Raw genomic sequence first — 56,286 nt, 5'->3', positions numbered from 1 at the left:
GAGTCGTTGGCTGTGCATGCATCGGAACACCTCGAATCCATACCTGTACAGAGTTGTGGCTCCGTACAACTTTGTCTTTATCATAGATTCAAAGGTGTACAAGTCAAATTGTTTGTATAAGTTTTCGAAAGAGATGCATTCCATTGTGGGAGCGAGCCTGCTCGCGATAGCGGTGGATCAGGCGATACATGGGGGGCTGACACACCGCATTCGCGAGCAGGCTCGCTCCCACAGGATCTACTTCCAGCCGAGTATCCAGCCGTCGCTATCTTTCAGGGACTGCCAGGGGAGAAGCTCACTGCGCTGGGTCAGCACCGCCTGCAACTCGACTTCCAGCACCGTGCCTTCCTCATCGCGGAACAACTCGGTCACCAGAAAATGTTTTTCGCGGTTTTGCGGGTGGGCTGCTGTCCATTTTGACAGCAGCAATTTACTCGGATTGATTCTATTCACTGCAAGTGCTCATGCAACCGTCGTGCAGCTTCCTGGCCACTGAGCCAGGCGCCTTCGACACGCCCGGACAAGCACCAGTCGCCGCACACATACAGGCCCAGGTCGGCATCGGCCAGGGCGCCCCATTCGTGACTGCTGGCAGGCCGCGCATAGAGCCAGCGGTGCGCGAGGCTGAAGGTCGGGGCGGGCATGGCGCTGTGCAACAGTTCTGCAAACGCACCGTGCAGTTGCTCGATCACCGCCTCCTTGGGCAGGTCGATATGTTGCCGGCTCCAGGCGCTGGTCGCATGCAGCACCCACGTGTCCAGGGTGTTGTCGCGCCCGGGTTTGCTGCGGTTGCGCGCCAGCCAGTCGAGCGGGCTGTCCTGCACGAAGCAACCTTCCAAGGGGGTATCCAGCGGCGTATCGAATGCCAGCGCTACCGCCCAGGTCGGCTCCATTTTCACCCCGGCGGCGGCCCCGGCGAGTTTCGGTGCGGAGGCCAGCAATGCCGTGGCTTGAGGCGCCGGCGTAGCGATCACCACGTGACTGAACGGACCATGGGTGAAGCCTTCGGCGTCTTGCAGATGCCAGTGTTCTTCACCGCGATACACCTCGGTGATCCGGCAGGCGAAATGCACTTCCAGATCGCCAAGCAGGCCACGGGTGATCGCGCTCATGCGCGGCGTGCCGACCCAGCGTGTCTGTTCGTCCGGTGACAGGTTGAGCTGGCCGCCTTGGAAGGTGTAGAGCTGTGGCGTCCACTCGGCGACCCAGCCGTTGGATTGCCAACGCTGGACCTCGGTGACGAAGCGACGGTCGCGGGCAGTGAAATACTGCGCGCCCATGTCCAGGGCACCCGCATCGCTGCGCTTGCTCGACATGCGTCCGCCACTGCCGCGGCTTTTATCGAAAAGTTGAACGATGTGCCCGACTTCCGTCAGGGCCTGCGCGGCTGAGAGCCCGGCGATGCCGGTGCCGATGATTGCGATGGGTACAGTCATAGGGGCCTCGTTTACCTTTCTGTACAGACTACGCCGTGGTTTAAACCTGTACAATATTGTTTTTTGGTATAACTTTTAGCGTTCTCGATCTGACAGCTTGGCCTATTGTTAAACACAGACACTGCCCGATACCAAAGATCCCTGCTTATAAAAATAGACTAGTGATCAGGGTAAAACGCCACGCGAGGAAGAAGTCATGCACATATTGCTGACCGGCGGTACTGGTTTGATAGGACGTCAACTCTGCCGACACTGGTTGAGCCAGGGACATCGCCTGACCGTCTTGAGCCGCACACCGGAAAAAGTCGCGAACATTTGTGGTGCCCAGGTTCGCGGCGTCGCGTTGCTGGAAGACCTCGGGCAAGAGCCAGTTGATGCGATTATCAACCTGGCGGGCGCACCCATTGCCGACCGGCCATGGACCACCAGACGCAAAGCCTTACTCTGGAGCAGTCGCATCACCCTGACCGAAACCTTGCTGGCCTGGCTCGAAAGCCGCGAGCAGAAACCGCAGGTGTTGATCTCGGGTTCTGCCATTGGCTGGTACGGCGACAGTGGCGAGCGGGAGCTGACCGAAGCGTCTCCGCCGTCCATCGATGATTTCGCCAGTCAGTTGTGCATTGCCTGGGAAGAAACCGCTCAGCGCGCCGAGGCCATGGGGGTTCGGGTGGTTCTGATTCGAACCGGCCTGGTGTTGTCCGCCGAAGGCGGCTTTTTGTCGCGGCTGTTGCTGCCGTTCAAACTGGGGCTGGGCGGGCCTTTGGGTAGTGGTCGGCAGTGGATGCCCTGGATTCATATCAACGATCAAATCGCCCTGATTGATTTTCTTCTGCATCGCAATGACGCGAGCGGTCCATATAATGCCTGCGCGCCTAAACCGGTGCGCAACCGCGAGTTCGCCAAGACATTGGGCGGTGTGCTGCACCGCCCGGCGTTCATGCCGATGCCGGCCCTGGCCTTGAAAGTGTGCCTGGGCGAGTTGTCACTGTTGTTGCTGGGCGGCCAGAAGGCTGTACCGGAGCGCTTGCTGGAAGCGGGTTTCACGTTCCAGTTCACTGATTTGCGCGCGGCCCTGGACGACCTGTCCAGCCGCCTCTGAAATAGGACGTTGCATGACCGATCACGCGTTGCTTCTGGTTAACCTGGGTTCGCCTGCCTCCACATCAGTGGCGGATGTGCGCAGTTACCTCAACCAATTTCTGATGGATCCCTACGTGATCGACCTGCCATGGCCGGTGCGACGCTTATTGGTGTCGCTGATCCTGATCAAGCGCCCGGAGCAGTCCGCCCACGCCTACGCGTCGATCTGGTGGGAGGAGGGCTCGCCGCTGGTGGTGCTCAGCCGTCGCCTGCAGCAGGCCATGACTGCTCAGTGGAGCCACGGGCCGGTAGAGCTGGCGATGCGTTATGGCGAGCCGTCGATTGAGACGAAACTGGTCCAGCTGGCGGCTCAGGGCCACAAAAACATTACCCTTGCGCCGCTTTATCCACAGTTCGCCGACAGCACCGTGACCACGGTGATTGAGGAAGCCAAGCGGGTAGTGCGCGAGAAGCAGCTCGACGTGCAGTTTTCGATTCTCCAGCCGTTCTACGATCAGCCGGAGTACCTCGATGCGTTGGTGGCCAGCGCGAAGCCTTATTTGCAGCAGGATTACGATCACTTGCTGCTGAGCTTTCACGGTTTGCCAGAGCGGCACCTGACCAAGATCGACCCTACCGGTCACCATTGCTTCAAAGGCGAGAATTGCTGTCTGAACGCTTCGCCAGAGGTATTGGCGACCTGCTACCGAGCCCAATGCCTGCGCACGGCGTCTGAGTTTGCCAAACGGTTAGGCCTGCCGGACGGCAAGTGGTCGGTGTCGTTCCAGTCGCGTCTGGGTCGAGCAAAATGGATTGAACCCTACACCGAGGCGCGCCTCGATGAATTGGCCGGGATGGGCGTGAAGAAAGTCCTGGTCATGTGCCCGGCGTTTGTTGCCGATTGCATCGAGACGCTTGAGGAGATCGGTGATCGCGGCAAGGAATTGTTCCGCGAGGCGGGGGGCGAGGAATTGGTGCTGGTGCCGTGTCTCAACGATGATCCGCAGTGGGCGCGGGCGTTGAGTGCCTTGTGTGAACGAGCGCCGCTGGCGCTTTAGAAGCTTCGCGGGCAAGCCTCGCTCCTACAGGTTGTGTGTCGCTCAACAAAACGACGCAATTCTGTAGGAGCGAGGCTTGCCCGCGAAGGCATTCTCAAGGCTGACTACAACAACGGCTCATCCGCCTTCTTGTGCTTCCAGCTGTCATTGCCCGGCAGCAACAGATTCAGCCCGATCGCCACCACCGCGCATAGCGCGATGCCTTTGAGGCCGAAGTCGTCGGGGCCGGTGCCGGTGCCGACCAGCACACCGCCAATCCCGAATACCAGCGTCACCGAGACAATCACCAGGTTGCGCGCCTCGCCCAGGTCGATCTTGTGGCGAATCAGCGTGTTCATCCCCACCGCCGCGATCGAGCCAAACAACAGGCACAGAATCCCGCCCATCACCGGCACCGGGATGCTTTGCAGGAGTGCGCCGAACTTGCCGACGAACGCCAGGCTGATGGCAAAGATCGCCGCCCAGGTCATGATTTTCGGGTTGTAGTTTTTGGTCAGCATCACCGCGCCCGTCACTTCGGCGTAGGTGGTGTTGGGTGGGCCGCCGAACAGCCCGGCTGCGGTGGTGGCAATGCCGTCGCCGAGCAGGGTGCGATGCAGGCCGGGCTTCTTCAGGTAATCGCGGCCGGTCACGCTGCCGACGGCAATCACCCCGCCGATGTGCTCGATGGCCGGCGCCAGGGCTACCGGAACGATGAACAGAATCGCCTGCCAGTTGAACTCCGGCGCGGTGAAGTGCGGAATCGCAAACCACGGTGCCGCGGCAATCTTCGCGGTATCGACGACGCCGAAGTAGAACGCCATGGCAAAACCGACCAGCACGCCGGAAATGATCGGCACCAGGCGGAAAATGCCTTTACCGAACACTGCGACGATCAGGGTGGTCAGCAATGCCGGCATCGAAATCAGCATGGCGGTCTGGTAATGAATCAGCTCGGTGCCATCGCCAGCCTTGCCCATCGCCATGTTGGCGGCAATCGGCGCCATGGCCAGGCCGATGGAGATGATCACCGGACCAATCACCACCGGTGGCAGCAGGCGGTCGATGAAACCGGTGCCTTTGATCTTCACGGCCAGGCCGAGGAAGGTGTAAACGAAACCCGCCGCCATCACGCCGCCCATGGTTGCCGCGAGGCCGAACTGGCCCTTGGCGAGAATGATCGGGGTGATGAAGGCAAAGCTCGACGCCAGGAACACCGGCACCTGACGCCCGGTGACGATCTGGAACAAAATCGTCCCCAGACCTGCGGTAAACAGCGCCACGTTCGGGTCGAGGCCGGTAATCAGCGGCATCAATACCAGGGCGCCGAAGGCCACGAACAGCATCTGTGCGCCAGACAGCACCGTGCGCCAGAGCGGATCGTTGAACTCTTGCTGCATGCTCAAGCGTCCTTCTGCTTGGTGCCGAAGATCTTGTCACCGGCATCGCCAAGGCCTGGGATGATGTAACCGTGTTCGTTGAGTTTTTCATCAATGGAGGCGGTGTAGATCATCACGTCCGGGTGCGCTTTGCCCACTGCGGCGATGCCTTCCGGCGCGGCAACCAGCACCATGGCGCGGATGTCGCGGCAACCAGCCTTTTTCAGCAGGTCGATGGTGGCGACCATGGAGCTGCCGGTGGCGAGCATCGGGTCGATGATCATTGCCAGGCGTTCATTGATTTCCGGAACCAGTTTTTCCAGATACGTATGGGCCTGCAGGGTTTGTTCGTTGCGGGCCACGCCGACGGCACTGACTTTGGCGCCCGGGATCAGGCTCAGTACGCCTTCGAGCATGCCGATGCCGGCGCGCAGGATCGGCACCACGGTGATTTTCTTGCCGGCGATTTTCTCCACCGACACGGTGCCGCACCAACCTTCGATGTCGTAGGTTTCCAGCGGCAGGTCTTTGGTGGCTTCATAGGTCAGCAGGGCGCCGACTTCCTGAGCGAGCTCACGGAAATTCTTCGTGCTAATGTCGGCGCGGCGCATGAGGCCGAGTTTATGACGGATCAGCGGATGGCGGATCTCGAGGATGGGCATGGGAAAGGCTCCGGCGGCGGGCAAAAAAACCGGCTTAGATTAATCTATCCGAGGGTGTTGTCCTATAGACATACAGTACGTTAGTCCACAAACGCTTGATCTGGCCGTGCGGGATGCGTACCTTTGCCCGCTTTTCCTTAATCAGTCCCCCCCTGGAGAGCGCCATGTCCGCTGATCTCGAGCATATCCGTCAAATCATGCGAGAGGCTGACTGCCTGTACACCGAAGCTGAAGTCGAGGCGGCCATCGCCCGCGTCGGTGCACACATCAACGAACAACTGGCTGACAGCAATCCGGTGGTGTTCTGTGTGATGAACGGCGGCCTGATTTTCGCCGGCAAGCTGCTCACCCATCTGCACTTCCCGCTGGAAGCGTCCTACCTGCACGCCACCCGTTATCGCAACGAAACCAGCGGCGGCGACCTGTTCTGGAAAGCCAAGCCGGAAGTTTCGTTCCTCGACCGCGACGTGCTGATCATCGACGACATCCTCGATGAAGGTCATACCCTGGGCGCAATCATCGACTACTGCAAACACGCTGGCGCGCGCAAAGTGCACACCGCCGTGCTGATCGACAAGGACCACGACCGCAAGGCTCGCCCGGACCTGAAAGCCGATTTCGTCGGCCTGCCGTGCATCGACCGTTATATTTTCGGTTACGGCATGGACTACAAAGGCTACTGGCGTAACGCCAACGGGATTTTTGCTGTTAAAGGAATGTAATCATTGGCCACGCCGAGCTTTCTTGATCAAACACTGTTCACTGAGTTGGCCGAGAAGGCTGCGGCCAATCCGCGCGGGCGCCAGCATCACAACTTTCATCGGATGGAAGAGCCGTGCCATCGCATGGCCGTGGGTTTGCAGCCAAGTACGTATATTCCCCCTCATCGGCACCTGAGTGATGACAAGGCGGAAACGCTGTTGGTGCTGCGGGGGCGTCTCGGCCTGTTGATTTTTGATGAGTCTGGAGGCGTTATCCACACGAGCGTTCTGCAAGCGGCTGGCGAATCGGTGGGCGTCGATCTTCCTCACGGCGTGTTCCATGGCCTGGTCGTGCTGGAAGCCGATAGCGTGATGTTCGAGTGCAAAGCCGGCCCTTATCGCCCGGTCGGTGAGGGTGAGCTTGCTCCGTGGGCGCCACGCGAAGGCGAGCCTGGTGTGGCCGAGTATCAGGCGTGGATGCGCGCGCAGTTTGATTGAGCCGTGCGCTCAATTTTCCCCGGCCAGCCAGCGTTCGCTTTTGCGACGCGCCTGTTCCAGGTTGTTCACGTAGGCCAACTGACGCTGTTCCCGATGGATGCCCGCGCGCCTGAGCTTCAGGCGCACCCTTGGAGCGGTCGCCACCAGAATCAGGCCGATGCCGTCCGTGCGGTAATCCCTCAGGATATTGTCGAAGGCCACCAGCGCTGTCATGTCCAGCATCGGCACGGCGCTCATCTCGACGATGACCACTTTGACCTCCGGGTTGAATTTGCGTAGCACCCCCAGGGCTTTTTCAGCAGCGCCGAAGAACAGCGGCCCGCGTATCGCATAGCAACGAACATGCTCCGGCATGTCCTGCAAGGCCTGATGGAAGGCGCGGGGCAGTTCGGCGGTGTCGGTGAGATCGCTCATGCGTTTGATAAATAACCCGGCGGCCAGCAGCAGGCCGACGGCGACGGCCATCACCATGTCGAACAACACCGTCAGGCTCAGGCAGGTCAGCAAGACCAGCACATCGCTGCGAGGCGCGATGCGCAAGGTATGGAACACGTGCCGGGCCTCGCTCATGCTCCACGCCACCATGATCAGCAAAGCGGCCAGTGCAGCCATCGGCAAGTAGCTGAAAAGCGGTGCGAGGACGAGTATTGCCAGCAGCACCACGGCGCTATGAATAATGGCGGCCAGTGGCGAAAAGGCTCCGCTGCGCACGTTGGTGGCACTTCGGGCAATGGCCGCCGTGGCGGTAATGCCACCGAACAACGGTGCGATCAGGTTGCCCAGGCCCTGGCCCAGCAGTTCTGCGTTGGGGTCGTGTTTGCTGCCGGTCATGCCATCCGCCACCACCGCACACAACAAGGATTCAATGGCGCCGAGCATGGCAATGGCGAACGCCGGCGCCAGTAACTGACGGATCAAATCGTAAGACAGGTGCAGCGGCTGGCCGTCGGGGCCGGGTAGATTCCAAGGCCAATCGAAGCTTGGCAGGAACGGCGGAATGCCGGGATGGCTGACGCCGTCGACCATATAGCTGAAACGCTCACCCAATGTCGCCACCGCCAGCCCGCCGTGCTCCAGCGCCAACCCCAGGAGCGCGCCGATGGTCAGCGCCACCAGATGCCCCGGAATCCTCGGCACCCACCGTGGCCAGACAATCAGAACGGCCAGGCAGGTGAGGCCGATGATCCCGTCCCCTAGCCGGGCGCTGGGCAACGCCAGAATCAATACGCCCAGCTGTTCGATGTAGTGTTCTGCCTGGCCGGCGGTGTTCAGGCCCAGCAAATCCTTCAATTGCAGGGTGGCAATGACAATGCCGATCCCGGCGGTAAAGCCCAGGGTGACCGGGTACGGAATGTACTGAATCAACCGCCCGGCTCGAATCAGCCCCATGGCAATGAGGATGACGCCGGCAAGCATGGTGCAAAGCAGCAGGCCGCCCAGGCCATATTGTTGGGTGATGGGCAGCAGAATGACTACGAACGCGGCGGTCGGCCCACTGACATTGAAACGCGAACCGCCTGTCAGGGCGATCAGGGGCGCAGCGATCAGTACCGTATACAACCCTTGCTGGGGCGGTACACCCACGGCAATCGCCAGGGCCATGGCCAACGGGATGGCGATAATCCCTACCGTCACCCCGGCACTGATGTCGCCGCGTAAGCGCCTGAGGGTGTAGCCGGCGCGCCAGGTCTGACGCCAGGCCGCAAACAACGGGGGGACGGAGAACGTCATGAACACTCCCTAGAAGACGAAGCACTGTTGAACGACGGCTGAAAGCTCGTCCAGCATGGCCAGCCTCGTACTGCGAAGTATTGACCTATATCGCCAATTCGCGCGGTTGATCCTCATGCTAGAGTGCCTGGCCTCGCCTTCGGAGCCCGTCATGAGCCTTTTGATCCGCAGCTGCGCCGCCCTGTTGCTGACCCTCAGCCTGCCTCTGGCGGCCGCCCCGGCGCCGATGCATGCGCAGTTCCTGCCGCCCGACGACCTGACCCTGCGTGACGCGGAGCCCGACCAGCAACAGCTGTTGCAGGTCACCGAATATTCGGTGGTGGTCGGCAGCCAGCGTCAGTCCAATCAACAGCCGATTCCGGTCACGTCGCCGGTGTTGATCCGTCTCAAGGGCAAATCCTTGAACAAGGGCGCGACCATCAACCAGGTGTTGGTCAACTTCGATGGCGAAAGCAAAAGCCTTAAAAAGCCGATCTACGACGAAAAAAGCAAAACCCTGACGCTGTTTTACCCGATGGCGCAGTACCGGGTGGTGATCGACCTGTTGCGCAATGACACGGTGTATTGCCAGTTCCTCAGCTACGCCAACGGCCATGTCTGGGCTGATCTGCACACGGGCGCTGTTCGTCCGCGTTGAGCCTTGTGCCCGGGCAGGGGTAAACTGCCCGCCCCGTGAAATGTCTGCGAGCTGGAGTCGGCAATGCGTAAAGATAAGAAGCAAGTGATTGGTGACGAGATCGGCGATGAGCAGATCAAGTTGTTTCTCGATTTCGAGCCGGTCGACGCCACTTCGCCGTCCCTGCACAAGCTGATCAAGGCCTACCGTGGCCTGCGCATCGATGATTTCGAGCGTTTTCTGACGTTCTTCGTCGCAGCCGGTCTGGACCTGGATGGCAAGGATGAGCACGGCAATGACTTCGTCGCCCTGATCAAGGATCAGCGCAATGCCGCCGAGTACATCGAGTTGATCGCCAAGGCGCGCGGCTGATCCTTTCTGGGAGGAACTCGCCACAAAGATGATTTCAGCGCCCTAAAAAAAACGCCCCGCTCTCACTGAGAACGGGGCGTTTTTTATGGGACCGAATCAAGCGTAGCTTTCGGTCTCGCTACTGGCTTCAACCAGTTCCAGCGCGACGTTGTTGTGCGCATTGATCTTGCGATACAGCGCAGCGTCGGTCTCCAGAACCTTTTCCCGAGCCGGGAAGATTTCCGCCAGTTTGGCAGACCATTCACCAGAGGCTTTGTTCGGGAAGCATTTTTCGATCAGCTCAAGCATGATCGAAACGGTCACCGAGGCACCTGGCGACGCGCCGAGCAGGGCGGCAAGGGAACCGTCCTTGGCCGCGACCAGTTCGGTACCGAACTGCAGAACGCCGCCCTTTTTCGGATCCTTCTTGATGATCTGCACCCGTTGGCCGGCCACTTCCAGGCGCCAGTCTTCGGCTTTCGCCTCAGGGTAGAAGCGACGCAGGGAATCCAGGCGCTGCTCCATCGACTGCATCACTTCGCTGACCAGGTACTTGGTCAGGTCCATGTTGTTTTTCGCCACGGCCAGCATCGGGCCGATGTTGCCGGCGCGAACCGACATCGGCAGGTCCATGAAGGAGCCATGCTTGAGGAACTTGGTGGTGAAACCGGCGTAAGGTCCGAACAGCAGGGACTTCTTGCCATCGACCACGCGGGTGTCCAGGTGCGGCACCGACATCGGTGGCGAACCCACCGCTGCCTGGCTGTAGACCTTGGCCTGGTGATGCTTGACCACTTCCGGGTTGTCGCAACGCAGCCACTGGCCGCTGATCGGGAAGCCGCCGAAGCCTTTGCTTTCCTCGATGCCCGACGCCTGCAACAGCGGCAGTGCCGCGCCGCCAGCGCCGAGGAAGACGAACCTGGCGTCGACTTCACGGGAGTTACCGCTGTTGACGTCCTTGATGCTGACGGTCCAGCCGCTGCCATTACGCTTGAGGCCAGTCACGCGCTTGCAGTACTTGACCTGGGCATCGGGTGCGCTGGTCAGGTGCTTGAGCAATTGATTGGTCAGGGCGCCGAAATTGACGTCGGTGCCGTTCATCACGCGGGTGGCGGCGACGACTTCGTCGGCTGGCCGGCCCGGCATCATCAACGGCATCCACTCGGCCATGGTGGCCTTGTCTTCGGTGTATTCCATGTCCGAGAAGGCGTGGTGCTTGCTCAGGGTCTTGAAGCGTTCCTTGAGGAAGGAAACGCCATCATTGCCCTGCACGAAGCTCAGGTGCGGCACCGGGCTGATGAACGTCTTGCAGGAGCCGAACGTGCCTTTTTTGGTCAGGTAGGACCAGAACTGCTTCGACACTTCAAACTGAGTGTTGATGTGCACGGCTTTCTTGATGTCGACGCTGCCGTCGGCGGCCTGCGGGGTGTAATTGAGCTCACACAGCCCGGCGTGACCGGTACCGGCGTTGTTCCACGGATTCGAACTCTCCGCGGCACCGGAATCCATCAGCTCGACGACTTCCAGCTTGATCGCGGGGTCGAGTTCTTTGAGCAGTACGGCAAGGGTGGCACTCATGATGCCGGCCCCAACCAGTACTACATCGACTGTTTCGTTATGCGCCATTTAACGCGTCTCCAAAATCTGCAGCACCAAATTGTCGGCATGGCTGCCAAGCGTTCCGGGGCGTGTCAGTGATGCCCCAAGTACCCATGGCCAGTGTCGCCATGTCCGAATCTTCGCAATTTTTCGCAACTTCGACGGATGCATGCGGCCGGGACAAAAGAGTTACATGAACTCATCTCTGCGCGCGGCTGGCAATTCGACTTATGGTCGAGACATCCGTTTGTGCAACCAAATCCGTAGCGGACAGGCTTCAGGCTCCGGTGTTCGAGGAGCACTCGGTCCTGTGTCGTTGGGCTGTTTCAGACGCTAATGGTGCATGTTCAGACGCAAAACTATTCATTTGCTCGCCACACTCTTGTGAAGTTGTGAAAACCCGTTTTTTTCACGCTCTTTTGAAGACGTGAACCTCAAAAAAGGGCTGTCCCAGCCTGGCACCGTGCCCGGATGGATTGCCGCCATGGGGTACATGACAGGCAAAACGGGCAAACAGCTCAGTGACCGAGCGTAATGACAGCTCTGCAGATTCGCGAAAAGTGGGGTTTTTGCTCAAGGAACAGCAAGCGCGCCAGCTTCACTCGATCTGTGTGGGCGGCTCTCTGTGGGCGGTGCGGGGTGCCAATACCGAAGCATTGACGATGCTGCGAGGCCCGATCAGGAGACGTCCTTATAATCGGGGGGAGATTGTATCTAAGAAACGCAGGGAAATGGACGTGTTTAATGACTTTAATTAGGCGTCTGGTCAGGTGGTCAACAGATGTTGCACCCGTGCACGTGGCTGGCGCTGGTTGACACGGGCGCTCGGGGGCAGCGGATGGTGCAGCCAGTTGAGGCGGATTTCTTCGATTTCGACCCAGCCATCGCCCATCGGCTGGAGGCTGCACTGCTTGAACGCCTGGCAATGGCCATTGCGGTCGAGCAGGGCAAAGCTGCGGTGCAGCGGGCGTGGAGCGAACAGCGAGATGAGATAACGCATGGCGAAGTACCTTGTGGGTGACCTACTGAGAAGATTGCCAGCGAGCCGTGACGTGCAAGTGTATGGGCGGTGACAGATGTGTGACAGGAACCGGTTTCCCAAGGGTTTGTCAGACATTTCAGTATTCACTGTGAGGTGCTAGTTACCCGCAGTGGCCCACCGCTATACTGCGGGCCTGTTTGTGCCTGATTCTGGAGAGAAGAGCATGTTGCAACGCCTGTTGTTCGGTTTGATCACTGTGACCAGTTTGACCCTCGTCGGCTGCGCCCACAGCCCGCAACAACTGAACCCTGAACCCAAGCTGACGACTCAGCTGGCGCCGGTCGGCCGTGGTCAGCCGGTGGTGGTGCGTGTGGTGGACGGTCGTCCGTCGCCAACCCTGGGCACCCGTGGTGGCTTGTACCCCGAGACCAGCGCGATCACCGTGCAGGGCGCGCAGATCCTGCCGAAGTTGCAGGCTCAGGCCGAGGCCGCCGTGCGGTTGCTGGGCTTCACCCCGACGTCGAATGCGCTGAATGCTCCGCAGTTGACCGTGACCCTGGCCGAGCTGAAGTATCAGTCGCCTAAAGAGGGCATGTACGTGACTGAAGCGACCATCGGCGCAACCTTCCGCTCGGATGTGCAGAACGCCAACCGTCGCTACAGCGGCCGTTACGGCGCATCCCTGGACCAGCGTTTCGGCATGGCGCCAAATCAGGAAACCAACACCAAGTTGGTCAGTGATGTCTTGAGCGATGCGTTGACGCGTCTGTTCAAGGACCCGACGATTGGTCAGATTCTCAGCGAGTAACCTTCGCGAGATTCAAAAAAAGCCCGGAGCCAGCAATGGCCCCGGGCTTTTTCATGCCTGCTGATTACCGATCACCTGTAGGAGCGAGGCTTGCCCGCGAACGCGTTGTGTCAGGCAACATCACCGTTGGATGTTCCGCCGTCTTCGCGGGCAAGCCTCGCTCCTACAGGGGCTGGTGGGGTCAGGCAGCTTGGGAGTAGAAATCCAGCACACTCACGCCCGTCAGCAAATCCGTCTCCGGCAAATCCGCATGTTGATGCCCACCCAATGCGCAATAAACCAGCCAGTGGCGGTCCTGAACGTTAAAGGCGAGGCTTCCCACGAGATTTTGTTGTTCGTCACTCTGGGCGATGAGGTAGAGGCGGTCCTGGTTTTCGGCGTGCAGCATGACGGTTTCCGTGTCGGTTTCGAGGGCCGCCAGACTGGCGTATTCAGATGACGGAGCCGTGACACAGGGCAGCATTTGGTCAGATGGTTCGTTATTTGTCGGAAAGGCAGGGCAGGGGGGCAGGCTTTCGGTAGAATCCGCGCCGCAGTCGCCGGTTCGGCGTCTGCCACACCTGTTTTGCCGAGGTCCGTGATGTCGTTGCATTTGATTTCGCTGTTCACCCAGCATCCCGCCAAGTTGATCAACCTGCTGGCCTTGCTGTTGGCCTTTCCGGGCAGTTGGCTGCTGCATGCCACTCGGCGCCGTGAACAACGCGCCATGGCCAGCCTGGTCGCCCAGCGTCAAAGCCGCCCGAACGAAGAGCCCATCCTGGATTGGGCCACCTTGCGCATGAACCGGTTCTTCTACCGCTTTGGCTTCGCCTGCCTGGGGCTGGCGTTGCTGGTGTCGTGGATCAGCACGCGCTTCTGAATCTCCAGCGCAGACCCCTGTGGCGAGGGGGCTTTGTGGCGAGGGGATAAATCCCCTCGCCACAGGGCGCCGTGTTGTATCCAGCCCAATTACAGCGGCAAACCAGCCTTGACCCGGTACTGATTACGCACCGGCGTTGCATATTGCAGAACCAGATACGGACGATGTTCCTCAGGGCAAGCCTCCAGACGACGTTGCCATTCTTCCTGGGCCTGGGCCAGTTCGTCGGCCGCAAACACCTCGGCGGCCTTCGGCACCTGCAATTGCGGATCGGTGTCTTTCCACTGGGCGTAAGCCAGGTAATGCACCGGGAATAACCGGTAGCCGCCGAGGATCTGCCGGTCCATCTCGATCGCCAACTGCTTGGTGTCGTCGAACAGCTCGGTGATCGGCGCGGCGAAGTTTACGTGCACCCGGCCCTTGTAGCCGGTGATGCCCTTGGCAATGCTGACGTCGTCCTCGCCCGGGACTTTGGAGTAGCTGCCGCTGGTGGCGCGGATGAACAGCTCGCGAGCCTTGGCCTGGTCGCACGGGTCGTATTCGTAGCTGATCGAGACGGGGCTGACGTTAAGCGAGCGGATGACTTCGCCGAACGGCTCGTCCTTGCGGCTCATGTGGAACATCTTCAGGATCGCCGACTCGGTGCGGTCGTCGCCGTCCTTGGCCCGGCCTTCGGCCTGGGCGATCCAGATGGAGGCGCAATCGTTGCGGATCGAGTGGTTGATGTAGGCCGACAGCAGCTGATACGCCGCCATCTTCTCGCGACGCCCGGAGATCGAACGGTGCACGATGAAGCTCTTGTTCAGGCGCATCAAATCGCTGACGAAGGGCTTTTGCAGCAGGTTGTCGCCGATCGCGATACGCGGTGTCGGCAGGCCAGCGTGGTACACGGCGTAATTGACGAAGGCCGGGTCCATCACAATGTCACGGTGGTTGGCGATGAACAGGTAGGCGCTGCCGGACTTGAACTGCTCGACGCCGGTGTACGTCACACCGTCCGTGGCCCGTTCAATGGTGTGGTCGACATACATCTCGACTTTATCCTGCAGCGTGGCTACCGAGGTGACGCCGGCGAACTCACGGCGCAGCCGATGAGCTATAAGAGGTTTGAGCGCCCAGCCAAAGGCACCGGCAAAGCGCGGGAAGCGGAAGTGGATGAGGATATCTAGAAACGCCTTGTCGCCGAGCAGTCGGTCCAGCACCGCAGGGACTTCGCTGTCATTGTAAGGTCGGATGGCATCGAATTCGCCCATCATGCTCTCTTGTTAGAAACGGCTAGGGTAAGTAAAGGTTTTGATCGAAAACCAACGGGGCACGGTCTGAAAAGGTAGCCAGACAAAAATAGCCCTGCAAATAGACCGGCGATTATACGCACAAGTCACCTGGGAGACCGCGATGCTGGAAACTGCGCAGTATGAATGTCCGTATTGTGGTGAAGAGGTCGAGACGACGGTGGACCTGTCCGGGGGCGATCAGACCTATATCGAGGACTGTCAGGTGTGCTGTCGGCCGATAACGTTTGTGTTGCAGGTTGACGGAGAGGAATGGCACCTCGAAGTGTTCAGCGAAAATGAGTAAGGGGCGTCTATGCAGCGAATCTACGAGCCGGAAAACTTGATGGAAGGTGAGTTGCTGCAAGGCATGCTGGCCAGCGAGGGCATCGAGGCGCATCTGGTGGGCCGCGATTTAATCGGCGGGACCGGTGAACTGCCAATCTATGGCCTGCTGGGCTTGTCGGTGGATAACGACCAGGCCGAATATGCCCGCGAGCTGATCACCGCGTACAATGCCGCGCTGCCACTGCCGGGTGATGAACCGGACAGTTTTCCCGGCACGCTGGTCTGTTAGGCTGGCGTTCGTTTTATTGAGAGTCGTGTTGCCCCATGTGCGGACGTTATGCCCTGTTTCGCTGGAACCCCGCCTTCGCGGCCCTGCCTGGCTTCCCCGCCGATCAGCAGGCCCAGTGGAATATTTCTCCCAACGATTCGGTGCTGATGCTGCGTGCCGGCACAGACGCCCAGCGTGAGTTGGCGCGGGCGCGTTGGGGTTTGACGCCGCCGTGGCTGACCGATCTTTCCCGCACCCCGGCCCATGCCCGGGCCGAAACCGTTGCCGAACAACCGATGTTTCGCCAGGCCTTGCGCGAACGCCGTTGCCTGCTGCCGGCCAACGGTTTTTACGAATGGCGTGGCACGACCCGCAAGCGCCCGTATTGGCTGACGCCGGGGGAAGGCTCGACCTTGTTTTTTGCGGCGATCTGGGAAGCGTATCCGGTGCAGGAGCAGGTGTGGCTGAGCACGGCAGTGATCACGCAACCGGCGGCGAGTCAGCGTCGGCCGTTGATTCTGGATGAGGCAGGGCAGCAAGCATGGCTCGATCCCGAGACGCCGCTGCATGTATTGCAAGGGTTGCTGGCCAGTGAGCCCGCGGCGTTGCGCGAGCGGGTGTTGGCGAATCTGGTGAATGATCCGAAGCTCAATGGGCCGGAGTGTTTGACCCCGGGCTGACTCGGCGCTTGCGCTGACGCCATCGCGAGCAGGCTCACTCCCACATTTGGATCTCCAGTGAACACATTATTTATGAACAACAGAGATCCACTGTAGGAGTGAGCCTGCTCGCGATAAGGTCCGCAGGACCTTCCGGCGATTCCTAAACCTTGAACTGATTGATCAACCGCCGCTGCTGCTCAGCAAGCTTGGTCAAATCCGCACTGGCCGCGCTCGATTCATCCGCCCCGCCCGCCACTTCATTGGCCACTTGCCCGATGTTGATCACGTTCCGGTTGATGTCATCCGCCACCGCGCTCTGCTCTTCGGCCGCACTGGCAATCTGCGTGTTCATGTCATTGATCACCGACACCGCCTGAGTAATGGTCTCCAGGGCCTCGGCCGCTTTCGCTGCATGTTGCACGCTTTCGTCCGTACGGTTCTGGCTGTCCTCCATCACCCGCACCACATCGCGGGTGCCTTGTTGCAGCTGTTGGATCATGGTCTGGATTTCTTCCGTGGCCTTCTGGGTTTTCTGCGCCAGGTTGCGCACTTCATCGGCCACGACTGCAAAACCGCGGCCCTGTTCGCCCGCGCGGGCCGCTTCAATTGCCGCGTTCAAGGCCAGCAAGTTGGTCTGCTCGGCGATCCCGCGAATGGCGGTCAGGATCGCGTTGATGTTCTCGCTGTCCTTGGCCAGGGTCTGCACCACGCCGACAGCCTTGCCGATTTCAATTGCCAGGACGCCAATCGAATTCGACGTGTCGCGCACGATCTGCATGCCCTGGGCCGCTGCCTGATCGGCATGGCTGGCGGCTTGTGCGGCTTGGGTCGCGTTGCGTGCCACGTCCTGGGCGGTGGCGGTCATTTCATGCACCGCCGTGGCCACTTGATCGATCTCGGCCATTTGCTTTTGCACACCGATGTTGGTGCGGATGGCGATATCGGCGGTGTGTTCCGAAGAATCGCTGACGCTCTGCACCGAGGTCACGACCTGGGTGATCATCGCCTGTAGCTTGGCCAGGAACGTGTTGAAGCCTTTGGCAATCGAGCCCAGTTCATCAGCGCGGTCGCTGGTCAGGCGGCGCGTGAGGTCGCCTTCGCCTTTGGCGATATCGTCGAGCATCGCCACCATTTGCTTGAGCGGGCGGGCGATGCCGTGGCCCACCAGCCAGATCACCAGCAAGCCGATACCGGCGATCAACAAACCCACCATGGCCATGCCGAAGGTGTCGGATTTGCGTTGAACGTCCAGGTCGCCCTGCAGTTTTTGCAGGTCGGCCATCACGGCGTTCAGCGGCAGTTGCAGCATGAGGGTCCAGCGCGCATCGGTCTGGCCGATGCCGAAGGGCAGGTACAACTCGATCCGGCCCTGGGCCTTGTCGACGGTGTAGGTCACTTCGCCGCGCTTGAGGATGGCCATGTTGGCGATCTGCTTGCTGTCGAGGATGTCGCTGACCTTCTCGCCGAATTTGCTCGGGTCCTTGGTGTAGGCAACGATCCGGCCGTTACCGCCGATCAGCGCCATTTCCCCTGCGCCGCTGTACAGTTTCTGATTCGCCCCCAGCAACATTTCCTGGATGAAGTTCACCGACAGGTCGGCGCCGACGATGCCCTGGAAGGCTCCGTTGAGCATGATCGGTTCAATAAACGAGGCGAGCATGACGATCTTGTCGCCGACCTTGTAGGGCGCCGGATCGATCACGCAGGATTTTTTTGTTTCCTTCGAGCACAGGTAGTACTCGCTGGCGCGCACTCCGGTGGACAGGGTTTTCTGGTCGTCGACGTCCACCAGTTTGTCCAGGCCCAGGGTGCCGTCCTCGTTGCGGAACCACCACGGCAGGAAGCGCCCGTTGCTGGCGTCGATGCCGACCACCTTGGTGTCGACGTAGGCCGCATCGTTGTGGTCGAGCGCGTCTTTTTCCCAGCCTATATAGGTGCCGAGAATTTTCGGGTTCTTGACCACGTTTTCCTTGATCAGGCTGATCAACTGCTCCCGGCTCAGGCTCAAGGTCGGCTGACCATCGGCGCCCGGCGTACCGATCAGCGCGTTGACCCGCACCAGGCCGCCGGCGATCAGTAGCGGCGCTTCGAGTTCGCGCTGGATCTGGCTGACCTGGGTTTGCGCCAGAGAGGTCAGGCGCTGCTCGATGACTTGCTCGAATTGCGCCTGGGTCCGCTCCTGGACCATGTCTTGCGTCCGGGCGCCGGAAAACAGTGCGTACAGCACCAGCGCGGCGACTACGCTAAGAACGATGGCGCCGGCGAGGGCCGCCACGGAAAACTGGATCGACTTGAATTTCATGGGTGCTCCGCACGCAAGAGAACGTCTGCGGTGGTGTATCGGCAGAGGGGCGGAGGGCCATGAGCGGAGTTGGGCGATATGGCTGTTTTGGAGCGTTGGATGTCGCAAATGGATCATTGCGGGCCGGTGTCGGCCATGGCGGGCGTCGTTATGTGAATTTTTTCCTACGGCAATGAGAGCTTTATCTGAAATGAGCGTCTACACGTCAGTTGTATCTGGTGTGGATACAGTTCCCCGCCTAGGATACGCACCATGTTTTCAGGGAGTTTTTTGATGAACAAGACATTGGTTGTGTGTGCGCTGAGCGCAGGTTTGCTGCTGGCCGGTTGTCAGTCGGTCAATACCACCAGCGGTGGGGCCGTGGGCGTTGAGCGTAAGCAGTACATGTTCAGCATGTTGTCCACCGACGAAGTCAACCAGATGTACGCCCAGTCTTACCAAAAGACTGTTGGAGAGGCGAGCACCAAAGGCGTGCTGGACAAGACCAGTAACGACGCCAAACGCGTCCAGCTGATTGCCGATCGGCTGATTGCCCAGGCGCCCGTTTTCCGTCCGGATTCGGCCCAGTGGAAATGGGAAGTCAACCTGATCAAGAGCGACGAGCTCAACGCCAACTGCGGGCCTGGCGGCAAGATCATTTTCTACACGGGGTTGATCGACAAACTGCAACTCACCGACGATGAAATCGCCGCGATCATGGGCCATGAAATCGCCCATGCCCTGCGCGAGCACGGTCGTGAAGCGATGTCCAAGGCATACGGCGTGGAGATGGCCAAGCAGGGCGCAGGTGCGTTGCTCGGCCTTGGGCAGGACAGCCTCGCCCTGGCGGACACCGTGGCGAAATACGGCATGACCTTGCCCAACAGTCGTGGCAATGAAAACGAGGCGGACCTGATCGGCCTCGAACTGGCGGCCCGTGCCGGTTACAACCCGAATGCCGCGATCACCCTGTGGAACAAGATGAGCAAGGCCTCGGAAGGCGCGCCCCCCGAGTTCTTGAGCACTCACCCGGCTTCTTCCAGCCGGATTGCTTCGTTGCAGGCGGCGATTCCCAAGGTGATGCCGTTGTACGAGAAAGCGCCGAGATCCTGATGAAGAAAGGCGCTCTTGTTGGACAGGAGCGCCTTTATTTACTTACTTGTCTGACTTCGTGAAGTGATCCTTCATCCGGGCATTCACGTCACGCATTAAATAATCAATGAATATGTAATTGCCGTTCGGGTTGTAATCATATTTTTCCCCGAATACGGCAAAGAATTCGCACTCAAACTCGAAATACTTCGAGTCCTTCTTTTCGAAGGTAATCCTGAATGGATTCCCTGCACCATCCGAAATGGTGAAGTGAGACGCCACGCCTTTTGGAGGAAAAGTCCAGTAATAGCTTTCTGATGAATCACTGCCGTACTCGTTGGAGGTGGACATGTAGCCTCCGTCGTTCTGAAAAAGTAATTCAGCTCTCTCAATGGACTCCAATTCTTTCAGACCATTTTCAGTTCGGCCACTTAAGCGAATACGCACGCGTTTTGGATTAATTGGATCCACTGTGGCCGTATAGACACATGCGTCGCTGTAGGGCGTGTAGGGAATAATTACACCTTCGAGTTCAGGCTTTGGGGTGTTCATGGCTACGATCCTTGTGTTCGGAGCGAGATCAGGGAGCCATGAATATAAGTCTCGTGTTTGATTGCCAATAGCTGTCAACTCTGACAGCTATTGGCGATGGACTTTTGATAGCGGGTATCTATAAGTTGGAGCCGGGAGCTATCAGATCAAACCCACCCACTGCTCTGCATCGCCTTGTACACCGCCACAATCGCCAGGACAAAGAACGCCGAAGCCGCCAGGCGACGGATCAGGGTGAGCGGCAATTTGTCCGCGGCAAAGTTACCGGCCAACACCACCGGCACGTTGGCAATCAGCATCCCGGCGGTGGTGCCGATGATCACCAGCCACAAATCCGGGTATTGCGCGGCGAGCATCACCGTGGCGACCTGGGTTTTGTCGCCCATTTCCGCCAGGAAAAACGCAATCAGCGTGGTCAGGAACGGCCCGAACTTGCGGGCGGTGCTGGCTTCATCGTCGTCCATCTTGTCCGGCACCAGGGTCCACAGTGCGGTCGCGGCGAAGCTCGCCGCCAGGATCCAGTGCAACACCGCATCCGAGAAGAAACTGCCGAACCAGGCACCTACCGCGCCGGCTGCCGCGTGGTTGGCCAGGGTCGCGGCGACGATGCCGGCGATGATCGGCCAGGGTTTGCGAAAGCGAGCAGCGAGAATAAGCGCGAGCAGTTGCGTCTTGTCGCCGATTTCGGCCAAGGCAACGATTGCTGTGGGAACGAGCAGAGAGTCCAACATCATCAGGGTTTTCCTAAGGGGCGGGTCGACACGGCTATGACACGTACAGCCTTCCCGCCCCGGGTAAGGTGTTCGTGTCATAGGTCTTGTCAAACCCTGCGATCCGTCTGATGCGGACGCTTGGGTCGCATACGCCATGGTCTGTTGACCAAGTATGTTGACGTATGCCGGACGAGCATGGCGCTCGTGGGAGACTACTCCCCTAGGACGGAGCGGATTCTGCCTAGGCGAAACCCGTTAGGCAAGCACTTATTTGTCAGCCTCTTTTGGCCCGATAAATTCTGAAACCCTGTCCCTCGGCCTTGATCGCACACACGCCCAAGTGCTCTTCGATCAGCGGCTGGTACTTCAGGAAGCTGTTGGCGACCAGTCGCAGTTCGCCGCCGTTTTTCAGATGTTTGGCTGCTTTTCGTAGCAAGTTTTCGGTGGCGAAGTAGTCCGTGTGGACGCCGACATGGAACGGAGGATTGCTCAGAATTGCACTTAAACCCATCGGTGCCGCGTCGATACCGTCACCGGTAATCACGTCGGCTTCAAGGCCATTGGCAGCCAGCGTCAAACGACTGCTGGCGGCAGCGAATGCGTCGACGTCGAGCAATGTCACCTGATTGTGCGGATAACGACGCTTCACCGCAGCGCCCAACACACCGGCACCGCAACCGAAGTCGAGCAAGTGGCCGCTCGGCAACTTGTCCAGATGTTCCAGCAGCAGCGCGCTACCGCGATCCAGCCGACCGTGGCTGAACACGCCCGGCAGGCTGATGACTTTCAGCGGACCTTCGGCCAGCGGCAATTCATAGGTCTGGGCCAGGCTTTCCAGCGACTTGGCTGCTGGCGCGTTGGCCACGGTGACCAGCCAGAGCTGGCAATGCCGCGCGCTGTCGAGCTTGCGTGGCTTGCCGAACGGGTTCAGTTGCTTGGCTGCGCCTTCGATGCCGCTGCGTTTTTCACCCACCAGGTACAACTCGCGACCGGCCAGGCGCGAGGCGAGGGCGTTGAGGATGTAGTCGGTCAGGTCCTTGGACTTGGGCAAAAACACCACCGCGGTCTCGAACTCAGGCTCAGGTGCGTTCACGCCAAAATGGCTGCGCTCGGGGAAGCGTGCCTCCAGCGCCGCTTGATCGCCGGCATGCCAGCACCAGCCATGGGCGTCGGGCAGACGGCCCAGCAAGTCATCGGCGGGCAAACCGGCCAGCAGCACCGAACCCTGGAATAACTCGGCCTGACGAAGCAGTACTTCACTGCGCGGATCCATAACTGCTCCTGTGAAAAAAAGTGCCGCAGTCTATCAACTGACAACCCGCAGCGCTTTACCGCTGAAGAAGCCCTGCGCGTTTTCAGTCAATTGACCGACGATCCGCTGCCGCGCCTCGCGACTGCCCCAGGCGTTGTGCGGCGTGACGATCAGCCGTGGAATGTCGTGGGCCAGCAAGGGATTGCCAGCGGTCGGTGGCTCGACGCTCAGCACATCGGTGGCCGCGCCGCCCAGATGACCCTTGCGCAACGCATCGGCCAGCGCCTGTTCATCGATCAAGCCACCGCGTGCGGTGTTGACCACGAAAGCGCCGGGTTTCATCGAGGCCAGCTCTCGGGCACCGATGAAGTGGCGGGTGTGTTCGTTGAGTGGGCAGTGCAGGGTCAGCGCGTCGATTTGCGGCAGCAGTTCATACAGCGGCAAGCGATCCGGCCGGTCAGGGCGCCCGGGAATCTGACCCAACAGCACGCGCATGCCGAACGCTTCGGCCAGCCGCGCGACCGCGCCACCCAGTTCGCCATGGCCGAGCAGACCGAGGGTTTTGCCCTCGAGTTCGACAATCGGGTAATCCAGCAGGCAGAACTGTTTCGCTTGCTGCCAGTGGCCTTCACCGACGGCTTTCTGATAGTCCGCCAGACGCGTGGCCAGGTTGAGCAGCAACATGATCGTGTGCTGTGCCACCGACGGCGTGCCGTAGCCCTGGCAGTTGCAGACCGTGATTCCGTGGGCGCGAGCGGCCGCGAGGTCGACGTTGTTGGTGCCGGTAGCGGTGATCAGGATCAGCTTCAGATCAGGGCTGGCGGCGATGGCGTTGGCGTCGACCGGGATCTTGTTGCTGATGGCCACGGTGGCGCCCTTGAGGCGTTCGATCACCTGCTCCGGCGTGGTTTGTGCGAACAGCTGCAAGTCGTCAAAGCAGTCGCGCAACGGGCTGAGATCGAGGTCGCCCAGGTCCAGCGAAGGGTGGTCGAGAAAAACGGCGCGGCGAGAGTTCGTCATCAACTGTACCTTTTGTGCAGTGAACTGAAGGCGTAATCTGCCGAGCCTACCAGATGAAACAAATGGTTACCCATTGCCAGGTCGGACGCTGAACCTGTGGGAGCGGGCTTGCTCGCGAAGAGGGCGTGTCAGTCGACATCTTTATTACCTGGCACGCCGCCTTCGCGAGCAAGCCCGCTCCCACAGGGGCGCCTATGAATTTCAATCAGACCAATCTGCCCCACAAAGGAGCCCCCATGTACTGGACAGAGTTCTTGACTGTTGCCCTGATTCACTTGCTCGCCGTCGCCAGCCCGGGCCCGGATTTCGCCGTGGTGGTGCGTGAAAGCGTGACTCACGGTCGTCGTGCCGGGACCTGGACAGCGCTGGGCGTCGGCACGGCGATTTTCCTGCACGTCGGTTATTCGTTGCTCGGCATCGGCCTGATCGTGTCGCAGTCGATCGTGCTGTTCAACGCCTTGAAATGGGCCGCGGCCGCGTATTTGCTGTACATCGGCTACAAGGCCCTGCGCGCGCAACCGGCCAAAGCGGTCGACGACGGCCTGCACAAAGAGGCCGGCGAACGCACGGCTCGCGGTGCCTTCACCTCAGGTTTCGTGACCAACGGTCTGAACCCGAAAGCCACGCTGTTCTTCCTGTCATTGTTCACCGTGGTGATCAACCCGCACACGCCACTGGCGGTACAGGCGGGCTACGGGTTCTATCTCGCGGCGGCGACGGCCGTGTGGTTCTGTCTGGTGGCGCGGCTGTTCAGTCAGCAGCGCGTGCGCGCCGGCTTTGCGCGGATGGGCCACTGGTTCGACCGGACCATGGGCGTGGTACTGATTGCCATCGGCGTGAAACTCGCCTTCACCGAGATGCATTGATCGCGCAAAACCTTTCGGATAACGAATTCCCGCAAATGCTGGCGCAAAGCTAGCATTTGTACGGCTCTGCAAATCATTCCTTTGGCTGATTTGGCCGGCGTATAAGGGTTCTAGAGTGTTTACCTCTAAAAGCCAACACCGTGCAGTCAGAAAAGGGATTCTTATGTTGCAGACTCGCGTTATCCCCCCAGCCGAAGGCGCTTACCAGTATCCGCTGCTGATCAAGCGGCTGCTGATGTCCGGCGCTCGTTACGAAAAAACCCGCGAGATCATTTACCGAGACCAGGTGCGCTATAGCTATCCGACCCTGATCGAGCGGGTCGCGCGGCTGGCCAACGTGCTCACGCAAGCGGGGGTCAAGGCCGGCGATACCGTGGCGGTGATGGACTGGGATAGCCATCGGTATCTGGAATGCATGTTCGCCATCCCGATGATCGGCGCGGTGATTCACACCATCAATGTGCGCCTGTCACCGGAACAGATCCTCTACACCATGAACCACGCCGAGGACCGCTTCGTGCTGGTCAACAGCGAGTTCGTCGGGCTGTATCAGGCGATTGCCGGGCACCTGACCACGGTCGAGAAAACCCTCCTGCTGACCGACCTGCCGGAAAAAACCGCCGATTTGCCGAACCTGGTCGGCGAGTACGAGCAGTTGCTGGCGGCCGCGAGCACGCAGTACGACTTCCAGGATTTCGACGAAAACTCGGTCGCGACCACGTTCTACACCACGGGCACCACCGGCAACCCTAAAGGCGTGTACTTCACCCACCGGCAACTGGTGCTGCACACCATGGGCGTGTCGACCATCATGGGCGCCATCGACAGCGTGCGGCTGCTGGGCACCAACGACGTATACATGCCGATCACGCCGATGTTCCACGTGCATGCCTGGGGCTTGCCGTATGTGGCGACCATGCTCGGGCTCAAGCAGGTTTATCCCGGCCGTTACGACCCGGAATACCTGGTGGAGCTGTGGCGCAAGGAGAAGGTCACCTTTTCTCACTGCGTGCCGACCATCCTGCAGATGGTCCTCAATTCCAAGGCGGCGCAGAGCACGGATTTCGGCGGCTGGAAAATCGTCATCGGCGGCAGTGCGCTGAACCGTGCACTGTACGAAGCCGCCAAGGCCAAGGGCATTCAGCTGACCGCCGCTTACGGCATGTCGGAAACCGGGCCGTTGGTGTCCTGTGCCCACCTCAACGATGAGTTGATGGCCGGCACCGAAGACGAACGCACCACGTATCGCATCAAGGCCGGGGTACCGGGGCCTTTGGTGGAGGCGGCGATTGTCGACACCGACGGCAACTTCCTGCCCGCCGATGGCGAGACTCAGGGCGAACTGGTGCTGCGTGCGCCGTGGCTCACCGAGGGCTACTTCAACGAGCCGCAGAAGGGTGCCGAGCTCTGGGCTGGGGGTTGGCTGCACACCGGCGACGTGGCAACGCTGGACAGCATGGGCGTGATCGACATTCGTGATCGCATCAAAGACGTGATCAAGACCGGCGGCGAGTGGATCTCCTCCCTGGACCTCGAAGATCTGATCAGCCGTCACGTAGCGGTACGCGAAGTAGCAGTGGTGGGCATCGCCGATCCACAGTGGGGCGAGCGCCCGTTTGCGCTGCTGGTGATCCGCGAAGGGCATGAAATCGGGGCTAAAGAGCTCAAGGAGCACCTCAAGCCATTCGTGGAATTGGGCCACCTGAGCAAGTGGGCGATCCCGAGTCAGATTGCCCTTGTTACTGAAATTCCCAAGACCAGTGTCGGCAAGCTCGACAAGAAGCGTATCCGCCTCGACATCACTGAGTGGCAGGCCAACAACAGCACCTTCCTTTCGACGCTTTAGGCGCCCGCTGGCGTGCCCAAAAAGGCACGCCAGCCTCACCAAGCAAGCGCTTGGCTTGTGAAATCCGAATTTTCAGCCATCCTTGCCGTGCCGACAGGTGTCGGACTGGCGAAAGGACTGTTCCAGAGTGGCCGGCAGCTGCAAATCACACTTTAGAGGGATCAAGCAGTACTACCTGCTGGCTATAGTCCGCTCAAGGATTTTTAAGAACGCAAGCAAACGCACAAACGGGGCGATGCAATTTTGGAGTGACTTCGGGACGCTTTGGCTCCCCGTCATCCACAACGTTTTTAGAAGTGCTAACTGCCATAACAATAATGCACATGGAGTAGCGTCGATGACATCAGTAAACACGTTCTGGCGCCGGGCGAAATTGCCCCTGGCGGTCAGTCTCGCCTCTTCGCTCGCCGGGCCTGCATTCGGCGTCAGTTTCAACGTTGGTGAAATCGAAGGTCAGTTCGATTCGTCGCTCTCCCTGGGGATGAGCGTGTCGACCCAGTCGCCGAACAAGAACCTGATCGGCGTCAACAACGGTGGACACGGTCTGTCCCAGACCTCCGACGACGGCCACTTGAACTTCAAGAGCGGCCAAGCCTTTTCGAAGATCTTCAAGGGCATCCATGACCTTGAGCTGAAATACGGTGATACCGGCGTCTTTGTCCGGGGCAAATACTGGTACGACTTCGCGCTGCAAAACGAAGACCTGGAATTCAAAAACGTCAGCAATGACAACCGCAAGGAAGGCGCCAAGTCCTCCGGCGGGCAAATCCTCGACGCCTTCGTCTACCACAACTACTCCGTTGCCGATCAGCCGGGCTCCGTGCGTCTGGGCAAGCAGGTAGTGAGCTGGGGTGAAAGTACCTTCATCGGCGGCGGCATCAACTCGATCAACCCGATCGACGTGTCCGCGTTCCGTCGTCCGGGTGCCGAGATCAAGGAAGGCCTGATCCCGGTCAACATGTTCTATGTGTCCCAGAGCCTGACTGAAAACCTGTCGGCAGAAGCCTTTTACCAGCTGGAATGGGACCAGACCGTTGTCGATAACTGCGGCACGTTCTTCTCGCAGCCGGACATTGTTGCCGATGGTTGCGACAACAATCTGCGCGTGCTGAACAAGCGTTCGCAGATTCCAGCCGTTGCGTTGGGTCCATTGGCCGCCAACGGCGTCAATGTCAACGAGGAAGGTGTGCTGGTCCAGCGTGGCGGCGATCGTGATGCTCGCGACAGCGGCCAGTGGGGCGCGTCCCTCAAGTACATGTTCGAGCCGCTGGACACCGAGTTCGGTGCCTACTTCATGAACTACCACAGCCGTGCGCCGATCTTCAGCGCCACGGGTGCGCCGCAGTCGGTCTATAACACCGCGGCGTCTCTGCCAGGTCCGTTCGCCGCACTCGCGCCACTGCTGGTGGCAGGTAACTCGAAATACTTCATCGAATACCCTGAAGACATCCGCCTCTACGGTTTGAGCTTCTCCACCACCCTGCCTACCGGTACGGCATGGAGCGGTGAGATCAGCTACCGTCCGAATGCACCGGTGCAGCTCAACTCCACCGACATTCTGTTCGCCGGTGTACGTCCTCTGGGCGGCGCTCTGGGCAATGCTTCGCTGCTCTCTGCCGGCCCGGGTCAAGACCTGCACGGCTATCGCCGTAAAGAAGTGACCCAGTTCCAGACTACCCTGACGCACTTCTTTGATCAGGTGATGGGTGCTAGCCGTCTGACCCTGGTGGGCGAAGTGGGCGTGACTCACGTCGGCGGCCTGGAAAGCACTTCCGACGTTCGTTACGGCCGCGACCCGGTCTACGGCCCGGGTTCATTGCCAGCCACTGGCGCGGTGAATACCTGCGTGGCACTCAACACCAGCACCATCAACGGTGCCGGTCCGGGTACCGCGACCAACAACCGCAGCCGCAACTGCAACAGCGACGGCTTCACCACGGCGACTTCGTGGGGCTACCGCGGTCGCGCCATCTGGGAATACAACGACGTGTTCGCCGGTGTGAACCTCAAGCCGAACGTGGCCTGGTCCCACGACGTCGACGGTTACTCGCCTGGCCCTGGCGGCAACTTCGAAGAAGGTCGCAAAGCGGTGAGCCTGGGCGTCGATGCCGAATACCAGAACACCTACACCGCTAGCCTGGCGTACACCAACTTCTTCGACGGCAAGTACACCACCGTAGATGATCGCGACTTCGTTGCGCTCAGCGTCGGCGTGAACTTCTAAGCACTGTTTTTTCAGGACGAACACACATATGAAAATAACAAAGAGTCTGTTCCACGCTGGAGTTCTGGGGCTTTCGCTGCTGGCGACCAGCGTCATGGCAGCAGTGCCTGCCGCCGAAGCGGACAAACTGGGCAAGAGCCTGACGCCGATGGGCGCCGAAATGGCGGGCAACGCTGACGGTTCGATCCCGGCCTGGAAACCGATGGCGAAAAACGCTGGCACCGTCGACGGCAAAGGCTTCCTGTCTGACCCATTCGCCAGTGAAAAACCGCTGTTCACCATCACTGCGCAGAACGTCGACCAATACAAGGACAAACTCGCTCCGGGCCAGTACGCGATGTTCAAGCGCTACCCGGAAACCTTCAAGATGCCGGTTTACCCGTCCCATCGCGGCGCGACCGTGCCGGATGCCGTGTTTGCCTCCATCAAGAAAAACGCCACCTCCACTAACCTGGTGTCCGGCGGCAACGGTCTGGAGAACTTCGAAACCGCCGTACCGTTCCCGATTCCAAAGACCGGCGTTGAAGTCATCTGGAACCACATCACCCGCTATCGCGGTGGCAGCGTGACCCGTCTGGTGACCCAGGCCACGCCGCAACCGAACGGCTCGTACAGCCTGGTGTACTTCCAGGATCAGTTCGTGTTCCGCGACAAGATGAAGGACTACGATCCGGCAAACCCTGGCAACATCCTGTTCTACTTCAAGCAGAAAGTGACCGCGCCAGCACGTCTGGCCGGTGGCGTACTGCTGGTGCACGAAACCCTCGACCAGGTTAAAGAGCCACGTTCGGCGTGGGTCTACAACGCCGGTCAACGCCGCGTGCGTCGTGCGCCACAAGTGTCCTATGACGGGCCGGGTACTGCGGCTGACGGCCTGCGTACCTCCGACAACCTGGACATGTACAACGGTGCGCCGGATCGCTACGACTGGAAACTCGAAGGCAAGAAAGAGATGTACATCGCCTCCGACAGTTACAAACTCGATTCGCCGCAATTGAAGTACGACGACATCATCAAGGCCGGTCACATCAACCAGGATCTGGCTCGCTACGAGCTGCGCCGGGTCTGGCATGTGGTTGCCACCTTGAAAGAAGGTCAGCGTCACATCTACGCCAAACGTGACTTCTACATCGACGAAGACACCTGGCAAGCCGCGGTGATCGACCACTACGACGGCCGTAATCAACTGTGGCGTGTGGCGGAAGCTCACTCCCAGAACTACTACAACGTGCAAGTGCCGTGGTACACCCTGGAAACCTTGTACGACCTGCAATCGGGCCGTTACCTGGCACTGGGCATGAAAAACGAAGAGAAGTCGGCGTATGACTTCGGCTTCACTGCGACCACCAGCGATTTCACCCCCGCTGCGCTGCGTCAGGACGGGGTTCGTTAACCTGCACTGAACAGAGGCCGCACCCTCGAAAAACGCCCCGACTGGTTCGGGGCGTTTTTTTTTGCCCGGGGTTTGGCCCATGAATCTCTGGTGCCGGTGATGGCCTCTTCGCGAGCAAGCCCGCTCCCACATTTGATCCCTCAGTGAGGATGAGATTTGTGGGCAATGGAGATCCAGTGTGGGAGCGGGCTTGCTCGCGAAGGGGGCGACACGGTCAGTCAGGAAAACTTCATCCCGAGTCCCGCAACTTCTGCTTGTATTCTTTTTGTAGCCATTTGTAGCAATAACCTTCATTCCCTCTTCGTTTACCGATAGTCTGCGGACATCTGCAACGCCGCCACCCGCAATTCAAACAAGAGCCGGCCATGACTGATCTGTCCCCACTCCCGGGCCCTGCAAGCGTTGCCGTCGCGGCATTGGACGGGCGCTTTTTTCGGCCCCCGTTGCCCGACGGCCATGTGCTGCGGCCTCGCCTGTGCGAGCGCCTGAGTGCAGGTCTCGGTGGCAGGCTGTTGCTGGTCAGCGCCCCCGCCGGCTTCGGCAAGAGCTCATTGGCGGTGGAGTTCTGCCAGGGGCTGCCGGCCCATTGGCACAGTCTGTGGTTGGGGTTGAGTCCTCGAGACAGCGATCCGGGCCGTTTCCTCGAGCGCTTGCTCGAAGGTCTTCAGGATTACTTTCCGACGCTCGGCAGTCAGGCTCTGGGCCTGTTGAAAATGCGTCAGCGCCATCAGCCCTTCGCCTTCGAAGAATGGCTGGACGGGTTGCTCGATGAACTGGCCATCCACCTTTCGCCGATGACACCCTTGCTGCTGGTGCTGGATGACTATCATCTGGCCCAGGGTCCGGTACTTGACCGCTGCCTGCAATTTTTCCTCAATCATTTACCCGATGGCTTGCTGGTCATGGTGACCAGTCGACAGCGTCCGGACTGGCACCTGGCGCGTCTGCGCTTGTCGCGACAACTGCTCGAGTTGCATGAGCAGGACCTTCGACTGACCCACGATGAAGCCCTCACGTTGCTCGACCGACACAGCAGTTCCTTGCGCGGCGAGGCACTGGAAAACCTGATCCAGCGCAGTGAAGGCTGGGTCGCCGGTCTGCGTTTCTGGTTGCTGGCGGCGTCCGAAGCCGGTACCGACGGTGCGTTGCCGCAGTCGCTGCACGGCGGGGAAGGGCTGATTCGCGATTATCTGCTCGAAGAAGTCATCGATTGCCTGCCCGCCGAAGTGCAGTCATTCCTTTACGACACCGCGCCTCAGGAGCGTTTTTGCAGCGAGCTCTGCGACGCGGTCCGCGAGGCCCATGACAGTGCCGAAATCCTGCGTTTCCTTCAGGCGCACCAGGTGTTCCTGGTGCCGCTGGACGAACACGGCCACTGGTATCGCTATCACCATTTGTTTTCCGACCTGTTGCGTACCCGGCCCACCGCCCAGTCGATCGTGCCGGCCGCCAGCCTGCATCTGCGCGCCTGTCGCTGGTTCAATGCGCAGGGGTTGCTCGATGAGGCGGTGGAGCAGGCGTTACGCGCCGGGCACCTGGACGTTGCGGCGAACCTGGTGCAAAACCTCTCCGAAGAACAACTGCTCGCCGAACAGAATGTTGGCATGTTGCTTCGCTGGAAAATGGATTTGCCTGACAGCCTGCTGATCAGCACACCGCGGCTGATTGTGCTCTATAGCTGGGCGTTGGGACTGGCCTGTCAACTGGACGCTGCCGAGGAGCTGGCGGCCCACTTGAGCCGCTTCCTGCCAGCCCCGTCGGCGACCGCGCAGAAGTCCATGCTGGCGCAATGGCTGGCCCTGAGCGGCATCATCGCCCGGGGGCGAGGCAATCGTGTGCTCACGCAACTTTATTGCACCGAAGCACTGGAGAGTCTGCCGGCCAAGCGCTACGGGCAACGGCTGATGTGCCTTTCAACCCTGTCCAACCTGGCGATCGCCGACGGCGACTTGTGGCGTGCGCGCAGCTTGAACCGGGAATCGCTGGAATTGGCGCAACGGGTCGGCAACCCGCTGTTCGAAGCGCTGGCCCATTACGACCGCGCACGGGTGTTGCAGGCGCGTGGGGAGATCCTGCGCTCACTGCAAGAAGTCCGTCAGGGCCTGCAACGTCTGCAAGGCTTATCTCCGCAGCGGCTCTACGCCGTGCGCGCACGCCTGACCTTGTACGAGGGTTTTTTGCTGGCCGTGCGCTTGCAGCCGCAAGCCGCGCGGGTGCGTCTACAAGCCGGTTTGAATGAAGCCCGAGCCTGTCGCGATATCAGCGTGTTGATCGGCCACTGCGTGATCGCCCGGCTCGAAGGTAGCTGCGGCGAATTCGCCAAAGCCTTCGTCGAACTCGCCGAAGCTGAACGCCTGATGCACATCTGGGACGTGCCGCCGATCTACTACCTGGCGATGATCACTCTGGTCAAATGCGAACTCTGGCTGGCCCAGGGCCGAACCGATCTGGCCGAAGCCTGGCTGGCGCGACTGGGCCAGACCTACAACGGCGACCACGCGGCCGCGCCGCCGGAATTTCATCCACAACTGCCACTGCACATCGAATTGCAGCAAGCCTTGCTGGAGGTGATTCAGGGGCAGCCGATGCTGGCCGAGGGGCGTTTAAACGCGCTGCTTGAGCATGGCCAGAAATCGGGACGGCAAATGCTCAGCGTGATGGCGCTGACTCAGAAAATCGCCCTGTTGCTGGCGGGCGGCCGTGAACCCGAAGCCCGCAAGGCGCTGGTTCAGGCGCTGGAAGCGGCTGACGGGGGCGTCCTGCAACCGTTCGACGCGTTGCTGACCGAACACCCGGACTGGCTGCGTGGGCAACTGCAGCTCTGTGCCCCGACAGTGGTGTCGCAGAACCTGGCCGAAAAACTTCCGGTCATGGCCCCTCGCGCGGCATTGGAGGCATCCCCCGGGGCGGAACAGCTCAGCGCCCGTGAGCTGGCCGTCCTGCGCCTGATCGCCCAAGGTTGCTCCAACCAGGAAATCAGCGATCAACTGTTCATCTCGCTGCACACGGTCAAGACCCACGCCAGCCACATCAACAGCAAGCTTGGTGTTGAGCGGCGCACGCAGGCGGTGGCGCGAGCTAAAGAGTTGGGACTGTTGACCTAGCGTCACAACGCACACACCGCCAATAAAAACGCCCCGATCAAGTCGGGGCGTTTTTATTAGTGCAGGTGGCGAAAACGTTACGCCACCAGATCGGTGGCGCTAAAGGTGTTCACCCCGACCAGCTGGATTTCGAAGTCGGCACCCGCATTGCCGCTGACATTACCCGACAGCACGTGATCGACGAATCGCAGCTGCCCTGCACCCGTGAAATCCCCGGCACCGATGAAGGTGAAGCCGTTGAAGCCGTTGAGCTGCAGATTGGCATCGAACTGCGTCAGGTCGATCTTGTCGCCTTGCAAGGTGCTGAAGTCGGTAACGACGTCGCGGTTGCTACCGGTGCCCATGTCGCTGACGCTGCTGAACACGAACGTGTCCGCACCGGCGCCGCCGGTGAGGGTATCCGCGCCTGCGCCGCCGTTCAGAATGTTGTTGTCAGCATTCCCGGTCAGACTGTTGTTCAAGCCGTTGCCGATCGCGGTGAACGCGCCGCTGCCCAACAGCAGAATGTCTTCGACGTTTTGCAGATTGCTCAGGCCCAGGTCGACGACCTTGTCCTGTGCAGTGGCGTTGTAGATGACATACAGGGTGTCGGTGCCTTCCCCGGTGTTTTCCTGGACCAGTGCCAGCTCGCCACTTTGGTCCAGGGCATAGGCATCGTTGCCCTTGCCGCCGATCAGGGTGTCCAGGCCGGCGCCGCCGTTGAGCTGGTTATTGCCGTCGTTGCCGGTCAGGACATTGTTCTGCGAGTTGCCGATGGCATAGATGTCGTCAGTGCCGGTCAGGGTCAGGTTTTCCAGGTTGTCGCCCAGGGTCCAGTTCACCGAGGAGCGCACGGTGTCGATCTCACCGATCACAGTGCTGGTTTCGCGCACCACATCACCGATGTTATCGACGATGTAGGTGTCATTGCCGGCGCCGCCGGCCATGAAATCGGTGCCCACGCCGCCGTTCAGCAGGTTGGCGGCGTCATTGCCGAGCAATACGTTGTTCAGGGCGTTGCCGGTAGCGTTGATGCTGGTGATACCGGTCAGGGTCAGGTTTTCTAGGTTGGCGCCCAAGGTCCAGTTCACCGAGGAACGCACGGTGTCGGTCTCGCCGGCGACGGTGCTGGTTTCGCTGATGACATCGCCAATGTTGTCGACGATGTAGGTGTCATTGCCGGCGCCGCCGGCCAGGAAGTCGCTGCCTGCACCGCCGTCCAGGGTGTTGTCGTCGCTGTTGCCGGTCAGGTTGTTGTTCAAGCCGTTGCCGATCGCGGTGAACGCGCCGCTGCCCAACAGCAGAATGTCTTCGACGTTTTGCAGATTGCTCAGGCCCAGGTCGACGACCTTGTCCTGTGCAGTGGCGTTGTAAATGACATACAGGGTGTCGGTGCCTTCCCCGGTGTTTTCCTGGACCAGTGCCAGCTCGCCACTTTGGTCCAGGGCATAGGCATCGTTGCCCTTGCCGCCGATCAGGGTGTCCAGGCCGGCGCCGCCGTTGAGCTGGTTATTGCCGTCGTTGCCGGTCAGGACATTGTTCTGCGAGTTGCCGATGGCATAGATGTCGCCAGTGCCGGTCAGGGTCAGGTTTTCCAGGTTGTCGCCCAGGGTCCAGTTCACCGAGGAGCGCACGGTGTCGATCTCACCGATCACAGTGCTGGTTTCGCGCACCACATCACCGATGTTATCGACGATGTAGGTGTCATTGCCGGCGCCGCCGGCCATGAAATCGGTGCCCACGCCGCCGTTCAGCAGGTTGGCGGCGTCATTGCCGAGCAATACGTTGTTCAGGGCGTTGCCGGTAGCGTTGATGCTGGTGATACCGGTCAGGGTCAGGTTTTCTAGGTTGGCGCCCAAGGTCCAGTTCACCGAGGAACGCACGGTGTCGGTCTCGCCGGCGACGGTGCTGGTTTCGCTGATGACATCGCCAATGTTGTCGACGATGTAGGTGTCATTGCCGGCGCCGCCGGCCAGGAAGTCGCTGCCTGCACCGCCGTCCAGGGTGTTGTCGTCGCTGTTGCCGGTCAGGTTGTTGTTCAAGCCGTTGCCGATCACGGTGAACGCGCCGCTGCCCAACAGCAGAATGTCTTCGACGTTTTGCAGATTGCTCAGGCCCAGGTCGACGACCTTGTCCTGTGCAGTGGCGTTGTAAATGACATACAGGGTGTCGGTGCCTTCCCCGGTGTTTTCCTGGACCAGTGCCAGCTCGCCACTTTGGTCCAGGGCATAGGCATCGTTGCCCTTGCCGCCGATCAGGGTGTCCAGGCCGGCGCCGCCGTTGAGCTGGTTATTGCCGTCGTTGCCGGTCAGGACATTGTTCTGCGAGTTGCCGATGGCATAGATGTCGTCAGTGCCGGTCAGGGTCAGGTTTTCCAGGTTGTCGCCCAGGCTCCAGTTCACCGAGGAGCGCACGGTGTCGATCTCACCGATCACAGTGCTGGTTTCGCGCACTACATCACCGATGTTGTCGACGATGTAGGTGTCATTACCGGCGCCGCCGGCCAGGAAGTCGCTGCCTGCACCGCCGTCCAGGGTGTTGTCGTCGCTGTTGCCGGTCAGGCTGTTGTTCAAGCCGTTGCCGATCGCGGTGAACGCGCCGCTGCCCAGCAACAGAATGTCTTCGACGTTCTGCAGATTGCTCAGGCCCAGGTCGACGACCTCGTCCTGTGCAGTGGCGTTGTAGATGACATACAGGGTGTCGGTGCCTTCCCCGGTGTTTTCCTGGACCAGTGCCAGCTCGCCACTTTGGTCCAGGGCATAGGCATCGTTGCCCTTGCCGCCGATCAGGGTGTCCAGGCCGGCGCCGCCGTTGAGCTGGTTATTGCCGTCGTTGCCGGTCAGGACATTGTTCTGCGAGTTGCCGATGGCATAGATGTCGTCAGTGCCGGTCAGGGTCAGGTTTTCCAGGTTGTCGCCCAGGGTCCAGTTCACCGAGGAGCGCACGGTGTCGATCTCACCGATCACAGTGCTGGTTTCGCGCACCACATCACCGATGTTATCGACGATGTAGGTGTCATTGCCGGCGCCGCCGGCCATGAAATCGGTGCCCACGCCGCCGTTCAGCAGGTTGGCGGCGTCATTGCCGAGCAATACGTTGTTCAGGGCGTTGCCGGTAGCGTTGATGCTGGTGATACCGGTCAGGGTCAGGTTTTCTAGGTTGGCGCCCAAGGTCCAGTTCACCGAGGAACGCACGGTGTCGGTCTCGCCGGCGACGGTGCTGGTTTCGCTGATGACATCGCCAATGTTGTCGACGATGTAGGTGTCATTGCCGGCGCCGCCGGCCAGGAAGTCGCTGCCTGCACCGCCGTCCAGGGTGTTGTCGTCGCTGTTGCCGGTCAGGTTGTTGTTCAAGCCGTTGCCGATCGCGGTGAACGCGCCGCTGCCCAACAGCAGAATGTCTTCGACGTTTTGCAGATTGCTCAGGCCCAGGTCGACGACCTTGTCCTGTGCAGTGGCGTTGTAAATGACATACAGGGTGTCGGTGCCTTCCCCGGTGTTTTCCTGGACCAGTGCCAGCTCGCCACTTTGGTCCACGGCATAGGCATCGTTGCCCTTGCCGCCGATCAGGGTGTCCAGGCCCGTGCCGCCGTTGAGCTGGTTGTCGCCATCGTTGCCCGTCAACACGTTGTCCCGGTTGTTGCCGATGGCATTGATGTTGTCGGTGCCGGACAGAGTCAGGTTTTCCAGATTGGCACTCAGGGTGTAGGAGACCGATGCGATAACGTTGTCGATCTCGAAATTCACTTCACTGGTTTCGCTGATGACATCGCCGACGTTGTCGACGATGTAGGTGTCGTCACCCCGGCCACCCTCCATGATGTCGGCGCCGGCGCCACCGTCCAGAATGTTGTCGTCGTTGTTGCCGGCAATGCGATTGTTCAGGGCGTTGCCGGTAGCGTTGATATTGTTGAAACCGAGCAGGTTCAGGTTTTCCAGGTTGGCGCCCAAGGTGTAGCTGATTGTGGCGTTGACGGTGTCGATCTCCGACGCCGAGGTGCCTCGTTCGATGACCACGTCACCGACATTGTCGACGTAGTAGCTGTCGTTGCCGGCGCCACCGTCCATGGTGTCAGCGCCGATGCGGCCATCCAGTGAGTTGCTGTCAGCATTCCCGGTCAGGGTGTTGTTCGAACTGTTGCCTGTCAGACTGAAGGCTCCGCTGCCCAGCACCACGATGTTTTCGACGTTCTGCAGGTTGCCGAGCAGGTCGACATAGTTGCTGGCCAGTCTCGGATTGAAGGTGTCGTAGGTGATGTAGAGCGTGTCGGTCCCCTCGTTCGCGTTTTCCTGGACAAGGGACAGTTCTCCGACCTGGTCAATACCGTAGTCATCGTTACCCTTGCCGCCGATCAGCGTGTCCAGCCCGGCGCCACCGTTGAGCTGGTTATTGCCATCGTTGCCGATCAGCACGTTGTTCTGGGCGTTGCCGACGCCGTTGATGTTGGCGGTGCCGGTGAGGGTCAGGTTCTCCAGGTTTGTGCCGAGCACGTAAGTGACCGAGGATCGGACGGTGTCGATTTCGCCGGCGATGGTGCTGGTTTCACTGGCGACATCGCCAATGTTATCGACGACATAGGTATCGTTGCCCAAGCCGCCTGCCATGAAGTCGGCGCCCAGGCCACCGTCTATCAGGTTGTCGCTGTTGTTGCCGATCATCCCGTTGTTCAAGGCGTTGCCAGTCACGTTGAACGCGCCGTTGCCCTGGATCAGGACGTCCTCGACGTTCTGCAGATTGCTCAAGCCGAGGTCGACCACATAATCCTGCGCGGTCGCGTTGTAGATGACGTACAGCGAGTCTTTGCCTTCGCTGGCGTTTTCCTGAACCAACGCCAGTTCACCGGACTGATCCAGGATGTAACCGTCATCACCCTTGCCGCCGATCAGGGTGTCCAGACCGCCACCACCGCTCAACTGGTTGTCGGCATCGTTGCCGGTCAGCACGTTGTTCTGGCTGTTGCCGAATGCGTTGATGGGGCCGGTGTTTGTGCCGACGAGTGTCAGGTTTTCCAGATTGGCGCCCAGCGTGAATGTCACGGAGGAGCGGACGGTGTCGACTTCATTGGCCAGGGTACTTGTTTCCACCACCACGTCGCCGACATTGTCGACGAGGTAAATGTCGTTACCCGTCCCGCCCGCCAAGTAGTCGCCGCCGGCGCCACCGTCGATGACGTTGTCGCCGGCATTGCCGTAGATCACGTTGTTCAGGATGTTGCCGGTGCCGTTGAGGTTGGCCGAACCCAGCAGTGTCAGGTATTCGACATTGACACCCAGGGTGTAGTCGATCGATGTGGCGACCGCGTCGATTTCCGAGGCGGACGCGCCCCGTTCAATGACCACGTCCCCGATGTTGTCGACGTAATAGCTGTCGTTGCCGGCACCGCCGTCCATGATGTCGGCACCGGCCATGCCGTTGAGAATGTTCGCGCTCGCGTTACCGGTCAGGAGGTTGTTCAGGTCGTTACCGGTCAGGTCGACCTGAGCATTGCCCACCAGTTGGCCGTTCTCGATATTGGCGCCCAGCGTGTACCCGATGGAGCTCTGGACCAGGTCGATGCCTTCACTGGCGGCTTCGACTACCGAGTCCGCAACGTCGTCCACGACATAGGTGTCGTTACCGAGTCCGCCGATCATCGTGTCGGCGCCAGCACCCCCGTCAAGGGTGTCGTTGCCCAGTCCACCGTCAAGCGTGTTGGACGACCCGTTGCCGGTCAGGGCGTTGTTCAGGTCGTTGCCGACAGCCGAAAAAGCGCCGGTGCCCAGCAGCAACACATTCTCGACGCTCTGCAGGTTGCTCACACGCAGATCGACAACATTGTCCTGGGCCGTTGCGTTGTAGATGACATGCAGGGTGTCGTTGCCTTCGTTGGCGTTTTCCACGACCAGCGTTAACTCGCCCGCTTGATCCACCGCATAGGCATCGTTGCCCTTGCCACCGAGCATGGTGTCCAGCCCTACGCCACCATTCAGCTGGTTGTCGCCATCATTGCCCGTGAGCACGTTGTTCTGTGCGTTACCAATGGCGTTGACACTGGCATTGCCGGTCAGGATGAGGTTTTCCAGGTTGGCGCCCAGCATGAACGTCGCCGAGGCGCGAACGGTATCGATCTCGCTGCCCAGGGTGCTGGTCTCGACGACGACGTCGTTCACATTGTCGACGATGTAGGTGTCGTTGCCGGTGCCACCGATCAGGGTGTCGGCGCCGGCATCGCCATCGAGGACGTTGTTGCCGGCGTTACCGGTGATCACGTTGTTCGAGGCGTTGCCGGTCCCGTTGAGGTTGCCGCTGGTAAGCAACGTGAGGTTTTCTACGTTTGGACTGAAACTGAGGTTGTAGCTGACCGTGGAAAAAACCGAGTCAATTTCCGTGGCGGACGTACCGGTCTCAACGACCACGTCATTTGTGTTGTCGACGTAGTAAGTGTCTTTACCCGCGCCACCGTACATGGTGTCCGCGCCTTCGCGGCCATCTAGGACGTTGTCCAGGGCATTGCCTTTCAAAACGTCGTTGAACGTCGATCCAATGGCGTTTTCGATCTTCGTCCCGTAAGCAATCGCAAGGCCGCTATTGAAGGAGTAGGTTGTCCCGCTGGTGCTGTCTTCGAAGTAGGCACCGATGGAACTGAACGCGCCCTCGTTCAAATCAAGGTTGACCGAATTCAGCTGGTTGCTGGCGTCAATTGTATCGGTACCACCGGAATCCCAGATGGTTTCGAATACCTTCTGGTAGTACTCCCAGCGGTAGACGTTGTCACCGGATTGCCATTGGGTATTGGCCCCATACAGTGCCTGGATCGCGAGAATATCCAGGAGCATCGGCGTCGTAGGCTGATACGAGTAGTTATTGTTGTAACTCATCACGGTGAAGCGTACATCGTCCAGCGACGGGTCCAGGATCGTGGTGTTCAGCGAGTTGGGCGAGAAGGGGTGTTTAAGCCCGATGGCATGACCGATCTCGTGGATGTAGGTCATGTAATCGTATGAGCCATTGATAGCAAATTCATTGGCTGGGTCGCCGATCCAGACATCCCCGCCCTTGGGCGTATTGGACGGTGTGTAGGCCCAGGCAGCGGCCTGATCCTTCATCAGCGCATAGCCGCCAAAGCGCAGGTCTCCGACGTTCGTGATGTCGTCGGTGGTCTGTGTGAATTTGATATTGGCGACCGAACTCCAGCTGCTCAGCGCTCTGATAATGCCGCCACGCTGGTCCTGCGACAGTTGGTACATCGACAGGTATTCATTGTCGGCACTGTAATTGGTAGCAAAGTAGGAATTACTGCCCGAGATGAAGCTGTAGCTCAGGTTTGTCGGTCCGCCAACGGTCCAGTTGGAACCCAGCCAGTACGTTCCGGACAGCAGACTGTCGACGGGTTTGACGCCAGTCAGCAAAGAATAAAAACTTGGGGTAAAACCAGACGGAGAAGGCATGCGAAATTCCTGAGTGCGCTGCGGCCCTTCCTGAATGCGACCGCTACAAAAGTTCGATTTTGCAGGAGAAACGGAAAATTTGACATCATTGAGCCACTACTTTTTTAATCGGTGACGTCAAATTATTGGCCAAGCGAACTGTATCGGCGACTGGCGTAGAATCCTGAAGCAACGCCCACTGCCTTCCGTCTGATACAGGCCATCGACTTCCCATGACTGTGACAACCCCCAAGCTGATCCGCGAAACCTTCCCCGTCGGCCCCTTGCAGTGCAACTGCACAATCATCGGTGATCCGATCACCAAAAAAGCGATCGTGGTCGACCCGGGCGGCAATCATGAATTGATCCTCGCGCGCCTCGACGCCTTGGGCTTGAAGGTGGTGAGCATCATCCACACCCATGCGCACCTGGATCACTTCCTGGCCTCCGGTCAGCTCAAGGAGAAAACCGGCGCGACCCTGCACCTGCATAAAGAAGATCAATTCCTCTGGGACAATCTGGAGATGCAATGCCAGATGTTTGGTGTGCCTTACACCCCAGTGCCATCGCCGGACCGCTGGTTGGCCGACGATGAAGAACTGGCTTGCGGATGCGGCGTGGCGTTGCACACGCCGGGTCATACACCGGGTTCCATGAGCTTTTGGTTTTCCGAGGCCAAGCTGCTGATTGCCGGTGACACGTTGTTTCGTCGCGGGGTAGGACGAACGGATTTGTGGGGCGGCGATCAGGCGACTATCGTGCGGTCGATCAAGCAGCGGCTCTACACGCTCGACGAAGAGGCGACGGTGGTGACCGGGCATGGTCCGGACACGCGCCTGGGTGATGAAATGCGCGAGAACCCGTTTGTGCGGGCTTAAATGTAACCGACGGAATTTTCGACGGCCAAAATGATCCAACGCCCGCAAAGGTTCAATGCCTTAGTCCGTTGCACCACAGAATGCAAAAAACCAGGAGCTCTTCATGTTCACCAAGCAGCGTTTGATTATTGTCGCTACGGCTGTGGCCTTGCTGTCTGGCTGCGCCTCGCCTAACCCTTATGACAATCAGGGCCAGGCTGACAGTGGCTCCACGGGCATGAGCAAAACCGCTAAATACGGTGGCCTCGGCGCTCTGGCTGGCGCCTTGGCTGGTGCCGCCATCGGTCACGATAACCGTGGCAAGGGCGCGCTGATCGGCGCCGCCGTCGTGGGTGCTTCCGCTGCGGGTTACGGCTACTACGCCGACCAGCAAGAGAAGAAGCTGCGGGCCAGCATGGCCAACACCGGTGTCGAGGTGCAGCGTCAGGGTGACCAGATCAAGTTGATCATGCCGGGCAACATCACGTTCGCTACCGATTCGGCGAATATCGCTTCCAGCTTCTATCAGCCGCTGAACAATCTGGCTGGTTCGCTCAAGGAGTTCAGCCAGAACCAGATCGAAATCGTCGGTTATACCGACAGCACCGGCAGTCGCCAGCACAACATGGACCTGTCCCAGCGTCGAGCGCAGAGCGTAGCGACTTACCTGACCTCGCAAGGCGTCAGCGGTGCGAACCTGTCGGCTCGCGGTGCCGGGCCGGATAACCCGATTGCCAGCAACGGTGATACAAATGGCCGGGCGCAGAACCGTCGTGTCGAGGTCAACCTGAAGGCGATTCCGGGTCAGCAGTATGGTGGTCAGCAGCCGGGTACGGTTCAGCAGTATCCGTAATTGTCTGATTGAACCCCAGGCGTAAAAAAGCCCGCCCGATTCTCAGCAGATCGGGCGGTTTTTTTTTGTCGCCAGTTCCGGCCCCTTCGCGAGCAAGCCCGCTCCCACAGTGTTCTGTGTCGATCACAACAATGTGGCAAAGCACAAATCCCCTGTGGGAGCGGGCTTGCTCGCGAAGGGGACAGAACAGGCGATGAAAACTTCAAAATTAAAAAAGCCCCCGGACAATTACTCATCCGGGGGCTTTTTCATGTCGCGCGAAACCTGATTACTTCTTCAGGCCGTAATGCTCATCGAGCATGCCAGGCGCGTTAGGGGCTTTGGGGGCGTAGTCGCGAGGCGGCTCCTGATTGCGCGGTGGCGTCAGGCGTTCCCGTGGAGCCTGCGTCGCATCGGCGTGCAGGGCGGCCAGCAAGCGTTGACGAGTCTGCTCGTCCAGGGCCAGGCGGTTGGCACCCTCGGCGAGGTGATCCTGCACTTCCTGATAGCTCGCAGTCAGCTTCTTGACCAGGTTTGCAGTGCTGTTGAAGTGGGTGACCACCTCGTTCTGATAACTGTCGAAACGTTCCTGAATGTCATCCAGCTGACGTTGGGTGCTGCTCGGCGCGGCATTCGGCACCAAACGAGCGATCAGGAAACCAATGGCGACACCCACAACCAGGGCAAGAGTCGGCAACAACCAAACTAAGAGCGAGTGTTCCACGAGTCCTTCCTCTATAAACGGCTTTGCTTTACGTTAACGGCTCGAACCTGCGCTGTATACCGCGATTCACTCGCAATAGATTGGCACAGACAATTTGCTAGACGAGTCGACCCGATTCGAGGTCACGGAGTTCCTTCCTTGCTTATGCGCGAAACCCCTGTAGTGATTGATGGCCCGGTCGGCCAACTGGAAGCTCTTTACCTGGATATCGAGCAGCCGCGCGGCATCGCGCTGATCTGCCATCCCAACCCGGTGCAGGGCGGCACCATGCTCAACAAAGTGGTCTCGACCCTGCAGCGCACCGCGCGCGACGCCGGTTTGATTACTTTGCGTTTCAACTACCGTGGCGTCGGCGCCAGCGAAGGCTCGCACGATATGGGCACTGGCGAAGTCGACGATGCTCAGGCAGCGGCCGAATGGCTGCAGGGCAGACACCCGGAACTGCCCCTGACCCTGTTCGGTTTTTCCTTCGGTGGTTTTGTTGCAGCAAGTCTCGGCGGACGCCTGGAAGCCAAGGGCGAACAACTCAAGCACCTGTTCATGGTGGCACCTGCGGTCATGCGTCTGGGTGATCAGGACCAGCTGCCGCAGCAGGGCGAGCTGACCCTGATCCAGCCGCAAACCGACGAAGTGATCGATCCACAACTCGTTTACGAATGGTCCGGCAAGCTCGAACGTCCCCATGAGCTGCTGAAAGTGGCAGAATGCGGACACTTTTTTCATGGCAAGCTGACCGATCTCAAAGATCTGATCCTGCCGCGCCTTTCGAATTGATTGCAGTCTGACAAGCGATTACCCATGACGACTCGTACCCGTATCCTCACCGGCATCACCACCACCGGCACGCCGCACCTGGGCAACTACGCCGGTGCCATCCGCCCGGCGATCCTGGCCAGCCGTGACAGCAATGCCGATTCGTTCTACTTTCTGGCCGACTACCACGCCCTGATCAAATGCGATGACCCGCTGCGCATCCAGCGCTCGCGTCTGGAAATCGCCGCGACCTGGCTGGCCGGTGGCCTGGATGTGGAGCGCGTGACGTTCTACCGCCAGTCCGACATCCCGGAAATCCCCGAGCTGACCTGGCTGCTGACCTGCGTTGCCGCCAAGGGCCTGCTCAACCGCGCCCATGCCTACAAGGCTTCCGTGGACAAGAACGTTGAAACCGGCGAAGACCCGGATGCCGGCATCACCATGGGCTTGTACAGCTACCCGGTGCTGATGGCCGCGGACATCCTGATGTTCAACGCCCACAAGGTGCCGGTCGGTCGTGACCAGATCCAGCACGTGGAAATGGCCCGCGACATCGGCCAGCGCTTCAACCACTTGTTTGGCCAGGGCAAAGAATTCTTCACCATGCCGGAGGCGCTGATCGAAGAAAGCGTCGCCACGCTGCCTGGCCTCGACGGTCGCAAGATGTCGAAGAGCTACGACAACACCATTCCGTTGTTCAGCAGCGCCAAGGAAATGAAGGACGCGATCTCGCGGATTGTCACCGACTCCCGCGCGCCGGGCGAAGCCAAGGATCCGGACAATTCGCACCTGTTCACCCTGTTCCAGGCCTTCGCCACGCCAGCACAATCCGACGAGTTCCGCAGCGAACTGTTGCAGGGCCTGGGTTGGGGCGAGGCGAAAAATCGCCTGTTCCAACTGCTGGATAGCGAGCTGGGCGAGTCCCGCGAGCGTTATCACCAGCTGATCGAACGCCCGGCGGACCTGGAAGACATCCTGCAGATCGGCGCCAAAAAAGCGCGTTCGGTTGCGACACCATTTCTCCACGAGCTGCGTGAAGCGGTCGGCCTGCGCTCTTTCGTCGCCCAGACCCAGGTCGCTGCCACCACCAAGAAGAAAGCCGCGAAAGCTGCGCGTTTTGTCAGTTTCCGCGAGGAGGACAGCAGTTTCCGCTTCCGTCTGCTGGCGGCCGATGGCGAGCAATTGCTGCTGTCGCGCAACTTCGCCGACGGCAAAACCGCAGGCCAGGTGACCAAGCAGCTGCAATCGGGCCAGCCTTTGGATGTACACAGTGAGGAGCAGAGCTTCAGCGTCTGGCTGGAAGGCGAGTGCGTGGCCGACAGCCCGACCTTTGCTGACAACGCCGCTCGCGATGTTGCCATCGACGCTCTGCGGGTTGCGCTCACGCCGGTTCAGGAATAAATCAACGGTTCGGCCCGACTAAGGGCCGATTGCCATTCCCGCAGGCCGTCGCTACAGTGACGGCCCGTTTTTGTTGCCTTGCTAACGAATTATGACGCCCCTAGAACGATACCAAGCTGATCTGAAACGCCCGGAATTCTTCCATGACGCCGCGCAGGAAACCGCCGTGCGTCATTTGCAGCGCCTGTACGACGATCTGGTCGCTGCGTCGAACAACAAGCCTGGCCTGCTCGGCAAACTGTTTGGCAAGAAAGACCAGGCGCCGGTCAAGGGCCTGTATTTCTGGGGCGGCGTGGGTCGCGGCAAGACTTACCTGGTCGACACCTTCTTCGAAGCGCTGCCGTTCAAGGAAAAGGTCCGCACTCACTTCCACCGCTTCATGAAGCGTGTGCACGAAGAGATGAAGACCCTTGGCGGCGAGAAGAACCCGCTGACCATCATTGCCAAGCGCTTCTCTGACGAAGCCCGGGTGATCTGTTTCGATGAGTTCTTCGTGTCCGATATCACCGACGCGATGATCCTCGGCACGCTGATGGAAGAGTTGTTCAAGAACGGCGTGACCCTGGTCGCGACCTCGAACATCGTGCCGGACGGTCTGTACAAGGATGGCCTGCAACGTGCGCGCTTCCTGCCGGCCATTGCGCTGATCAAGCAGAACACCGACATCGTCAACGTCGACAGCGGCGTCGATTATCGTCTGCGCCACCTCGAGCAAGCCGAGCTGTTCCACTTCCCGCTGGACGAAGCCGCTCAGGAAAGCCTTCGCAAAAGCTTCCGCGCCCTGACACCAGAATGCACGGCCGCCATCGAGAATGACGTGCTGATGATCGAGAACCGCGAAATTCGTGCCGTGCGCACCTGTGATGACGTGGCCTGGTTCGACTTCCGCGAACTGTGCGACGGCCCACGCAGCCAGAACGATTACATCGAACTGGGCAAGATCTTCCACGCCGTGTTGCTCAGCGGTGTCGAGCAGATGAGCGTCACTACCGACGACATCGCCCGGCGCTTTATCAACATGGTCGACGAGTTCTACGACCGTAACGTCAAGCTGATCATCTCGGCTGAAGTCGAGCTCAAGGACCTCTACACCGGCGGTCGCCTGAACTTCGAGTTCCAGCGCACGCTCAGCCGTCTGCTCGAAATGCAGTCGCACGAATTCCTGTCCCGGGCGCATAAGCCGTAGGACGATTCGGAAAATGAAAAAAGGGCCTGCACATGCAGGCCCTTTTTTGTGCGCGCCGAAGAACCCATGTGGGAGCGGGCTTGCTCGCGAAAGCGGTGGTTCAGTCGACATCAAGTTTGAATGTCAGACCGCTTTCGCGAGCAAGCCCGCTCCCACATTGGATTTGTGTTCAGTCCTTAAGCCGCTTGCTGAAACTGCTGCCGATACTGATTCGGCGACAACTCAGTGTGCTGGCGGAACAACCGCGCAAAGAAGCTCGCATCGTCGTAACCGACTTCATAGCTGATGGTCTTGATGCTCTTGCGGCTACCCGACAGCAGACCCTTGGCGGTTTCAATGCGCAGGCGTTGCAGGTAATGCAGCGGCTTGTCGCCGGTGGCGGTCTGAAAGCGGCGCATGAAATTGCGGATGCTCATGCCGTGTTCGCGGGCGACGTCTTCGAAGCGGAATTTGTCGGCGAAGTGTTCTTCGAGCCAGTGCTGGATCTGCAGGATGATCACGTCCTGGTGCAGTTTCTGTCCGCCGAAGCCGATGCGTCCTGGCGAGTAGCTGCGCTGCACTTCGTAGAGAATGTCCCGGGCCACGGCCTGGGAGACGTTGGCGCCGCAGAAGCGTTCGATCAGGTAGATGTAGAGATCGCACGCCGAAGTGGTGCCGCCTGCGCAATACAGGTTGTCGGCGTCGGTCAGGTGCTTGTCCTGATTGAGATGGACCTGTGGGAAGCGCTCGGCGAAGGCATTGAAGAAGCGCCAGTAGGTGGTCGCTTCCTTGCCATTGAGCAGGCCGGCCTCGGCAAGCCAGAACACCCCTGTGGCCTCACCGCAAAGCACGGCGCCGCGAGCGTGTTGCTGGCGCAACCAGGGCAGGACCTGTGGATAACGTTGGCAAAGGGTATCGAAATCGTCCCAGAAGGCCGGGAGGATAATGACGTCGGCATTTTCCAGGCCTCCGTCCACCGGCATGATCACATCGCTGAAACTGTTTACCGGTTTGCCGTCGGGGCTGACCAGCCGGGTTTCGAACGCCGGTGTCAGGCCCTGGCCCAGTTGTTTGCCATAGCGCAGGCTGGCCAGGTGGAAGAAATCCTTGGCTTGCATGAGGGTGGAAGCGAAAACCCGGTCGATAGCCAGGATGCTGACGCGCCGCAAGGGCGTGGAGACGTGGTTAGACATAATTCAACTTTATTCTTATAGGGGAAAGTGGTCACCAGACGGCTGGATCGTCTTATTTTTTGTCTGATGTGTCCAGTGTCCTGTATCGGGTGTGAGGCTTAGTCTCTGAAGGTCAACTCCCTCTAACAATAACGACAGGTGCCGCATGATCCCCAGAACCTTGTTCAGTTCCGAGCACGAATTGTTTCGCGACAGCGTGCGAACGTTCCTCGAAAAAGAGGCCGTGCCGTTCCATGGGCAATGGGAAAAACAAGGCTACATCGACCGTAAACTCTGGAACAAGGCAGGGGAGGCGGGGATGCTTTGTTCGCATCTGCCGGAGGAATACGGCGGGCTGGGGGCGGACTTTCTCTATAGCACGGTGGTGATCGAAGAGGTGGGGCGACTGGGTCTCACCGGGATCGGTTTTTCGCTCCATTCGGACATTGTGGCGCCCTACATCCTGCACTACGGCAGTGAAGCGCTGAAGCATAAATACCTGCCGAAACTGGTGTCCGGCGAGATGGTTACTGCGATTGCCATGACCGAACCGGGCGCCGGTTCCGATCTGCAAGGGGTGAAAACCACTGCGGTGCTGGATGGCGACGAGTACGTGATCAACGGGTCCAAGACATTCATCACCAACGGTTTTCTGGCTGACCTGGTGATTGTCGTGGCCAAGACGGATCCGAAGGCTGGCGCGAAGGGCACGAGTCTGTTTCTGGTCGAGGCCAACACCCCGGGTTTCGACAAGGGCAAGCGCCTGGAAAAAGTCGGCATGAAGGCTCAGGACACGTCGGAGTTGTTCTTCCAGGACGTTCGGGTCCCCAAAGAAAACCTGTTGGGGCAGGCGGGCATGGGCTTCGCTTACCTGATGCAGGAGTTGCCTCAGGAGCGCCTCACCGTCGCCATTGGCGGGCTGGCGTCGGCCGAAGCTGCGTTGAAATGGACGCTAGATTACACCCGTGAGCGCAAGGCGTTCGGCAAGGCGATTGCCGATTTCCAGAACACACGCTTCAAGCTGGCGGAGATGGCGACTGAAATCCAGATCGGCCGGGTTTTCGTGGATCGCTGCCTGGAACTGCACCTGCAAGGCAAGTTGGATGTGCCGACCGCCGCGATGGCCAAGTACTGGGGCACTGACCTGCAATGTAAGGTGCTCGATGAATGCGTGCAGTTGCATGGCGGTTACGGGTTCATGTGGGAATACCCGATCGCCCGGGCGTGGGCGGATGCGCGGGTGCAGCGGATTTATGCGGGGACCAATGAAATCATGAAGGAGATTATTGCTAGGTCGCTTTGATTTTGCGGTGACTGTCAGGCTGCTATCGCGAGCAGGCTCGCTCCCACACTTAGCCGCGTTCTCCCAGAGGAATGCGATCAAATGTGGGAGCGAGCCTGCTCGCGATTGGGTCTATGAATCGATCAAGGCGCCGGGTTCGGGTGATCCTTGTGAATCGCCTCAATCCCCTCCAGCACGTCATCGGAAAGTTTCAGCTCGAAACTGGCGATGTTGCTCTCCAGTTGCTCCATGGTTGTGGCGCCGATGATGTTGCTGGTCACAAACGGCTGCTGGGTGACAAACGCCAACGCCATTTGCGCCGGGTCCAGGCCGTGTTCCCGGGCCAGCGCGACATAACGACTGCACGCTGCCTCTGACTGCGGGTTGAAATAGCGGCTGAAGCGGCTGTAGAGGCTCAGGCGGCCTTTGGGTGGACGCGCGCCACCTTCGTACTTGCCTGACAGGAAACCGAACGCCAGCGGCGAATAGGCGAGCAGGCCGCACTGTTCGCGGATGGCGATTTCCGCCAGGCCGACTTCGAAGCTGCGGTTGAGCAGGTTGTACGGGTTCTGGATCGACACCGCGCGCGGCCAGCCACGGGCTTCTGCCAGGGCGAGGAAGCGCATGGTGCCCCATGGCGTTTCGTTGGACAGGCCGATGTGGCGGATCTTGCCGGCCTTGACCTGCTCGTCCAGCGCTTCGAGGGTGTCCTCCAGCGGCGTCAGGTTGGCTTCGATCTTGTGCTTGTAGCCCAGCTGGCCGAAGAAATTGGTGCTACGTTCCGGCCAGTGCAACTGATAGAGGTCGATGTAGTCGGTTTGCAGGCGCTTGAGGCTTGCATCCACGGCTTCGGTGATGTGCTGGCGGTTGTGCCGCAGGTTTTTGTCGCGGATGTAATCGATGGTGTTGCCGGGGCCGGCGATCTTGCTGGCCAGTATCCAGTCGGCGCGATCACCGCGACTTTTGAAGTAATTGCCGATGTAGCGCTCGGTGGTGGCGTAGGTTTCGGCCTTCGGCGGCACCGGGTACATTTCGGCGGTGTCGATGAAATTGATCCCGGCGTCCTTGGCTCGTTCGATCTGGGCGAAGGCTTCAGCTTCAGTGTTTTGCTCGCCCCAGGTCATGGTTCCGAGGCAGATGGCGCTCACGTTCAGATTGGTTCGGCCTAGCTGTCGATAGTCCATCGGGTGCTCCTTGGGCAAAACAATCATAAAAGCAGGTTGAAATATTTTTCGCAATCTGCATAATTGCGCACCTCTTTCTGCAGTGGAAGTGATGCGCCGCCGCCGAAGAATCTTGCCGTTGAACGGACGCGCCGACCCGAGCCCCCGAAAGCGTCTGTATCCGGCTGCCTTTGACTTGTCAAAGTACGCACTATTCAGTAAGATCCGCCGTCTAATTTACAGGGCGGCCCCTGAGGCTATAAAGAATGAAAACTTTTACTGCTAAACCGGAAACAGTACAGCGCGACTGGTTTGTCGTCGACGCTGCAGGTCAGACCCTGGGTCGTCTGGCCACCGAAATCGCGAGCCGTCTGCGTGGCAAGCATAAAGCTGAGTACACTCCTCACGTTGACACCGGCGACTACATCGTCGTTATCAATGCCGAGCAGATTCGTGTAACTGGTGCTAAAACCACCGACAAGATCTACTACTCCCACTCCGGTTTCCCGGGCGGCATCAAGTCGATCAACTTCGAAAAGCTGATCGCTAAAGCCCCTGAGCGCGTGATCGAGACCGCGGTCAAAGGCATGCTGCCTAAGAACCCGCTGGGTCGCGACATGTATCGTAAGCTGAAAGTCTATGCGGGCGCTGTACACCCTCATACTGCTCAGCAGCCCCAAGAACTGAAGTTTTAACGGAATAGTTCATTATGTCGGCGACTCAAAATTACGGCACTGGCCGTCGCAAGACCGCAACCGCACGCGTTTTCCTGCGTCCGGGTACTGGTAACATCTCCATCAACAACCGCACCCTGGAAAATTTCTTCGGCCGCGAAACTGCCCGCATGGTAGTTCGTCAGCCGCTGGAACTGACTGAGACTGTCGAGAAATTCGACATCTACGTCACCGTGATCGGTGGTGGTGTAAGTGGTCAAGCTGGCGCAATCCGCCACGGTATCACTCGCGCACTGATGCAGTACGACGAAACCCTGCGTGGCGCTCTGCGCAAAGCTGGCTTCGTTACTCGCGATGCTCGTGAAGTTGAACGTAAGAAAGTTGGTCTGCGTAAAGCGCGTAAGCGTCCGCAGTACTCGAAGCGTTAATTCGCTTTCGCGTTCAAAAAGAACGCCCAGTTTCCTCGCGAAGCTGGGCGTTTTTTTATGGGCGCGATTTATCAAAGAATTGCGCTGTGACAACTTGCCACAGCCGTAGAAGCCCTATACTGCAAGGCTTGGCAGTGAAGCCCCTCGGTAATTACCTTGTCAGAATTGGGGCTTTTCATTACCATTCGGCAAAATTTTTATAAGTTCAGATTTTTACTTAGTAGACGCCTGATTTAACAGGCCACAAAGCTGATGGGAGAGGACTGAATGAGCAATGACGGCGTGAATGCAGGCCGGCGTCGCTTCTTGGTAGCAGCCACATCCGTGGTGGGTGCTGCAGGAGCGGTGGGGGCTGCGGTCCCGTTCGTGGGGTCATGGTTTCCCAGTGCCAAGGCGAAAGCCGCAGGTGCACCGGTGAAAGTGAATGTCAGCAAAATCGAACCAGGTCAGCAGATGATTGCTGAGTGGCGCGGTCAGCCGGTGTTCATTGTCCGCCGTACCGAGGAAATCCTGGGGAATCTGAAAAAGATCGAGGGCCAGCTGTCTGACCCGACCTCCAAGAACTCGACACAACCGACCTATGTCGACCCGGAAACGCGTTCGATCAAGCCAGAAGTTCTGCTGCTGATCGGCATCTGCACGCACCTGGGTTGCTCGCCGACCTTCCGTCCAGAAGTGGCACCTGCGGATCTAGGCAAAGACTGGGTAGGTGGTTATTTCTGCCCTTGCCACGGTTCCCACTACGATCTGGCTGGCCGCGTCTACAAGTCGCAACCTGCGCCCTTGAACCTGCCAGTTCCCCCGCATTCCTATGAGACCGATGACATCATTGTCATTGGCGTCGATACGGAGAAAGCGTGATGAGCAAGTTCATGGATTGGGTTGATGCGCGCTTTCCCGCAACCAAAATGTGGGAAGACCATCTCAGCAAGTACTACGCCCCGAAGAACTTCAACTTCTTCTATTTCTTTGGCTCCCTGGCACTGCTCGTTCTGGTCAACCAGATCGTTACCGGTGTCTGGCTGACCATGAGCTACACCCCGTCGGCGGAAGAAGCCTTTGCCTCCGTTGAATACATCATGCGCGATGTCGAGTACGGCTCGATCCTGCGTATGTTGCACGCCGTCGGCGCTTCGATGTTCTTTATCGTGGTTTATCTGCACATGTTCCGTGGCTTGCTCTACGGTTCGTACCAGAAGCCGCGTGAGTTGGTGTGGGTCTTCGGCATGCTGATTTACCTGGCGCTGATGGCTGAGGCCTTCATGGGTTATCTGCTGCCGTGGGGCCAGATGTCCTACTGGGGCGCCCAGGTGATTATCTCGCTGTTCGGTGCGATCCCGGTCATCGGTAACGACCTGACCCAGTGGATCCGTGGTGACTACCTTATTTCCGGTATCACCCTGAACCGCTTCTTCGCCCTGCACGTTGTCGCTCTGCCGATCGTGATTCTCGGTCTGGTAGTGCTGCACGTCCTGGCGCTGCACGAAGTCGGCTCGAACAACCCGGACGGCGTGGACATCAAGAAACACAAAGACGAAAACGGCGTACCGCTGGACGGCATTGCGTTCCACCCGTACTACACCGTGAAAGATATCGTCGGCGTGGTGGTGTTCCTGTTTATCTTCTGCTCGATCGTGTTCTTCTTCCCGGAAATGGGCGGCTACTTCCTCGAGAAGCCGAACTTTGAAGTGGCGAACGCCTTCAAGACACCTGAGCACATCGCTCCGGTCTGGTACTTCACGCCGTTCTACGCGATTCTGCGGGCGGTTCCGGACAAGCTCCTGGGCGTTATCGCCATGGGCGCGGCCATCGCTGTGCTGTTCGTCCTGCCGTGGCTGGATCGCAGCCCCGTCAAGTCGATGCGCTACAAAGGCTGGCTGAGCAAAATCTGGCTGGTGGTGTTCTGCGTCTCGTTCGTGATCCTCGGCATTCTGGGTGTTCTGGCTCCGACGCCGGGTCGTACGCTGCTGTCGCAGGTATGCACCTTCCTGTACTTCGCCTACTTCATTCTGATGCCGTTCTACACCAGGCTCGAGAAGACCAAACCGGTTCCGGAAAGGGTGACTGGCTGATGAAAAAGTTATTTGCTGTACTGATTCTTGCTGCCATGCCTGTGTTCTCGTTCGCGTCGACAGCCGGTGCTCCAGAATTGGAAAAGGTCGACATCGACGTTTCCGACAAGGCTGCAATGCAGGATGGCGCGCGTACGTTCGCCAACTATTGCATGGGCTGTCACAGCGCCAAGTTCCAGCGTTACGAACGTGTTGCCGATGATCTGGGTATTCCTCACGATCTGATGCTGTCGAAGCTGGTGTTCACCGGCGCCAAGATCGGCGACCACATGAGCATCGGCATGCAGCCGGCTGACGCCAAGACCTGGTTTGGTGCCGCACCGCCTGACCTGACTCTGGTAGCGCGTGTTCGTGGTACGGACTGGCTTTATGGTTACCTGAAGTCCTTCTACGAAGATCCGTCGCGTCCTTGGGGTGTGAACAACAAGGTTTTCCCGAACGTGGGCATGCCGAACGTCCTGGTTGGCCTGCAAGGTCGTCAGGTTGTCGGTTGCAAACAGGTTCAGATCGTCGAAGACGGCAAGAAGCAATATGATCCGCTGACCGGTACCGCGCTGACTCATGAAGCGTGCGATCAGTTGACCATCGTGCCGAAGAGCGGTGCTCTGACCGAAGAGCAGTTCGATGAGAAGGTCAAGAATCTGGTAACCTTCCTCGCTTACTCGGCTAACCCGGTTAAGCTGGAGCATCAGCGCATCGGTACCTATGTGTTGCTGTACCTGGCGTTCTTCTTCGTATTCGCTTACTTGCTCAAGCGTGAATACTGGAAAGACGTCCATTGATAAAGCTGTAAGCAATTGCTGTTAATCGCACGCGCCCAGGGGCGTCTCTGAAGGTGTAACGAGTCTGGCAAGCCAGACGTTACGGGAGGCGTCTTCTGGGCGCGTGCGTTTTTCCGCTTCCGATAATTTCAACAAGCGAGGAGGACCGCCATGGGCGTGACCAATCGGTTGGCCTGTTACTCCGACCCCGCCGACCACTATTCCCACCGAGTGCGCATCGTACTTGCAGAGAAGGGTGTCAGCGCAGAGATCATTTACGTGGAGGCTGGTCGCCAGCCGCCTAAACTGATTGAAGTGAACCCTTACGGAAGCCTGCCCACCCTGGTCGATCGTGACCTGGCGTTGTGGGAGTCGACCGTGGTGATGGAATATCTGGATGAGCGTTACCCGCACCCGCCCTTGCTGCCGGTTTATCCTGTGGCGCGTGCCAACAGCCGTCTGCTGATCCATCGTATTCAGCGTGACTGGTGTGGTCTGGTGGATCTGATCCTGGATTCGAAGACCAAGGAAGCTGCCCGCGTCGTGGCTCGTAAAGAGTTGCGTGAAAGCCTGACTGGCGTGTCGCCGTTGTTCGCCGACAAGCCGTTTTTCCTCAGTGAGGAACAAAGTCTGGTGGATTGCTGCCTATTGCCAATACTCTGGCGTTTGCCGATTTTGGGTATTGAACTGCCGCGGCCTGCCAAGCCGCTGCTTGATTACATGGAGCGCTCGTTTGCGCGTGAGGCTTTCCAGGCGAGTCTGTCTGGTGTCGAACGCGATATGCGCTAAGGCTTAAGGAGCCGCTATGAACTCCAGTCGACCTTATCTGGTCCGCGCGCTCTACGAGTGGATTGTGGACAACGATTGCACCCCGCACATGCTGGTCAATTCCGAGTATCCGTCGGTGCAGGTTCCTCAGGGTTTTGCCAGTGACGGACAAATTGTCCTGAACGTATCACCGGCTGCCGTGCGTCATCTGCACATGGACAACGAGGCGGTCAGCTTCGAAGGGCGCTTCGGTGGCGTGCCGCACACTCTGTACGTGCCTATCGCATCGATCCTGGGTATTTACGCCCGGGAGAATGGCCAAGGCATGGTGTTTGATCTGGAATCGCCTATGGAAGACGAGGAAGAGATCGAGCCGGATGATGATATTCCGCCGCCCGACAGCGAGCCGCCGCGTCCCAGCGGTCGACCCAGTTTGAAAGTGGTGAAGTAAAAAAAAGGCGATCCGCAAGGATCGCCTTTTTTATTACTTCTGTAGGAGCCAGGCTTGCCGGCGAAAGCGATCTGGAGGGCGCCTTCGCCGGCAAGCCTGGCTCCTACAGGATGGTGTATCAGTCGATATATTCAAACAACTTCACAATCTTCTGCACACCGGAAACGCTCTGCACCAGGTTGGTGGCCTGCGCCGCTTCCTGCTTGGTCAGCAGACCCAGCAGATAAACGATGCCGTTCTCGGTGACGACCTTGATGCGCGACCCCGGGATGTTCGGGTCGGTGAGCATCTGGGTCTTGATCTTGGAGGTCAGCCAGGTGTCGTTCTGGCGGGCAAGGAAGCCGGAGGGTGGCAGGACCTGCAGTTCGTTATGCACCTTCTTTACGCGCTGGACCGCGGCGGCAGCCTGTTCGGCCTTGGCCTTGAGGTCGGCGGTCGGTGTTTGCCCGGCGAGTAGCACGACGCCGTTGAAGCTGGTGACGACGATGTGCGAATCGTTGTCCAGGGCAGGATCGGCCTTGGCGACGTTCACGCCGACCTTGGTATCGATCAGGGAGTCGTCGATCTTGCTGCCGAAGGTGCGCGTACCGCGGTCATCTTCAATGGGCGCTTCACGGCTGGCTTTAACCACCGAAGTGCAGCCGCTGATGCCGAGGCACAGGGTCAAGGCCAGAAGGCCTAGGCGATTAGGGGTCATTCTTCACTCCCGAACAGTTGGCTGTCGATCAAATCGCAAAGGCAATGGATCGCCAGCAGGTGGACTTCCTGAATACGTGCGGTGACGTTGGCCGGTACGCGAATCTCGACGTCCTCGGGCAATAGCAACGACGCCATGCCGCCGCCATCGCGACCGGTCAATGCTACGACAATCATTTCGCGATCATGTGCGGCCTGGATCGCTTGAATAATGTTCGCCGAGTTGCCGCTGGTGGAAATCGCCAGCAATACGTCACCCGGTTGGCCGAGGGCGCGGATCTGTTTGGAGAAAATTTCGTTGTAGCTGTAGTCGTTGGCGATCGAGGTGATCGTCGAGCTGTCGGTGGTCAGCGCAATGGCGGGCAGGCTCGGACGTTCGCGCTCGAAGCGGTTGAGCAGCTCGGACGAAAAGTGCTGGGCATCACCGGCGGAGCCACCGTTGCCGCAAGAAAGCATTTTGCCCTCATTGAGCAGGGCGTTGACCATTACCTGGCTGGCTTGCTCGATGTGCGGTGCAAGTACGTCCATCGCCATTTGCTTGGTGTCGATACTGGCCTGAAAAAGCTGGCGAATTCGGGATTGCATGTCCATCTGTGTGACCTTAATTAGCGCGGCTACTCGGCACATGAATGTGCAGCCCGCAAAGCAAAGAGCAAAAGTGTTGGGTAAAGGTATCCGCTTCGGGGCGCACGCGATCAGCTGTCGAAGGCATTCTGCAACCAGTTCAACTGATCGAGGTTGCTGTCGATGGCAACCACGTCGAAGCGGCAGGGGGAATTGGCCCAACGTGACTCGCGCTGAAGAAAATACTGCGCGGCGAAAATCAGTTTCTGCCGTTTGCGCCCATCGATGCTGTCGAGCGCTCCACCCCACTGGGTGTTTTTTCTGTAGCGGACTTCAACGAATACTACTGTATCGCCATCAAGCATGACCAGATCAAGCTCGCCGCGTTTACACAACCAGTTCTGCGCCAGCAGGCGCAGACCCTGTTGTTGAAGATGCTCGAGCGCATGGCGCTCGGCATCTTTACCGCTTTGTTGGCGTGACCTGTCAGGCATCAGCGTGGGGTATCCGGCAGGCGTTGAACCTGACCGCTGACGAACTGTGCCCACGGCAACTGGCGCACCACGC

53 protein-coding genes, 1 pseudogene and 1 riboswitch (2 of these 55 running past the window's edge) are annotated in these 56,286 nt (G+C 59.3%); of the genes and pseudogenes, 30 read left to right on the top strand and 24 right to left on the bottom strand.

Annotated features, from left to right (window positions below):
* From ACA051_RS24760 to ACA051_RS24750, 3 genes are all read right to left on the bottom strand, one after another.
* A protein-coding gene (locus tag ACA051_RS24760) for a YbgA family protein (protein ID WP_497305400.1) crosses the window boundary here: on the bottom strand, positions 1–22 show its 5' end (the start). 941 nt of this gene lie to the left of the window's left edge; 22 of the gene's 963 nt are visible here — the first part of the coding sequence; it begins with the start codon at positions 20–22; its stop codon lies off the left edge, out of view.
* A 215-nt stretch (positions 23–237) separates the two neighbouring features.
* Positions 238–453, bottom strand: a complete 216-nt coding sequence (locus ACA051_RS24755) for a TIGR02450 family Trp-rich protein (protein ID WP_497372307.1) — start codon at positions 451–453, stop codon at positions 238–240.
* Positions 450–1,436, bottom strand: a complete 987-nt coding sequence (locus ACA051_RS24750) for an NAD(P)/FAD-dependent oxidoreductase (protein ID WP_497305396.1) — start codon at positions 1,434–1,436, stop codon at positions 450–452. Before ACA051_RS24750 ends, ACA051_RS24755 begins: the two co-directional genes overlap by 4 nt.
* 196 nt (positions 1,437–1,632) lie before the next feature.
* Here ACA051_RS24750 and ACA051_RS24745 point away from each other — a divergent pair, with 196 nt between their 5' ends.
* Entirely contained in the window at positions 1,633–2,535 is a 903-nt protein-coding gene (locus tag ACA051_RS24745; RefSeq protein WP_497305394.1) for a TIGR01777 family oxidoreductase, read from the top strand.
* A 13-nt stretch (positions 2,536–2,548) separates the two neighbouring features.
* Positions 2,549–3,574, top strand: coding sequence for a ferrochelatase (gene hemH / locus ACA051_RS24740; RefSeq protein ID WP_497372305.1), 1,026 nt, complete (start codon positions 2,549–2,551; stop codon positions 3,572–3,574).
* 104 nt (positions 3,575–3,678) lie between these two features.
* Here hemH and ACA051_RS24735 read toward each other — a convergent pair whose 3' ends face one another.
* Positions 3,679–4,953: a uracil-xanthine permease family protein gene (locus ACA051_RS24735; RefSeq protein ID WP_131059474.1), complete on the bottom strand. Its 1,275-nt coding sequence runs from the start codon at positions 4,951–4,953 to the stop codon at positions 3,679–3,681.
* Positions 4,954–4,955: 2 nt separating this feature from the next.
* A complete protein-coding gene (gene upp / locus ACA051_RS24730) occupies positions 4,956–5,594 on the bottom strand; it encodes a uracil phosphoribosyltransferase (protein ID WP_010458234.1) in 639 nt (212 codons plus the stop codon).
* A gap of 164 nt (positions 5,595–5,758) precedes the next feature.
* On the opposite strand from upp, the gene ACA051_RS24725 reads away from it, so the two are divergent.
* Both ACA051_RS24725 and ACA051_RS24720 read left to right on the top strand, forming a co-directional pair.
* Complete coding sequence (locus tag ACA051_RS24725; RefSeq protein ID WP_219094372.1) at positions 5,759–6,316, top strand: hypoxanthine-guanine phosphoribosyltransferase; 558 nt, start codon at positions 5,759–5,761, stop codon at positions 6,314–6,316.
* A gap of 3 nt (positions 6,317–6,319) precedes the next feature.
* A complete protein-coding gene (locus tag ACA051_RS24720) occupies positions 6,320–6,793 on the top strand; it encodes a WbuC family cupin fold metalloprotein (protein WP_497305390.1) in 474 nt (157 codons plus the stop codon).
* A gap of 9 nt (positions 6,794–6,802) precedes the next feature.
* On the opposite strand, the gene dauA is transcribed toward ACA051_RS24720, so the two are convergent.
* Complete coding sequence (gene dauA / locus ACA051_RS24715) at positions 6,803–8,524, bottom strand: C4-dicarboxylic acid transporter DauA (protein ID WP_497372303.1); 1,722 nt, start codon at positions 8,522–8,524, stop codon at positions 6,803–6,805.
* 151 nt (positions 8,525–8,675) lie between these two features.
* Here dauA and ACA051_RS24710 point away from each other — a divergent pair, with 151 nt between their 5' ends.
* Entirely contained in the window at positions 8,676–9,161 is a 486-nt protein-coding gene (locus ACA051_RS24710; protein WP_497372302.1) for a hypothetical protein, read from the top strand.
* A 63-nt stretch (positions 9,162–9,224) separates the two neighbouring features.
* The gene (locus ACA051_RS24705) at positions 9,225–9,512 is read left to right on the top strand and encodes a PA4642 family protein (protein WP_010458223.1); all 288 of its coding nucleotides are present in this window, start codon (positions 9,225–9,227) and stop codon (positions 9,510–9,512) included.
* A 96-nt stretch (positions 9,513–9,608) separates the two neighbouring features.
* Here ACA051_RS24705 and mqo read toward each other — a convergent pair whose 3' ends face one another.
* Both mqo and ACA051_RS24695 read right to left on the bottom strand, forming a co-directional pair.
* On the bottom strand, positions 9,609–11,117 hold the full coding sequence (gene mqo, locus ACA051_RS24700; protein ID WP_497372300.1) for a malate dehydrogenase (quinone): 1,509 nt from the start codon (positions 11,115–11,117) through the stop codon (positions 9,609–9,611).
* Positions 11,118–11,856: 739 nt separating this feature from the next.
* Positions 11,857–12,090, bottom strand: coding sequence for a hypothetical protein (locus tag ACA051_RS24695; protein ID WP_497305382.1), 234 nt, complete (start codon positions 12,088–12,090; stop codon positions 11,857–11,859).
* A 205-nt stretch (positions 12,091–12,295) separates the two neighbouring features.
* Between ACA051_RS24695 and ACA051_RS24690 the strand changes: the two genes are divergently transcribed.
* On the top strand, positions 12,296–12,880 hold the full coding sequence (locus tag ACA051_RS24690) for a YajG family lipoprotein (RefSeq protein WP_109634763.1): 585 nt from the start codon (positions 12,296–12,298) through the stop codon (positions 12,878–12,880).
* Positions 12,881–13,061: 181 nt separating this feature from the next.
* Here ACA051_RS24690 and ACA051_RS24685 read toward each other — a convergent pair whose 3' ends face one another.
* Positions 13,062–13,268: a hypothetical protein gene (locus tag ACA051_RS24685; RefSeq protein ID WP_010458215.1), complete on the bottom strand. Its 207-nt coding sequence runs from the start codon at positions 13,266–13,268 to the stop codon at positions 13,062–13,064.
* A gap of 192 nt (positions 13,269–13,460) precedes the next feature.
* Between ACA051_RS24685 and ACA051_RS24680 the strand changes: the two genes are divergently transcribed.
* Positions 13,461–13,739 carry a hypothetical protein gene (locus ACA051_RS24680; protein WP_497305380.1) on the top strand — a complete coding sequence of 93 codons (279 nt, stop codon included), beginning with the start codon at positions 13,461–13,463 and terminating at the stop codon, positions 13,737–13,739.
* 89 nt (positions 13,740–13,828) lie between these two features.
* Here ACA051_RS24680 and ACA051_RS24675 read toward each other — a convergent pair whose 3' ends face one another.
* Positions 13,829–14,995: a 1-acyl-sn-glycerol-3-phosphate acyltransferase gene (locus tag ACA051_RS24675; protein ID WP_497305378.1), complete on the bottom strand. Its 1,167-nt coding sequence runs from the start codon at positions 14,993–14,995 to the stop codon at positions 13,829–13,831.
* A gap of 139 nt (positions 14,996–15,134) precedes the next feature.
* On the opposite strand from ACA051_RS24675, the gene ACA051_RS24670 reads away from it, so the two are divergent.
* The 3 genes from ACA051_RS24670 to ACA051_RS24660 are packed head-to-tail and all read left to right on the top strand — an operon-like array spanning position 15,135 to position 16,246.
* Positions 15,135–15,317, top strand: a complete 183-nt coding sequence (locus ACA051_RS24670; RefSeq protein ID WP_214378625.1) for a CPXCG motif-containing cysteine-rich protein — start codon at positions 15,135–15,137, stop codon at positions 15,315–15,317.
* 9 nt (positions 15,318–15,326) lie between these two features.
* Positions 15,327–15,587 (top strand): putative signal transducing protein, encoded by a 261-nt coding sequence (locus tag ACA051_RS24665; protein WP_010458208.1) that lies wholly within the window; start codon positions 15,327–15,329, stop codon positions 15,585–15,587.
* A 35-nt stretch (positions 15,588–15,622) separates the two neighbouring features.
* A complete protein-coding gene (locus ACA051_RS24660) occupies positions 15,623–16,246 on the top strand; it encodes an SOS response-associated peptidase (protein WP_497305376.1) in 624 nt (207 codons plus the stop codon).
* Between the two features lie 142 nt (positions 16,247–16,388).
* Here ACA051_RS24660 and ACA051_RS24655 read toward each other — a convergent pair whose 3' ends face one another.
* Positions 16,389–17,132 carry a methyl-accepting chemotaxis protein gene (locus tag ACA051_RS24655; protein ID WP_370693218.1) on the bottom strand — a complete coding sequence of 248 codons (744 nt, stop codon included), beginning with the start codon at positions 17,130–17,132 and terminating at the stop codon, positions 16,389–16,391.
* A gap of 111 nt (positions 17,133–17,243) precedes the next feature.
* Positions 17,244–17,441: pseudogene (locus ACA051_RS24650) on the bottom strand (HAMP domain-containing protein); the annotation flags it as partial.
* Positions 17,442–18,803: 1,362 nt separating this feature from the next.
* Here ACA051_RS24650 and ACA051_RS24645 point away from each other — a divergent pair.
* Positions 18,804–19,622, top strand: coding sequence for a M48 family metallopeptidase (locus ACA051_RS24645; RefSeq protein WP_497305375.1), 819 nt, complete (start codon positions 18,804–18,806; stop codon positions 19,620–19,622).
* Between the two features lie 42 nt (positions 19,623–19,664).
* On the opposite strand, the gene ACA051_RS24640 is transcribed toward ACA051_RS24645, so the two are convergent.
* The 4 genes from ACA051_RS24640 to ACA051_RS24625 form a co-directional block, all read right to left on the bottom strand.
* Entirely contained in the window at positions 19,665–20,153 is a 489-nt protein-coding gene (locus ACA051_RS24640; RefSeq protein WP_497372298.1) for a hypothetical protein, read from the bottom strand.
* A gap of 146 nt (positions 20,154–20,299) precedes the next feature.
* Positions 20,300–20,884, bottom strand: coding sequence for a TMEM165/GDT1 family protein (locus ACA051_RS24635; RefSeq protein ID WP_403107213.1), 585 nt, complete (start codon positions 20,882–20,884; stop codon positions 20,300–20,302).
* Positions 20,885–20,975: 91 nt separating this feature from the next.
* Positions 20,976–21,100: riboswitch (yybP-ykoY riboswitch) on the bottom strand.
* A gap of 40 nt (positions 21,101–21,140) precedes the next feature.
* On the bottom strand, positions 21,141–22,139 hold the full coding sequence (locus tag ACA051_RS24630) for a methyltransferase (RefSeq protein WP_497305373.1): 999 nt from the start codon (positions 22,137–22,139) through the stop codon (positions 21,141–21,143).
* Positions 22,140–22,172: 33 nt separating this feature from the next.
* Positions 22,173–23,138, bottom strand: a complete 966-nt coding sequence (locus tag ACA051_RS24625; RefSeq protein WP_497372296.1) for a 2-hydroxyacid dehydrogenase — start codon at positions 23,136–23,138, stop codon at positions 22,173–22,175.
* A gap of 236 nt (positions 23,139–23,374) precedes the next feature.
* Between ACA051_RS24625 and ACA051_RS24620 the strand changes: the two genes are divergently transcribed.
* The 5 genes from ACA051_RS24620 to ACA051_RS24600 all read left to right on the top strand — a co-directional run bounded on the left by ACA051_RS24620 (position 23,375) and on the right by ACA051_RS24600 (position 32,571).
* Positions 23,375–24,004: a LysE family translocator gene (locus ACA051_RS24620; RefSeq protein ID WP_497372294.1), complete on the top strand. Its 630-nt coding sequence runs from the start codon at positions 23,375–23,377 to the stop codon at positions 24,002–24,004.
* A 163-nt stretch (positions 24,005–24,167) separates the two neighbouring features.
* Positions 24,168–25,850, top strand: coding sequence for a fatty acid--CoA ligase (locus tag ACA051_RS24615; RefSeq protein ID WP_497305367.1), 1,683 nt, complete (start codon positions 24,168–24,170; stop codon positions 25,848–25,850).
* Between the two features lie 337 nt (positions 25,851–26,187).
* Positions 26,188–28,074 carry a DUF1302 domain-containing protein gene (locus tag ACA051_RS24610; RefSeq protein WP_497305365.1) on the top strand — a complete coding sequence of 629 codons (1,887 nt, stop codon included), beginning with the start codon at positions 26,188–26,190 and terminating at the stop codon, positions 28,072–28,074.
* Between the two features lie 28 nt (positions 28,075–28,102).
* Entirely contained in the window at positions 28,103–29,467 is a 1,365-nt protein-coding gene (locus ACA051_RS24605) for a DUF1329 domain-containing protein (RefSeq protein ID WP_109634739.1), read from the top strand.
* A 365-nt stretch (positions 29,468–29,832) separates the two neighbouring features.
* Complete coding sequence (locus ACA051_RS24600) at positions 29,833–32,571, top strand: winged helix-turn-helix domain-containing protein (RefSeq protein WP_497372292.1); 2,739 nt, start codon at positions 29,833–29,835, stop codon at positions 32,569–32,571.
* 77 nt (positions 32,572–32,648) lie between these two features.
* Here ACA051_RS24600 and ACA051_RS24595 read toward each other — a convergent pair whose 3' ends face one another.
* Positions 32,649–39,977: a matrixin family metalloprotease gene (locus ACA051_RS24595; protein WP_497372290.1), complete on the bottom strand. Its 7,329-nt coding sequence runs from the start codon at positions 39,975–39,977 to the stop codon at positions 32,649–32,651.
* A 212-nt stretch (positions 39,978–40,189) separates the two neighbouring features.
* Between ACA051_RS24595 and ACA051_RS24590 the strand changes: the two genes are divergently transcribed.
* Both ACA051_RS24590 and ACA051_RS24585 read left to right on the top strand, forming a co-directional pair.
* Complete coding sequence (locus ACA051_RS24590; protein ID WP_497305360.1) at positions 40,190–40,834, top strand: MBL fold metallo-hydrolase; 645 nt, start codon at positions 40,190–40,192, stop codon at positions 40,832–40,834.
* Positions 40,835–40,937: 103 nt separating this feature from the next.
* The gene (locus ACA051_RS24585) at positions 40,938–41,666 is read left to right on the top strand and encodes a YiaD family glycine zipper/OmpA-like lipoprotein (protein WP_497372288.1); all 729 of its coding nucleotides are present in this window, start codon (positions 40,938–40,940) and stop codon (positions 41,664–41,666) included.
* A gap of 268 nt (positions 41,667–41,934) precedes the next feature.
* On the opposite strand, the gene ACA051_RS24580 is transcribed toward ACA051_RS24585, so the two are convergent.
* On the bottom strand, positions 41,935–42,369 hold the full coding sequence (locus tag ACA051_RS24580; protein ID WP_497372286.1) for a Z-ring associated ZapG family protein: 435 nt from the start codon (positions 42,367–42,369) through the stop codon (positions 41,935–41,937).
* A gap of 144 nt (positions 42,370–42,513) precedes the next feature.
* On the opposite strand from ACA051_RS24580, the gene ACA051_RS24575 reads away from it, so the two are divergent.
* From ACA051_RS24575 to zapE, 3 genes are all read left to right on the top strand, one after another.
* Positions 42,514–43,143, top strand: coding sequence for an alpha/beta hydrolase (locus ACA051_RS24575; protein WP_497372284.1), 630 nt, complete (start codon positions 42,514–42,516; stop codon positions 43,141–43,143).
* A gap of 24 nt (positions 43,144–43,167) precedes the next feature.
* The gene (locus ACA051_RS24570; protein ID WP_497372282.1) at positions 43,168–44,523 is read left to right on the top strand and encodes a tryptophan--tRNA ligase; all 1,356 of its coding nucleotides are present in this window, start codon (positions 43,168–43,170) and stop codon (positions 44,521–44,523) included.
* 91 nt (positions 44,524–44,614) lie between these two features.
* A complete protein-coding gene (zapE, locus tag ACA051_RS24565; RefSeq protein WP_109634727.1) occupies positions 44,615–45,709 on the top strand; it encodes a cell division protein ZapE in 1,095 nt (364 codons plus the stop codon).
* 176 nt (positions 45,710–45,885) lie between these two features.
* Here zapE and ACA051_RS24560 read toward each other — a convergent pair whose 3' ends face one another.
* Positions 45,886–46,782 (bottom strand): GlxA family transcriptional regulator, encoded by an 897-nt coding sequence (locus ACA051_RS24560; protein WP_403107253.1) that lies wholly within the window; start codon positions 46,780–46,782, stop codon positions 45,886–45,888.
* Positions 46,783–47,026: 244 nt separating this feature from the next.
* Here ACA051_RS24560 and ACA051_RS24555 point away from each other — a divergent pair, with 244 nt between their 5' ends.
* Positions 47,027–48,163 carry an acyl-CoA dehydrogenase family protein gene (locus ACA051_RS24555; protein WP_010458159.1) on the top strand — a complete coding sequence of 379 codons (1,137 nt, stop codon included), beginning with the start codon at positions 47,027–47,029 and terminating at the stop codon, positions 48,161–48,163.
* 122 nt (positions 48,164–48,285) lie between these two features.
* On the opposite strand, the gene ACA051_RS24550 is transcribed toward ACA051_RS24555, so the two are convergent.
* Positions 48,286–49,326: an NADP(H)-dependent aldo-keto reductase gene (locus tag ACA051_RS24550; RefSeq protein ID WP_497305350.1), complete on the bottom strand. Its 1,041-nt coding sequence runs from the start codon at positions 49,324–49,326 to the stop codon at positions 48,286–48,288.
* A 245-nt stretch (positions 49,327–49,571) separates the two neighbouring features.
* Here ACA051_RS24550 and rplM point away from each other — a divergent pair, with 245 nt between their 5' ends.
* From rplM to ACA051_RS24515, 7 genes are all read left to right on the top strand, one after another.
* Complete coding sequence (gene rplM, locus ACA051_RS24545) at positions 49,572–50,000, top strand: 50S ribosomal protein L13 (RefSeq protein ID WP_007905295.1); 429 nt, start codon at positions 49,572–49,574, stop codon at positions 49,998–50,000.
* Between the two features lie 14 nt (positions 50,001–50,014).
* Positions 50,015–50,407 (top strand): 30S ribosomal protein S9, encoded by a 393-nt coding sequence (rpsI, locus tag ACA051_RS24540; RefSeq protein WP_003216038.1) that lies wholly within the window; start codon positions 50,015–50,017, stop codon positions 50,405–50,407.
* 267 nt (positions 50,408–50,674) lie between these two features.
* Positions 50,675–51,268, top strand: coding sequence for a ubiquinol-cytochrome c reductase iron-sulfur subunit (gene petA / locus ACA051_RS24535; RefSeq protein ID WP_007905300.1), 594 nt, complete (start codon positions 50,675–50,677; stop codon positions 51,266–51,268).
* The gene (locus ACA051_RS24530) at positions 51,268–52,479 is read left to right on the top strand and encodes a cytochrome b (RefSeq protein ID WP_083375773.1); all 1,212 of its coding nucleotides are present in this window, start codon (positions 51,268–51,270) and stop codon (positions 52,477–52,479) included. Before petA ends, ACA051_RS24530 begins: the two co-directional genes overlap by 1 nt.
* A complete protein-coding gene (locus ACA051_RS24525; RefSeq protein ID WP_497372280.1) occupies positions 52,479–53,261 on the top strand; it encodes a cytochrome c1 in 783 nt (260 codons plus the stop codon). Before ACA051_RS24530 ends, ACA051_RS24525 begins: the two co-directional genes overlap by 1 nt.
* Positions 53,262–53,411: 150 nt before the next feature.
* Positions 53,412–54,029 (top strand): glutathione S-transferase N-terminal domain-containing protein, encoded by a 618-nt coding sequence (locus tag ACA051_RS24520; RefSeq protein WP_027922678.1) that lies wholly within the window; start codon positions 53,412–53,414, stop codon positions 54,027–54,029.
* Between the two features lie 16 nt (positions 54,030–54,045).
* Positions 54,046–54,459 carry a ClpXP protease specificity-enhancing factor gene (locus ACA051_RS24515; protein WP_008155980.1) on the top strand — a complete coding sequence of 138 codons (414 nt, stop codon included), beginning with the start codon at positions 54,046–54,048 and terminating at the stop codon, positions 54,457–54,459.
* A gap of 118 nt (positions 54,460–54,577) precedes the next feature.
* Here the strand turns inward: ACA051_RS24515 and ACA051_RS24510 are convergent, their stop codons facing one another.
* The 4 genes from ACA051_RS24510 to ACA051_RS24495 form a co-directional block, all read right to left on the bottom strand.
* Positions 54,578–55,156 carry a BON domain-containing protein gene (locus tag ACA051_RS24510; RefSeq protein WP_109634717.1) on the bottom strand — a complete coding sequence of 193 codons (579 nt, stop codon included), beginning with the start codon at positions 55,154–55,156 and terminating at the stop codon, positions 54,578–54,580.
* Positions 55,153–55,746, bottom strand: coding sequence for a phosphoheptose isomerase (locus tag ACA051_RS24505; protein WP_008025961.1), 594 nt, complete (start codon positions 55,744–55,746; stop codon positions 55,153–55,155). Before ACA051_RS24505 ends, ACA051_RS24510 begins: the two co-directional genes overlap by 4 nt.
* Positions 55,747–55,850: 104 nt before the next feature.
* Entirely contained in the window at positions 55,851–56,213 is a 363-nt protein-coding gene (locus ACA051_RS24500; RefSeq protein WP_007904371.1) for a YraN family protein, read from the bottom strand.
* A protein-coding gene (locus ACA051_RS24495; RefSeq protein ID WP_497305346.1) for a penicillin-binding protein activator crosses the window boundary here: on the bottom strand, positions 56,213–56,286 show its end. The gene runs 1,738 nt beyond the window's last position; only the last 74 of its 1,812 coding nucleotides appear in the window; its start codon lies off the right edge, out of view — the gene reads right to left on this strand; it ends in the stop codon at positions 56,213–56,215. The genes ACA051_RS24500 and ACA051_RS24495 overlap by 1 nt, the downstream gene beginning before the upstream one ends.

The sequence above is a fragment of the Pseudomonas sp. LBUM1669 genome, from assembly GCF_059695705.1.
This window is presented reverse-complemented; position numbering and strand designations above follow the sequence as displayed.

Bases quoted from the DNA above. Each gene is read 5' to 3' on its own strand.
- upp (WP_010458234.1), bottom strand. From the start codon at position 5,594: ATGCCCATCCTCGAGATCCGCCATCCGCTGATCCGTCATAAACTCGGC.
- ACA051_RS24725 (WP_219094372.1), top strand. From the start codon at position 5,759: ATGTCCGCTGATCTCGAGCATATCCGTCAAATCATGCGAGAGGCTGAC.
- zapE (WP_109634727.1), top strand. From the start codon at position 44,615: ATGACGCCCCTAGAACGATACCAAGCTGATCTGAAACGCCCGGAATTC.
- ACA051_RS24595 (WP_497372290.1), bottom strand. From the start codon at position 39,977: ATGCCTTCTCCGTCTGGTTTTACCCCAAGTTTTTATTCTTTGCTGACT.
- ACA051_RS24530 (WP_083375773.1), top strand. From the start codon at position 51,268: ATGAGCAAGTTCATGGATTGGGTTGATGCGCGCTTTCCCGCAACCAAA.
- petA (WP_007905300.1), top strand. From the start codon at position 50,675: ATGAGCAATGACGGCGTGAATGCAGGCCGGCGTCGCTTCTTGGTAGCA.
- ACA051_RS24500 (WP_007904371.1), bottom strand. From the start codon at position 56,213: ATGCCTGACAGGTCACGCCAACAAAGCGGTAAAGATGCCGAGCGCCAT.
- hemH (WP_497372305.1), top strand. From the start codon at position 2,549: ATGACCGATCACGCGTTGCTTCTGGTTAACCTGGGTTCGCCTGCCTCC.
- ACA051_RS24745 (WP_497305394.1), top strand. From the start codon at position 1,633: ATGCACATATTGCTGACCGGCGGTACTGGTTTGATAGGACGTCAACTC.
- mqo (WP_497372300.1), bottom strand. From the start codon at position 11,117: ATGGCGCATAACGAAACAGTCGATGTAGTACTGGTTGGGGCCGGCATC.
- ACA051_RS24705 (WP_010458223.1), top strand. From the start codon at position 9,225: ATGCGTAAAGATAAGAAGCAAGTGATTGGTGACGAGATCGGCGATGAG.
- rpsI (WP_003216038.1), top strand. From the start codon at position 50,015: ATGTCGGCGACTCAAAATTACGGCACTGGCCGTCGCAAGACCGCAACC.
- ACA051_RS24735 (WP_131059474.1), bottom strand. From the start codon at position 4,953: ATGCAGCAAGAGTTCAACGATCCGCTCTGGCGCACGGTGCTGTCTGGC.
- ACA051_RS24625 (WP_497372296.1), bottom strand. From the start codon at position 23,138: ATGACGAACTCTCGCCGCGCCGTTTTTCTCGACCACCCTTCGCTGGAC.
- ACA051_RS24655 (WP_370693218.1), bottom strand. From the start codon at position 17,132: ATGGCCGAGATCGATCAAGTGGCCACGGCGGTGCATGAAATGACCGCC.
- ACA051_RS24695 (WP_497305382.1), bottom strand. From the start codon at position 12,090: ATGCGTTATCTCATCTCGCTGTTCGCTCCACGCCCGCTGCACCGCAGC.
- ACA051_RS24635 (WP_403107213.1), bottom strand. From the start codon at position 20,884: ATGTTGGACTCTCTGCTCGTTCCCACAGCAATCGTTGCCTTGGCCGAA.
- ACA051_RS24520 (WP_027922678.1), top strand. From the start codon at position 53,412: ATGGGCGTGACCAATCGGTTGGCCTGTTACTCCGACCCCGCCGACCAC.
- dauA (WP_497372303.1), bottom strand. From the start codon at position 8,524: ATGACGTTCTCCGTCCCCCCGTTGTTTGCGGCCTGGCGTCAGACCTGG.
- ACA051_RS24510 (WP_109634717.1), bottom strand. From the start codon at position 55,156: ATGACCCCTAATCGCCTAGGCCTTCTGGCCTTGACCCTGTGCCTCGGC.
- ACA051_RS24665 (WP_010458208.1), top strand. From the start codon at position 15,327: ATGCAGCGAATCTACGAGCCGGAAAACTTGATGGAAGGTGAGTTGCTG.
- ACA051_RS24600 (WP_497372292.1), top strand. From the start codon at position 29,833: ATGACTGATCTGTCCCCACTCCCGGGCCCTGCAAGCGTTGCCGTCGCG.
- ACA051_RS24680 (WP_497305380.1), top strand. From the start codon at position 13,461: ATGTCGTTGCATTTGATTTCGCTGTTCACCCAGCATCCCGCCAAGTTG.
- rplM (WP_007905295.1), top strand. From the start codon at position 49,572: ATGAAAACTTTTACTGCTAAACCGGAAACAGTACAGCGCGACTGGTTT.
- ACA051_RS24620 (WP_497372294.1), top strand. From the start codon at position 23,375: ATGTACTGGACAGAGTTCTTGACTGTTGCCCTGATTCACTTGCTCGCC.
- ACA051_RS24505 (WP_008025961.1), bottom strand. From the start codon at position 55,746: ATGGACATGCAATCCCGAATTCGCCAGCTTTTTCAGGCCAGTATCGAC.
- ACA051_RS24660 (WP_497305376.1), top strand. From the start codon at position 15,623: ATGTGCGGACGTTATGCCCTGTTTCGCTGGAACCCCGCCTTCGCGGCC.
- ACA051_RS24615 (WP_497305367.1), top strand. From the start codon at position 24,168: ATGTTGCAGACTCGCGTTATCCCCCCAGCCGAAGGCGCTTACCAGTAT.
- ACA051_RS24515 (WP_008155980.1), top strand. From the start codon at position 54,046: ATGAACTCCAGTCGACCTTATCTGGTCCGCGCGCTCTACGAGTGGATT.
- ACA051_RS24555 (WP_010458159.1), top strand. From the start codon at position 47,027: ATGATCCCCAGAACCTTGTTCAGTTCCGAGCACGAATTGTTTCGCGAC.
- ACA051_RS24685 (WP_010458215.1), bottom strand. From the start codon at position 13,268: ATGCTGCACGCCGAAAACCAGGACCGCCTCTACCTCATCGCCCAGAGT.
- ACA051_RS24710 (WP_497372302.1), top strand. From the start codon at position 8,676: ATGAGCCTTTTGATCCGCAGCTGCGCCGCCCTGTTGCTGACCCTCAGC.
- ACA051_RS24645 (WP_497305375.1), top strand. From the start codon at position 18,804: ATGAACAAGACATTGGTTGTGTGTGCGCTGAGCGCAGGTTTGCTGCTG.
- ACA051_RS24570 (WP_497372282.1), top strand. From the start codon at position 43,168: ATGACGACTCGTACCCGTATCCTCACCGGCATCACCACCACCGGCACG.
- ACA051_RS24670 (WP_214378625.1), top strand. From the start codon at position 15,135: ATGCTGGAAACTGCGCAGTATGAATGTCCGTATTGTGGTGAAGAGGTC.
- ACA051_RS24590 (WP_497305360.1), top strand. From the start codon at position 40,190: ATGACTGTGACAACCCCCAAGCTGATCCGCGAAACCTTCCCCGTCGGC.
- ACA051_RS24630 (WP_497305373.1), bottom strand. From the start codon at position 22,139: ATGGATCCGCGCAGTGAAGTACTGCTTCGTCAGGCCGAGTTATTCCAG.
- ACA051_RS24675 (WP_497305378.1), bottom strand. From the start codon at position 14,995: ATGATGGGCGAATTCGATGCCATCCGACCTTACAATGACAGCGAAGTC.
- ACA051_RS24550 (WP_497305350.1), bottom strand. From the start codon at position 49,326: ATGGACTATCGACAGCTAGGCCGAACCAATCTGAACGTGAGCGCCATC.
- ACA051_RS24525 (WP_497372280.1), top strand. From the start codon at position 52,479: ATGAAAAAGTTATTTGCTGTACTGATTCTTGCTGCCATGCCTGTGTTC.
- ACA051_RS24640 (WP_497372298.1), bottom strand. From the start codon at position 20,153: ATGAACACCCCAAAGCCTGAACTCGAAGGTGTAATTATTCCCTACACG.
- ACA051_RS24585 (WP_497372288.1), top strand. From the start codon at position 40,938: ATGTTCACCAAGCAGCGTTTGATTATTGTCGCTACGGCTGTGGCCTTG.
- ACA051_RS24690 (WP_109634763.1), top strand. From the start codon at position 12,296: ATGTTGCAACGCCTGTTGTTCGGTTTGATCACTGTGACCAGTTTGACC.
- ACA051_RS24610 (WP_497305365.1), top strand. From the start codon at position 26,188: ATGACATCAGTAAACACGTTCTGGCGCCGGGCGAAATTGCCCCTGGCG.
- ACA051_RS24605 (WP_109634739.1), top strand. From the start codon at position 28,103: ATGAAAATAACAAAGAGTCTGTTCCACGCTGGAGTTCTGGGGCTTTCG.
- ACA051_RS24575 (WP_497372284.1), top strand. From the start codon at position 42,514: ATGCGCGAAACCCCTGTAGTGATTGATGGCCCGGTCGGCCAACTGGAA.
- ACA051_RS24750 (WP_497305396.1), bottom strand. From the start codon at position 1,436: ATGACTGTACCCATCGCAATCATCGGCACCGGCATCGCCGGGCTCTCA.